Genomic DNA, 56,635 nt, shown 5'->3' on the forward strand with positions numbered 1-56,635 from the left:
TTCCCCTAAACCAAAACGGCCCCCTTCCCCTCCTCCCTGCTTTTTCCCCCCATTTTTATTACCTATGGTTATTTGCCTAACCCGGGGGGGGCGCCCCACGCCCCCCACCCAGGAACACTCAGCCCTTGGCGACGAGATCGTCGACCTGGGTTTTCAGGGCGTCGAGCGACTCCTTGGCCGAGCCCGACTGGCCGGCGAAGTATTTGCCCAGTGCAACCGGGATCATATCGCTCGAGAGTTCTGCCCACGCCGGCAGGTCGGGCTCGGATCCCATGTAGTTGGCGATGGTGTCGCGCACGACCGGCAAATGGCGGGTCGTGCCGGCGCCGACACGCGCATTGGCCAGCACGCGCGGATCGTCATAGACGCTGGTGCGCGTCGGTCCTGTCCCGCCGCCCAGAACGGTGATCAGCGCCTGGGTATCGGCTGAGGTCGCCCACTGCATGAAAATCCAGGCAGCGTCCGGGCTCTTCGAGTATTTCGACACCGCGAGCGAAGAACCGCCCTGGTGACCAACGCCCGGAATTTCACCGAATCCGGTCTGCTCGACCGTGCGCAGCGTGGCGGCAGGTTTCGGCGGAACCATTGCTTCCATCAGACCGGAGACTTTGGAGGCTTTGGGATCGTCGAAGAACGGGAAGAATTCGCCCCAGGACAGCATCGAGGCCGCGACGCCTTGGCCGACCGACTGGCCCTCGCCATCCCATGTCCAGCCGTCGACGCCGGGCGGCATCGTCGCCTTGAGCTTGTCCCAGTAGGCCATTGCGGCCAAGCCAGCTTCGTCATTGCCGGTGAATTTGCCGTCGGGGCCGAAAATCGAACCGCCATGACCCCAAAGCCACGCCGTCCAATCGCATTCGAGACTGTAATGGCCCGATTTCATCTGGCCGCTGGTGCCGTACATGTTCGGGCCCTTGGCGTCGGTGATCGCTGCAGACGCCTTCAGCAAATCGTCCAGCGTGGCCGGAGGCGGCAGCTTGAGCTCGTCCCAGACGTCTTTGCGGTATTGCATGATGAAGATCGGGATGTCGTAGGGTACGCCGACCATGCGGTCCTCGTACATGGCGATGCCGTCGACGAGCGGCTTCAGGAAGTCGTCGATGTTGTAGTTCGGCATTGCCAGATCAGCGTTCTTGAGCTGCTCGCGCGGATCGAAGACGTCCTGGCTGAAGCTCGCCGCCCAGCTCTGGTCGATATAGTAGAGATCGTAAGTGCCGAGGCTCGAGGCTACGTCGAGCGTTAGCTTCTGAAGCACCTGCTCGAGCGGCAGCACTTCGATCTCCACCTTGATGCCGGTAGCTTCCTCGAAATACTGCTTGAGCTGCGTGGCGATGGCATTCGACGGCGGCGTCGATTCGGTGGCGAGACGCAGCGTCGTTCCGGCAAAGGGCTTGCCGACATCCGAGAGCCATTTGGTGATTTCGGCGCTGGGCTTTAGCTCCTGTTCCTGAGCCGATGCCTGGCTGATGCCATAGAACGGACGTCGCCCCAAGCCCATGCCGAGCGCGCCGGCGCCGAGGCCGAGAATGCTTGCTGCGCGAAGAAACGAGCGCCGGTCCATCTGTCCGCGAACGAAGCGGTCAGTGACAGAGGCAAGATGTGCCTTTCTAATGCTGTCTTTCATTGTCTACTCCTCCGGTTTAATTCGCGATTTCCACAAGGCTGCGAATTCGAGCCTCCCATCTATTGTTTCAACGATCCCATCGTGAGACCGCGCACGAGATGCTTTTGAACCAACAGAATGAAGATGAAAGCGGGAATGATGGACGCAGCGCCCAGTGCGGCCATGTTGCCCCAGGCCGTGCCGATCGAGGTGACGAAGGTCGACGAGACGACTGGCACGGTCTTGACCGACGTGGTGGTCAGGGTCAGCGCAAACAGGAATTCGGTCCAGCTGAAGATGAAGCAGAGGACCGCCGTGGCGGCGATGCCGCCCTTGGCCATCGGCAGCACAATCCGCCGGAAGATCATGAAGCGGCTGGCGCCATCGACGATCGCGCTCTCGTCGATCTCGGAGGGAATGTCGTCGAAGAAGCTCTTCATCAGGAGGACGGCGAGCGGCAGGTTCATCAGCGCGTGGATCAGCACCATGCCGGTATAGGTGTCGATGAGCCCGAAATTCTTATAGATGAAGAACATCGGAACCGCGACCGCGACGGGCGGCATCATGCGCGTCGACAACACCCATCCGACAAAACTGTGCCGGCCGCGGAAGTTCATGCGCGACAGGGCATAGGCAGCAAGCGTGGCGATGGCGACGGCGAGCACGGTCGACAGCGTCGCGATCACGATCGAGTCCCAGACACGGGGCGCCATGTAGAAATTGCCGCCGCCCGGCGTCACGGTGATGCCGCCGCTGCCCAGCGAAATCCCGAACACCTTCTGGAAATTGTCGAAGGTCGGCGTGAAGGCGAACAGTTTCGGCGGCCGGTTGAAGATGTCATTGCCGTGTTTGAACGCCACCGACGTCCAGTAGTAGATCGGAAAGAAGAAGACTGCGACCACAACCCAGGCGGCGATGGTGCGAAGCATGCGCGTCGAGTAGGAGCCGTTCATTTTACCATCTCACCTTCGCGATACGGATGAAGAGGTTGGCAATGACAAGGATGATCACGAGGGTGACGAGGCTGAGCGTGGCTCCATAGCCCCATTTTACGAAGCTGAACGTCTGCTGCCATGCATAGAGGGACAGCGAGTAGGTCGACGCTCCCGGCCCGCCGGAAGTCATGACGAAGACGTAATCGAAGACGCGGAACAGATCGATGCCGCGGACCAGCACGGCGATCGCGATCACCTTCGACATCATCGGCAGGGTGATGCGCCGGAAAATCTGGAACGACGACGCGCCGTCGATCATCGCGGCCTCGTAAGGCTCCGGCGGTAGCGCCCTGAGACCGGCAAGGAAGATGAGGACCATGAACGGCGTCCACTGCCAGATTTCCGCGACGAGAACGCCGGCTAGCGCGGTCGACGCGGTGGCGAGGATGGGGTTGTTCGGATTGAGCAGGCCAATCGACTGCAGGAGGTAGCTGATCACCCCGAACTGCGGATCCTCCATCAGGAGATACATCATGCCGACGATGGCCGGCGGGATGACGAGCGTCATCGTCAGGACGCCACGTAGGAATCCGAAACCGAAGCCGTCGCTGTCGAGGAGCAGCGCGATCGCCATGCCGAGCACCAGTTCACAGACCAGCGCGATGGCGAAATAGGTGAAGGTGATGACGAGCGACTGCCAGAACCGCGTGTCGTTCCAGAGCTGCACCCAGTTTTCCGTTCCGACGAATTCGAGCGCACGCCTGCGCGGGACGAACTCATGGAAGCTCAGCCAGATGTTGTAGATCAGGGGATAGACGGTGAAGACAAGCAGGATCGCCACCAGTGGCAGCAGCCAGGGCAGCGGGTGGTCCGAAATGACGAAACGTCTGGCTTGGGCAACCCGCACGCGTTCCTCCCGAACCGTTTCGTTTTGCGATGCACAAATGTTCATATCTTGTGCATTTGTTCAAATGCTATATCGTCACCATGTCTGTGGCAAGCACTTGTTGGCCGGCGACAGCGGCATTCGGACGGGTGCGCCACAAGCAGCGGAGGACCCTCATGACGTCGATCGGTCTGCTGGCACGGGTTGCCCATCAATATTTCGTGCTGGGCGAAACGCAGCAGGCCATCGCCGAGCGACTGCAGATCAACCGCACCAAGATCCACCGGCTGCTGGCCGAGGCCAAGGAGCGCGGTATCGTCTCGATCCGCATCAACGCCGGGACGTCCCAGGCGCTCGAAATGGAAGAACAGCTCAGGCGGAAGTACCGGCTCGACATATGCAGCATCACACCGAACGATACCGGGTCGGAGCTCGGGCTCTCCGAAGTGATCGGCATCTATGCCGCGCAGACCGTCGAGACGCTGCTCAGGGACGACATGACGATCGCCATGGCGTGGGGCCGAACCATGAGATGGCTCGCCACCAGCATCGAACCGGTGGCGCTCAGGAACGTTACCGTCGTGCCGCTTCTCGGCTCTTTGTCGCGCCGGTCGTCGATCGACAAATACGACGCCGCCGCCGTCTTTGCCCAGCGCACTCAGGCCGAATCCTATTATCTCCCCGGACCCATCATCTGCGACAGCCGCGAAAGCCGCGAGACGATCCTGCAGCAACCGAGCGCGCGCGAGGTTATCCAGAAGGCGCTGAACGCCGACCTTGCGCTGATGAGCGTCGGCGGCACAACCAGCTCGACGCTTCGGAGCGTCGGTTATATGACCGACGAGGAATTCGACGATATTCTCAGAATGAAACCGATCGGGAACTTTCTCGGTTATTTCTTCGACCGGAACGCCGAGCTCATCGACCACCCCGTCAACGAGCGCATTGTCGGGGTTTATCCTCGCGACACGCTGAACATTCCCAAACGCATCCTTGTTTCCGGCGGAAAGAACAAGGTCGGCATCATGGCCAAGCTCCTGGAAAAGGGGTTCTTCACCGGCCTCATCACCGACCAGGAGACGGGCAGTTCGCTCTGACATCCACCGGCCGGCATTGCGGCAGCCGAAGCTGCTGTGCGATGTTGCCTGGAGCATTGCGCTCGCTTTCCCCTGAAAGCAGACTGGCATCGAATCTTCCCTAAGCCGTCCCTGGTTCGGTTCCATCCTGCAGAACATCCTTTGCGTCTTTTGCAGCCGGCACACTTTGCGCCGACCGATCAGACCACTCCCGACCTCCGGCTCGCCAGAATCATTTCCGCGATCTCGACGAAGCCGCGGCCACCGCGCGACTTGGCGACGAAAGCGGGTTCGGCGTCGATCTGTCCCTGGAAATCCATCACGTTCGCGACCCCGAACGAGTTTGGGAAGAACCCGAACATCGGGGCGTCGTTCGGGCTGTCTCCGACGAATGCATAGGCCTGCCTTTCAGCATCGAGATCGGTTCCCAGCCTCTCGCTCGCAAAGCGGCGCGTCATCGACAGCTTGTCGTATCGGCCAAACCAGCCATTCACATGGATCGACGAAATCTTGGCGACAGCGCCGGCCTGCTCGAAAATCTGCTTGATGCGCCTGGCATCGGACATCGGCAGCGCCGGGACATCTTCGCAAAAGTCGATGGCCAGGTCGGCTTCGCGATATTGCTGGTCGGCGGATACGGCCGAACCCGGCACTTCCTGGACAATGCGCTTTTCCAGGTCGGTGAGCCGGCGCCTGTTTTCCCGGCGTTCCTCAGCGCTCGCCGCGAAAACCCGGATCATCTTTCGGGTTGCCTGATCGTAAGCGAAGTAAAAAGCGCCATTTTCGCCGACCACGCCGGTCACCGGCCAGAACCGGGCAATCATGTCGCACCAGCCTGCCGGTCTCCCGGTAATGGGAGCAACGACAAGGCCCGCCTCGTGCAGGCGTTCGAGCGCACGGTAGGCATCGGCCGGAAGACGCCCCTCGGTCGTCAAGGTGTCGTCGATATCGCAGAAGACGCCGCGAATGCGCGATGCAGATTCGGGTCCGAATTCGGCGAGGTCGCGCATCCTGTCAGGCTTCCCCGCGCGCAAAATCCTCGAGCATTCCTGCATCCGCAGCAATGTCGAGGAACGAGAAGCGATTGCGCATCTCCCGGCAATGAACGACGGCCTCGCGATAGAAATCGGCCGGCGTGCCCAATTCGGCCGCTGAAATTGGCCCGCCGGTAGATTTCAGCAGGCGCTGCATTTCGTCGACAGGCACCATGAATTGCTTGAGCTCCTGCCTGAGCGTCGGCCAGAGTTCCTGCAGCCGCTCGTTGAATGCCGCGGCTCCAGTCTCGTCGAAGGCCTTCTTCTTCAGTTCGTCGAGACATTGTGCAGCGACAGCCGGCCCCATGCGGCGGACCATGTCGTCAGGATCGATCTTCGTCGCCTTGACCACCGGCGGCTTGTCGCTTGCAAGCATTGCTTGCTGCAATCGCGCCATGGTCAGTGAAGCGACACCGACCTGGGTGCCGTGGAGCGTACCGGGGTGACGCTCGCCGGCGAAGCAGTCGATGTAGTGCGATATCTGATGCTCGCCCATGGAACCGTGATTGGAGACGCCGGTGAAGGAAATGCCGAGGCCGCAGAGCGTTAGCACGCGATAGAGATAGCCATTGGCCTCGATGTCGTGTCCGGCAAGCTTTGCCGCACGCTCGTTGAGCGCCGCTTCATCCTGTTCCTGGATGAGAAACGGAACCTGATGGTAGGCCGTGCCAAGCAGACGGTGCGACATCCACCAGTCGATCTGGGCAACCGAGCGGCAAAGGCAGTCACCGAACCCCGCCGCCGACAGATAGGTCGGGGCAGCAGCGGAGACGCCAAGATCGACGAAAAAGCCTGATGGCGCGTGGGAAGGCAGCGATACCTTCAGGCCGCTTTCAAGTGTGATGGACGCGGTCGTCGATGTGTAGCCGTTCATCGAACCGGCCGTCCCGAACACGCAATAGCGCCGTTCATTCCGTCCGGTGACGAACTTGCAGAGATCGTTGATCGTGCCGGAACCGACCGCGACCACGGCATCCGCATCGGCGAGTTTGACGGCCAGGCTTTCGACATTGGCCATGTCGGCGTGCGGGTGATCCAATATCACGACATCGACGGGGCCGAGCGTCTTCAGTTCGCGCGCAACGCGTTCGCCAAGTGCACCATAGGTCGCTGCATCGGCAACGACCGTGAACCGCTCACCCAGATCGAGCTCCGAAACGAGATCGGCCGCTCGCCCTTCGAGGCTTTCTTCGATGACAATCCGCTCATACGGGACCACGGCCTTTTTCCCGGTTTCCGGGTTGGTCCAGCGCCCGTCCAAAATGTCGTCGATTACTGCCGTCCAGGATCCGGCTGCCGGATTCGTCATGACGTCCTCATTCTGGGGCAACCCTCAATCGAGGCGCAGGAGTGTTGCGGTTACAAAACAATAGTCACCTATCACTGTCTTTTGTCAAGCATTCGCCCGCGACGCTTGACTTCGTTCTGCAAACCTGCGGAAAAAGGAACATGAATGCCAATGCCGACATCGACGCGGTCCGACCATCCGGGCTCTCGGCACTGCCGCCCGAATTCGACAGCGCGGTGGCATGGGCTGCCTGGCTCTACTATGTCGACCAGCTCAACCAGAGCGATGTGGCCAAGGTCATGAACGTCTCAAGGGCCAGCGTGGTGCACTATCTGCAGGAGGCGCGCGAAAGCGGACTTGTCGCCGTGCAGGTCGACCATGACGCCTTTGCCCGCACCTTGACCTCGCGGCGTCTGATGGAAAAATACGGGCTTCGCGGCGCGGCGGTGATCCCCGACCTTGATCCAAATGATGCCGACCGCCGCATCGGCGAAGCGGCAGGACGGTTGCTCGCGTCCATGGTCGATCCGGGAGACACGATTGGCGTTGCCTGGGGAAAAACGGTGCTCGCTGCCGCCCGCTCGATTCCACGACTACGGCATGATCGGAACCTCACCGTCGTCCAGCTCTCGGGAAGCTCGATCGGCACCAGCGATTTCTCGCCGGAATTCTGCACCTCGCTGATGGCCAATCGGCTCGGGGCCCGCTGCATAAACCTGCTTGCCCCGGCGATCGTTTCCACCGACGAACTGCACGACGAACTCATGCAGGAGCCGATGCTCGTCAACCAGTTCCGGATGATCCGTGCGGCCGGCAAGGTCATCTTCGGGATCGGCGATATCGGGCCGGAGAGCACCTATGCCCGAGCCGGGATATCGGATGCCGCCGCACTTGCCGGCATGATCGAGCAGGGAGCGCTCGGGGTCATCATCGGGCGGTTCATCGACGCTCAGGGAGCCCCTTTCGCAACTCCGCTCGACGGACGCACCGTCGGCATCACGCTCGACGAACTGAAAGCGGTGCCCGTCCGCATCTGCGCCGCCGGTGGCGCCCGCAAGATGGGAGCGATCAGGGCTGGGCTCGGCGGCGGATACGCGACACATTTTGTCACCGACATGGCCACCGCGAATACTCTCTTGGAATAACCGGCACTTGGACTAACCAGCACTCGGTGGAACTCATCGTCTCGGGAGGACAATCATGGGCAGCAGCGACGGACCGCTTGTCGTCGGCCTCGACAGTTCCACGCAATCCTGCAAGGCGATTGCCTGGAGCCGGGACGGACGAGCCGTGGCCGAAGGCCGTGCGCCGCTCGATCTGATGAAGCCGAGGCCCGACTATGTCGAGCAGGAGGTCACCGACTGGTGGCGGGCCGCGACGACGGCGCTGCGGCAGCTTGTCGGCGCGGTCGACGCGAAACGCATTGTGGGTATCGCGATCTCCAACCAGCGCGAGACCGTTGCCCTCATCGACGGCGCCGGCGAGCCGATCGGACCCGCGAGCCTCTGGCTCGATGAACGTGCCGCCCGGCTGGTCGACCGTTTCGCGGCGGAGATCGGTCGAGAGCGGCTGCACGCGATCACCGGTAAACCGATCGATGTGACGCCGGTGGTCTACCGTCTGAAATGGCTGCGCGAGAACGAGCCGGAACGTTTGGACCATGCGAAGAAAATCCTCGACGTGCACGGCTATCTGACGCTGAAACTGACGGGAACGCCGAGTGCGAGCTGGACAAGCGCCGATCCGTTCGGTTTGTTCGACATCTCGCGCAAGGCATGGTCGCAGCCGATCCTCGATCATCTCGGCATCAAGCCGTCGCAACTTCCCGATGCGGTGCGGTCCGGCACGCGGGTTGGGACCGTTCATGCTGTAGCAGCCGCCGCAACGGGCCTCGCCGAAGGAACGCCGGTGATTGCCGCCGGCGGCGATGGCCAATGCGCCGGGCTCGGCGTCAATGCCATGCGCGAGGGCGTCGTCTATCTCAATCTTGGAACTGCGATCATCGCGGGAATCTGGTCGCGGGAACCGGTGGTCGGCGCCTTCTGGCGTACCATGACCTCGCCGACAGGCGATGGCTATTTCCTCGAGGCAGTGCAGCGGGCCGGTGTCTATTTCGTCAACTGGTTCGTCGACAATTTTGCCGGCGGGCGCTCTGATCCGGCGATCTTCGACCGCCTGGAAAGGGAAGCGGCGGCCGTCCCGATCGGCTCGGACGGACTTCTTGCCGGCACCACCCTGGTCGGTTGCATGGACCCGCATTGGGATCCGAGCGCACGCGCCAGCTTCATCGGCATGCACCCATCCCATACGCTCGGTCATTTTTATCGTGCGGGGCTAGAGGCGATGACGCTGCAAACCGCCCGGGCTCTCGAAGAGATGCGCAGCCATGGTCTTTCGCCCGCGCAAATGGTGGCGATCGGCGGCGGCGCCAACAGCAAACTTTGGACACAGATGATCGCGGACGCCACCGGGATCGCGATCCATAAGGGTCACAATGCTGAAGCTTCCTCCCTCGGCGCAGCCATTAGCGCCGCGGTCGGTATCGGATGGTTCGAGAGTTTTGCTGAGGCCGCGGATGCCATGACGAGCATCGCCGAGACAATCGAACCGGATCCCAGCTGCCGCGAAGCGTGGGACGCGCTTTCGGCCAGGCAGGCCAAGGTCTTCCCCGCGACCCAATTTGCCTGGCGGAATTGAGACCGGCGCGGCAAGCAGGCTCTCGAACTGGAGCGCGAAAAGCGTCCCGTCCCGCTACTTCAACCCGCCCACCGCCTGCTGGTAGTCATCAGGCTTGAAGCCGACGAGGATGCGATCACCAAGCTCGAGGACAGGCCGCTTGATCATCGTCGGTTTGGCCAGCATCAGCGCCTTGGCCTTCTTCTCACCGAGGCTCAGCTTGTCCTTGTCCGACAGTTCGCGAAACGTCGTGCTCGCCTTGTTGAGCAGGATTTCCCAGCCGACTTTGCGGGACCAGCCATCGAGCTGATGCGCCTCCAGACCTTCGATCCTGTAGTCGTGAAAGCGATAGGCGACGTCGTGGCTTTCCAGCCAGACACGCGCCTTCTTGATCGTATCGCAATTGGTGATGCCGTACATCGTGATGGTCAAAATTTTGGCCCCTCGAACTGATCGGTCGTCGAATCTGGCGGCACCCTAAACCACCCTTCAGACTTTGCCAGAGACCCCGCAGGCATGCTCAGAATTTTGGGCTTGCCAATACTAAGGAATTTTCCTAAGTATTTTTCCAAACTAACTTTGATCATGCGCAGTGGCGCGAGGAAGACATGACCGTCGCAGCAAGCCCACAGACCGCGAGTCCGAGCGTCCCGCCGATCGACGGCATCTTTCGGGCGCTTTCCGATCCAACGCGCCGCCGTGTTGTCGAGCGGCTGAACAGAAGCCCCGCCTCGGTCAGCGAACTCGCCCAGCCGTTCGAGATGGCCCTGCCCTCCTTCGTTGAACACCTGAAGGTGCTGGAAGGCTGCGGGCTGGTGCGTTCCGAAAAAGCCGGCCGCGTCAGGACCTACCGGCTTTCGCCTGAGCCGCTGAAGCTCGCGGAAAACTGGCTGGCCGAGCAGCGCGCGCTGTGGGAACGCCGCCTCGACCAGTTCGATGCCTACGTCATGACGCTCAAGGAGAAAGACAAATGAATTCGACCCCGCTGTTCAAGCCCGACCCGAAACTCGATCTCGTCCTCGAACGCGTCATCGATGCGCCACGAGAACTGCTCTGGACCGCCTTGACGAAGCCCGAACACGTCCAGCAATGGTTCACACCGAAGCCGTGGATCATCACCGATTGCGAGATCGACCTCAGGCCCGGCGGCCTGTTCAGGACTAGGATGGAGTCGCCTGATGGCACGGAAGTCAACGATCGCCGCTGCTGCTACCTCGACATCGTGCCGAACGAGCGGCTGGTATGGACCGATGCGTTGCTGCCGGGCTATCGGCCGTCAGGAGACCCATTCATCACCGCGGTCATATCGTTGCACCCGCAGGGCAAGGCGACACGCTACATCGCGACCGCCATCCACCGGGATGAAGCCACCCGCAATAACCATGAGGAAATGGGATTTTTCGACGGCTGGGGCACCGTGGCCGATCAGCTTGCGGCGTATGTCAGAACGATATGAGGCGGCGACCTCGCTTCGCGCTTGCATAGCCCGCTAAAGAATCGTGGTGGCCGGTCCCGCGGGGAAGGTGGTTCGCTTGAACGTAATGCATCTTTGCATTATATTCCAGATTGCCAATCAGGAGATTCTGCCATGACGACACTGACCGTAACGGCACGGGGGCAGGTCACTTTCCGGAAAAATGTGCTTCAACACCTGGGCATCAAGCCGGGAGAAAAAATTGAACTGGATTTGCTACCGGATGGCCGGGCAGAGCTAAAGGCATCGCGGCCGAAGGGATCGTTTCGGGACCTTCATGGCTTCCTGAAAGGGAAGACGAATGGCCAAGTTCTCACTATTGAGGAAATCAATGAGGCAATTGCCGAGGCTGGTGCGGCCGCCGGGGCCGGCAAGGAATGAAGATCACGGCTGATACGAATGTTCTGCTCCGCGCCTATGTGGCGGACGATGCCAAGCAGGCGAGTGCCGCTGTCGAGTTGCTGGCAACCGCGGATATCGTGGCTGTAAGCTTACAATCCCTCTGTGAATTCACGTGGGTCTTGGCCCGCCAATATAAGACTGCTGGTGAGGACATTTCCGCTGCAATCCGTGCCTTGCTGAATACGGAAAATGTCGTGGTCAACCGGCCGGCGGTTGAAGCTGGTCTATTGGTCCTTGATGCTGGTGGTGATTTTGCTGATGGTGTAATTGCCCATGATGGTAGCTGGCTAGGCGGAGAAGTCTTCATTTCCTTTGACAAAAAGGCCGTGAAGCTTCTTTCTTCACAAGGGCGTTCCGCCCGCCTCCTAAAGGCGAGCGCCTGATAACTTTGTCTTACATCAATAGCAGCCGCGCTCGATGGCGAGGCGGCGCACCAGCGCCAGCACGTTGTCGATGGTGGGCGTCGGCTTGCCGGTCAGCCGGCCGAGTTCCTGAACCGCCGTCACCAGCGCATCGATCTCCATCGGGCGGCCGCGCTCGAGGTCCTGCAGCATCGAGGTCTTGTGCTTGCCGACGTCGCCGGCGCCCTTGATGCGGCGGTCGACCGATATCGGGAAACGAACGCCGAGGCCTTCGCCGATCGCCTGCGCCTCCAGCATCATGGCGCGGGCAAGCGTGCGGGTTGCCTCGTCGGCAGTGATTGCCGCAAGCGTGCTGCCGGTCAGCGCGGAAATCGGGTTGAAGGAGAGATTGCCCCAGAGCTTCACCCAAATCTCGCTGCGAATGTCGTCGCGAACCGGCGCCTGCAGCCCCGCCGCAACCATCTCCTCGGCAAGCCGCGTGACACGTTCGCTTTTCTCGCCCGAGGGCTCGCCGAGCGAGAAGCGTTTTCCCTCGATATGGCGGACCAAGCCGGGCGCGTCCACCTCGGCAGCGGGATAAACGACCGAACCGACGACGCGATCCGGCCCAATCCGATCCCAGATCACCCCACCTGGATCCACCGCTTGCAACCGCGTGCCTTCGAGCGACCCGCCGATCTGGTGGAAATACCACCACGGCACGCCATTCTGCATGGTGACGACGGCCGTCGCCTCGCCCAGCAACGGCGCGATCTGGTCGAGCGCCGGTGCGAGAGAATGGGCCTTGAGCGCCAGCACGACATAGTCCTGGACGCCTAGTTCCTGCGCCTGCGCGGCGGCCCTGACAGTGGCGACGGATTCGTGACCGTCTTCGATCAGGCGAAGCCCGGTCACCTTGATCGCGTCGAGGTGCGCACCGCGCGCCACGATCGACAGATCGACCCGGCCGGCGATGGCAAGTTTTGCCGCGAGATAGCCGCCGATCGCGCCGGCGCCAAAGATGGTGATCCGCATCATTATCCCAGACCGGGTTTGGCAAGCCCAAGTTTAGTCGCGAGACCGATGCGCTGCAGCTTACCCGTGGCGCCCTTCGGGATTTCGTCCAGGATCAGGACAATGCGCGGCACTTTGAAGTCGGCGAGCCGCGTCGCGGCAAAGCTGCGGATATCGCCTTCGGTAGCGGTCATGCCGTCGCGCAGCACGATCGCAGCCGCGACCTCCTCGCCGAGCTTGTCGTGTGGCGTCGCGAAGGTGACGACCTGCGCCACCGCTGGATGATCCATCAGCACGTCGTCGACCTCGAGCGGCGAGATCTTCTCACCGCCGCGGTTGATGATCTCCTTGAGGCGGCCGGTGACGCGCAGATAGCCGTCGTTGTCGAGCACGCCCTGGTCGCCGGTATGAAACCAGCCATGGGCGAAGGCCGTGGCATTGGCGTCCGGATTCTTCTCGTAGCCCGCGGTGACATTAGGCCCGCGAATGACGATCTCGCCGGTCACACCGGGCTTCAGCAATTGCCCGTCCGGCGCCATCACCGCCACTTCCGGTCCGGCGGCGGCGCCGACGCTGCCCGGTTTGCGCAGGCCCGGCGGCAACCGGTTCGAGGCCATCTGGTGGGCGGCCTCGGTCATGCCGTAGGATTCGATCACCGGACAGCCGAAGGTCGCCTCGAGCTCGGCCATCACTTGCGGCGGCAGCGATGCCGAGGACGAGCGGATGAAGCGTAAAGGTGCTGCGGCCAGCGCATCGGCGTTGCGCGCCGCGCGCGGCAGGATCGCCTGATGCATGGTCGGCACGGCCGTGTACCAGCTCGGCCGCGCCTCGCTAAGCCAATGGAAGAAGCGCAGCGCGTTGAAGCCCGGCGTGCAGAACACGCTGCCGCCGGCGGCGAGCGAGGACAGCACGGCCGCGATCAAGCCATGGATGTGAAACAGGGGCATGATGTTGAGGCAGCGATCGCCGGCCGTCAGACCGAGCGTCGCGCCGATATGAGCGGCCGAGGCGGCGAGATTGGCATGGCTGAGCGGCACCAGCTTGGGGCGCGACGTGGTGCCTGATGTGTGCAGCAACAGCGCGATGTCGCCGTCCTCAGCCAGCTCGGGCGCAGCAGGCGGGCCGATCGGTTCGCCCTCGATCACAAAACTTCCGGCAGGCGCGTGGCGCAGTGCTGCGAGCCTGAGCACCGCTATGCCCAGGCGCTCGGCAACGGCAATCGCCGGGCCGCTTTCGTCCTCGGCAACGAGGATCGCCTTCGCGCCAATGTCGGTCAGGTGGAAGTCGAGCTCGTCGGCCCGGTAGGCCGGGTTGAGCGGCGCGGTCGAGGCGGCCGCGGCCACCGCGACAAAGGCCGTCGCCATCTCCGGCCCGTTCGCCAGCACGATGGCCACCCGATCGCCGCGGCCTAGGCCCAGCGCGTGCAGTTGCGCTGCCGTTTCAGAGATCAGGCGGCGCAGTCCGCCATGGGTGAGCGTAATCCTGTCGGGTGCCGAAATCGCCGGCGCATCGTCCGCTCCGGCAGCAAGCCGTTCAATGGTCGACGCCGCTTCAGACAACGCGAACCTCTAGGTCGCCGACGCCATCGATATGACCGCGAAGAACATCGCCGCGAACAACTGCCCCGACGCCTGCCGGTGTGCCGGAAAGAATGATGTCCCCCGGCGTTAGCGTGAAAAGGCCTGAGAGATAGCTGATCATTTCCGGAACTTTCCAAATCATCTGGTTGAGGTCGCCGGTCTGCTTTCGCTGGCCATTGACTTCCAGCCAAATCGCGCCCTGGGTTGGATGGCCGATCGAGCTTGCCGGAACCAATGGCGTGCATGGCGCCGATGCCTCGAAGGCCTTGCCGACCTCCCATGGACGGCCCATGTCCTTCGCCTTCCCTTGCAGGTCGCGCCGCGTCATGTCCAGACCTACGCCATAACCGAACACGCAGTCCAGAGCCTTTTCGACCGGGATGTCAGTGCCGCCGCTCTTCAGCGCCACGACCATTTCGATCTCGTGATGGACATCGTTGGAGGCCGGAGGATACGGAAATTCCCCTGATGTATCGAGGTTGTCGGGGTTCTTCTGGAAGAAGAACGGCGGCTCCTTGTTGGGGTCGTGTCCCATCTCGACTGCATGCGCGGCATAGTTCCGTCCGACGCAATAGACCCGGTGCACCGGAAACATTTTGTCGATTCCCGCCACCGGGATGCTCGGGACTGCGTTCGGTTCGATGACGTAGCTTGAGGCCGTGCCGTGCATGTTCACTGTCTTGCTCCTGCATAGTATTCGACTTTGGCTTCGGCCCGTTCGATCAGTTCGGCGATCAGCAGGGCGAAGGCAAAAAGGATGATGGTCAGGGCCCAGAATTCGGCCATACGGAAATTTCGCGAGAAGGTCTCGAACAGCGCACCGTAGCCGACGATGGCGACGAGCAACTGGCCGATGACGACGCCCTTGACGCCGCGGATGAGGCCGAGGCGGATGCCGGCAAGGATCTCCGGAAGCGCCGCCCAAAGGATGATCTTGCTATAGAGTGCCGGGCGCGAGGCGCCATAGGAACGCGCCATCTCGATCAGCGACGGCGAGATGTGGCGGACCCCGGCGCGGGTGTCGAGAACGATGATCCAGATCGCAAACAGGAACACCGCCGCAACGATCGTTTTCTCGCCGAAGCCGAACAGGATCATCAGCACCGGGACGATCGCCGAGAGCGGTGCGCTTGAAAAGATGTTGACCCACATGCCGAGCAGGTCGTCGGCGATCTTGACGCGTCCCACCAAGATGCCCAGTGGCACGCCGACTACGATCGACAGGGCCATGCCCATGGCGAAGGCACGAAGGGTCGTAACTGTCGCGCTCTGCCAGGACGGAGTTTGCACGAGACTGACCGCTGCAACCAGCACGTCGCTAAACGGCGGCAGCAGAAAGACGAGGTCCAGCCGTCCGACGATTTCCCATACCACGCACCAGACGAGCAGGGACGCCATCATTGGTACACGGTAGCCAAACAAGATCATGGCCGGTCATTCCACATATTGCTTCAGCCCCTGCCAAATCTCCTCGACGGTATCGAGATAGTGCCTGTCGCGATGAATGCGCTCCGGGTCGCCGGAGCGATCGATTTCCGGTTCGATGATCTGCGAGACCCGACCGGGTCTCGGTGACAGCAACACGATACGATCGGAGATGTAGACCGCCTCCTCGATCGAGTGCGTGACGAAGATGAAGGTCTTGTTCTGGTTGGTGCGCAGTCGGATCAGGTCTTCCTGGAACTTCCGCCGGTTTTGCTCGTCGACCGCCGAAAACGGTTCGTCGAGCAACAGGACATCGGCATCGACCGACAATGCCCGCGCCAGGCCGACGCGCTGGCGCATGCCGCCAGACAACTCGTGGGGATATTTGTCCTCGAAGCCGGCGAGACCCACTTCGGCGATATAGCGGCGGGCGATCTCCTCGCGTTCGGCCTTGTTGGTGCCGCGCAGTTCAAGTCCGAAGGCCACGTTGCGCAGCACGGTCGCCCAAGGCATCAGCGCAAAGTCCTGGAACACGAAAGCGCGTTCGGGGCCTGGGGCGCTGACGCGCTTGCCGTTGATCGCGACGGTGCCGCCATCGGCCCGTACCAGCCCCGCTATGATCTTCAACAGCGTCGTCTTTCCGCAGCCACTGGGTCCGAGAAGGCTGGTCAGCTTGCCCCTCGGAAAGTCGAGATCGATGCCGCGCAGCGCCTCGACATTGCCGTAGGTCTTGGAAATTCCTCTCACTTCCACGATTGAATCGATCGGTGCGGGAACTGGCGACGGTCCATTTCGCAATGCGGTCGCGCCCATCTTAAGCACCTCTGCTCTCGGGCCTGAAAACACGGACTTCCACCCACTGCAGAAAGACGAGCGTGAGGGTGGAAAGCGCGATGATCGAGGCAATTGTTGCGTACATCTCTGCGTAGTCTGCGCGAGAGCGGTGGAAGGTGATGAGGTCGCCGATGCCGGTCGGGGTAATCAGCAGTTCGGCGAGCACCACGCCGACGAAGCCGGCAGCGACTCCAAGGCGCAAACCGGCAAAAATCACCGGGCTGGCGTCCGGAAGAATGATCTTGGCGACGGTCTGCCACTTTGTGCCCAGGAACGATCGGCACATGACCAGCAGCGACTCGTTGACGTTGCGCACGGCCTTGTAGGTGTTGAGCACGATAACCGGCAGCGCCAGGATCATGACGGCGAGCGTCTTGGCGGTCATGCCAATTCCGTAGACAAAGGTGACCATCGGAATGAAGGCGGCGACGGGTGCTGCCTGAAGCACGATGAACACAGGGATCACCAGCCATTCGCCGGTGCGCCACAGGCCGCAGATCGTGCCGAGACCGACACCCAGGAACGCCGACAGGACCACGCCGAGCACCAGCGGCTGCAGTGTCGAAAGATAGGCAGCTGCCAGGGTTCCGTCGGCGAGCAGTCCAAAAAACGCGACGATCGTGTCGGAAAAAGTCGGGAAGGCGAAGCTGACGGGAATACGCCCGGCCACCTCCCAAATTCCCGCGAACAGCGCGATCGACACCAGCCTGAGCAGGACCGGCTGGTCCCACGATGCGACCGTTGCGCTTCGAGGGGAAGCGAGGCCGGCAGCCTCGCCATCGGTTCTGATGCTTACGGCCATCCGTCTGGCCGCCTATTTCTTGCCGAGCTTGGCGACGGCGCGGTCGATTGCTGAGAGGTCCCAGAAGTCCTCGACCTTGAGGCTCGCGGGATCGCCTTCGATCTGGCCGGCAAGGCTGAAGAAGGCAAAGTCGTCTTTGGCCGCATCCGCTCCGCCATTCAGCGCAAGGCTGCCGGCTTCCGCGGTTTCCTTGTAGTATTCGGTGATTTCGCTATCCGCCTCCGCGCCGAGATCCGGCAGCAGTTTGTACTTGTTGCGGAGCTCGACCGCGACAGTCGGGTTCGCGGTTATTTCCCGCGCGGTCTTCATCAGTTCCTCGACCAGGATGTCGACGTCGGCGGCGTTGTTCTTCAGATAGTCCGCGGTCGCGAAAAGCGCTTCGTCCGAGGCGCCGAGATCCTCGACCGGCAGAACGATGAACTTGCCGGGGGCTTCGGCCTCAAGCGCGCGCCTGTTTGCGGCATCGACGATCGACGCCTTGATGGTCCCCTGGAGCAGCGCATTGCGGCGAACCTCGGAACCCGGGACATAGCTGATGTTACCGAGCTTGATGCCGTGGTTCTTCGCCATCAGGAGCATGACCGCCTCGGTGCCGGAGCCGCGCGCCTGAACGGCGACTTCCTGCCCGTCCAGATCCTTCCATTCCTTGTAGAATTCGCTGTTGACGACGGGAAAGAAGCGCAGCGTCGATATCTGCGCAAAGATGCGGATCGGCACGCCGACCTTCTGGATCAAAGTATAGGGCGCGCCGATACCGACATCGGCTTGGCCGCCGACAATCGCCTGGGCTGCCAGATCCTCGTCATTGAGAATAATGAGCTCGACATTCACGCCGCGTTCCTTGGCACGCTCTATCGCGGCGAGTGTCTGGATGGATTCTATCCCGGGAAGGTCGCCGAATGCGATTCGCATGTCGCCCGCATTTGCGGCCGACAGGGGCAGTGCCCATGCCAGGACCCCGGCGAAAGCGGTGGCAAGGATGGTGCGTCTGGTCATGCTGGCCATTGTCATTCCTCCCGTTTTTTGTAACCATTACCTTAATTGGTTAAGGCTGTGGCGGGGATTGGTCAAGGAGAAATTGCACCACGTCGGACGCACTGGCCCGGAAAACTCGGCAGTTGACGGTTTCCGCTAATCGTTTTAACACCAACAAGGGAAATCATATGCGGATTGGTTAAATTGATGGACGATGCCGGTAATGGCGGCCACGCCGCCCTGGTTCAGCTTCAGGCCTATCTTGCCCAGATGGACCATGCCGGCGAGACGCGGCTGCCTGCCGAACGGGAACTGTCCGAGAGCCTCGGCGTATCGCGCGGCGATCTGCGCAAGGCGCTGGCAGTGCTCGAGAAGGACGGCCGCATCTGGCGTCACGTCGGCAGGGGCACCTTCGTCGGCAGCGGGCCGGTCGAGGAGACGATCGGGATTTCGGAAATCGCCGGGCGCACGAATCCGGCCGACGTGATGCGCGCGCGCCTCATCATCGAGCCCGAGATTGCGCGCGAAGCGGCGCTGCATGCCACGCTTTCCGATATCGCTTCGATGCGGCAATCGCTGGTGCAGACGCGGGAAGCCGTCACATGGCGGCAATACGAGAATATCGACAATCTGCTCCACCGGCAGATTGCGCAGGCGAGCCGCAACAACGTGCTGCTCGGCTTGTTCGACGTCCTGAATGCTGTGCGCCGGACCGTGGTGTGGGGACGTCTCCGTTCAGAAGGCGCCCGCCCTCCGGCAGACCATCACAGCTTTGCCGATCATGAACGGATCGTCGAAGCGATCGCCGAGCGTGACCTCGGCGGCGCGGCGGCAGCGATGCGCCTGCATCTTCAACAGGTCGAGCGGCGCCTGATCCCTGTCCGCGAAGCCGCCGAATAGCTCGGGCCCGCTACAGCGCCGCGCGTCCTTCTTGGACACGCGGCGCTGTTCGCAGTCCTGCGCTAGGCGCCGTAGCCGATGATGCCCTTGATCTCGAGGAAGTCATGGATCGCCCAGTCGGCATATTCGCGGCCATTGCCCGACTGCTTGTAGCCGCCGAAGGGCGCGAAGGTGTCCCACTCCGGATAGTTGATCGAGACCTGCCCGGCGCGCAGGCGCCCGGCGATCTTTCGCGCGTGCTCGATATCCCCTGACTGGACATAGGCAGCGAGGCCATAGACGGTGTCGTTGGCGATCTTCACCGCGTCGTCGTCATCATCGTAGGAGAGGACCGAAAGCACCGGCCCAAAAATCTCCTCCTTCTCGATGGTCATGCCCGGCGTGACATGACCGAAGACGGTCGGCCTGACATAGTAGCCGCGGTTGAGGTGCTCCGGCCGGCCGGGACCCCCGGTGACCAGAGTAGCACCCTCGGCGATGCCGGCCTCGATCAGCCGCTGGATCTTGTCGAACTGGATGTTGCTGACCACCGGCCCGAGCTTGGTGTTTTCCGAGCGCGGGTCGCCGACCTTGTGCGCTTCGGCCGCCTTCTTGGCGATCGTGAGCGCCTCGTCGTGGCGGCCGGCCGGCACCAGCATGCGCGTCGGGGCATCGCAGGATTGGCCGCTATTGCCGAAACAGGCGTTGACGCCCTTGCGCACGGCCTTCTCGAAGTCGGCATCGGCAAGCACGATGTTGGCCGACTTGCCGCCGAGCTCCTGCGCGACGCGCTTGACCGTCTCGGCCGCTGTTTTGGCGACGATGATGCCGGCCCGGGTCGAACCGGTGAACGAGACCATGTCGACGTCGGGATGGCCGGCCATGACCTGTCCGACATCGGGACCGGTGCCGTTGACCATGTTGTAGACGCCCTTCGGCGTGCCGGCCGCTTCCATCACTTCCGAAAAGATGACGCCGCTGATCGGCGCGATCTCGGAAGGCTTCAGCACGACGGTGCAGCCGGCGGCGATCGCCGGCGCCACCTTGCAGACGATCTGGTTGAGCGGCCAGTTCCACGGCGTGATCAGCGCGCAGACGCCGATCGGCTCCTTGACCACCATAGTGGTGCCGCGCTTCTCGCTGAATTCATAATCCTCCAGCGCATGAATAGTGGCTTCCATATGCGCCCTGCCCGCCCAGGCCTGCGCCTCGCGCGCCCAGGTGATCGGCGGCCCCATCTCCTGGCTGACAGCCTGCGCGATGTCCTCGTAGCGCTCGTTGTAGACTTCGAGGATGCGCTTCAGCAGTTGCAGGCGCTCGGCCTTGCTGGTTTGCGAAAAGGCCGGAAAGGCTGCCTTTGCCGCTGCCACGGCGCGATCCACATCGGCCTTCGAGCCGACGGAGATTTTCGTATAGGCCTCCTCGGTGGACGGATCGATCACATCCAGCGTTGCCGGCACCACGGGCGCAACCCATTTGCCGTCGATGAAGAAGTTCAGGTGATTGCTCATGGGTGGTGCTCCGGTTTTCTGAAAAGGATGGGGATCAGATTAGCCGGGTAGCATAGGGCAGTTAGCGCCGCGGCGCAGGCTGATATGCGCCACATCGCCGACGCTGAATTGAAAACCTTCCGCCCGGCGCGGCGCATCGATCACCACTGGTATCCCCTGCCCCAATTCGGCGTGCAGGCGCAAGGTGCGGCCGTGAAAGACGATGCTGCTCACCCGCACCGGTGTGGTGCCGGGCGCAGCATCGGTTGTCGCCAGAAGATCCTCCGGACGCACACCGATGGTTCGCATCGCGCCTTCGCCAGGTAGCTCCCCGGTTTCCGAGGTAGCTTCCAGCGGCAAGGCGCCGGCGCTGAAGCGCAACCGATCGCCGTCACGGCCGACAAAGCGCGACTGCAGCAGGTTCATCGTGCCGATGAAACTGGCGACGAATCTGGTGGCGGGCCGGTCGTAGAGCGTGGCCGGCGGCGCAATCTGCTCGATGCGGCCCTTGTTCATGACGACGATACGATCGGAGATCGACAGCGCCTCGGTCTGGTCGTGGGTGACCAGGACGAAGGTGGTGCCGAGCCGCGACTGCAGCCGCTTCAATTCGACCTGCATCTGTTCGCGCAGATGAGCGTCGAGCGCCGACAGCGGCTCGTCGAGCAACAGCACACGCGGTTCGCAGACGATAGCACGGGCAAGCGCGACGCGCTGGCGCTGGCCGCCCGACAATTCGGACACCCGGGCGCCGAGCTTCTCGGCAAGGCCGACCATGTCGAGCGCTTCGCCGACACGCTTTGCCTGTTGGGTGCCCGAAAGCTTGCGCAGCGACAGACCGAAGCCGACATTTTCGGCAACGTTCATGTGCGGAAACAGCGCATAGTCCTGGAACACGGTGTTGACGGGCCGGTCGAAGGGCCGCAGCGAAGTGATGTCTCGGCCTTCGAGCAGCACCCGCCCGCTCGACGGGCGCTCGAAACCGGCGATCACCCGCAGGCTGGTGGTCTTGCCGCAACCCGAGGGCCCGAGCAAGGTCAGGAACTCACCGCGGGCGATGTCGAGGTCGACGGCGTCGAGCCCGACGATACCGCCCGGAAACACCTTCGACACCGCATCCAGCCGAACGAGCGGATCAGGCGCCATCGCGAACCTCGGACGGCTTGGTCGTATTGACCCAGAGGATCTGGCAGCGCTCGGCGCTCGGATTGCGGAAGGCGTGCAGCAAGGTGCTCTTGAAGGCGAAGCTGTCGCCGGTCTTCAGCCCATAGGTGGTTGAATCGACCACGAGTTCGACTTCGCCCGACAGGACGAAACCGAATTCGTGGCCCGGATGGGCGTAGGCTTCGACGGTGCCGCCGCCGGCTTCCACCGTCACCAGCATGCCGGTGAGCGTGGCGGCTGGCGGCGACAGCAGCGCCTTGGCGATGCCTTCCGACTTCACCGGGATCTGGCGCCGACTGCTGGCGCGCACGCAATAGAGATCGCTGACGGCATCGTTGCCGTCAGCAATCAGCGCCGACGGTTCGATGTCGAGCGCGGCGGCGAGCGGCCAGATCACCTTGACCCGAAGCGAGGACAGGCCGCGCTCGATCTGGCTGAGCGCCCCGATCGAAACGCCGGCCTTGGCGGCAAGCTCGGCCAGCGAAAGACTGCGTTCCAGCCTTAGCGCCCGCACGCGGCGGCCGACCCGCACATCGGCGTCGTCTTTCGGCCTTTCAGCCGCTTCGTTTGGCATGTCCATGCATACATCCTCGTTTGCCAACGCTTCCCTTCTCCCCCTGTGGGAGGAGGTGGTCGAGCGAAGCTCGGTCGGATGAGGGGTGTTCCAGCTTGGCAGACCCCGCATTCCGTCGAGCACCCCTCAACCGTCTCGACGCTACGCGCCGATCCACCTTCTCCCACAAGGGGAGAAGGAAGAGCGAACTCAGCCGCCCGCCTTGACCTTCTCGAACATCTTGGCGAGTTCGTCATTCTGTTTCATCGGCCCGGTGAAGACGGTGGTCTTCAGCATCACTTCCGGATCGGACGGCAGCTGCAGCTTCTCCAGTTCCTCCTTCGGCACGGCGGCGAAGGCAGAGCTGTTCGAACTGCCGTAACCATAGGCTTGGATCAGGTATTTTCCCGAATCCGTCTCCAGCCGGCTGTTGATGAAGTCATAGGCGAGGTCGACATTCCTGGCGTCCTTGAGCATGACGAAGCCGCACGCCCAGGTCAGCATGCCTTCCTTAGGCTTCATGAACTCGACGGGTACACCCTGCTTCTTCAGCGAGGTGGCCGACGCGTTCCAGGTCATGGCGGCGACCAACTGGCCGCTCGCCAGCGCCTGTTCGACCGAGGTCATGTCGGTGGTGTAGTTGGAGAGCAGTGGGCGCTGCTCGCGCAGTTTCTCAGCCACCTTTTCCATCTGTTCCGGCGTCATGTCGAACGGATTGACGCCGGCGAGAAGCGCCGCCACCACCGGCGTGTCGTGGACGGCGTCGATTGTCGCCATGCGCCCGGCATATTGCTTGTCCCAGAGCAGGTTCCAGCTCGGTTCCGGGTTCTTCACCAGATCGGTGCGGTAGAGGATCGAGGTGTTGCCCCAGTCCCACGGTACCATCCAGACCTTGCCGTCGCCGGCCTGCAGGTCGGGCAGGTTCTTGAAGACCGGAAAGATCGAATCCCAGTTCTTGATGCGCTTGGTGTCGATCGGCTGCAGCAGGCCTTCCTTGTTCCAGCGCGCCACCTTGTCGTAGCAGGGATGCGCGACATCCGGGCGGAAACCGGCCTTGACCTTGGTGAAGGCGTCATCGTCGTCGCCGAACATCGAGGCCTCGACGCCATCGGGGTGTGCGGCGAGGAAGTTCTTGTTGAAGTCGGGAAGTTCGTAGCCCGACCAGGTGAAATATTGCAGCTTGTCGGCCGCAAGCGCGACGGTCGACGAAAGCGCCAGCGCGAAGGCTGCCAATCCGGCTTGGACTGTCTTGCGATTTATCGATTTCAGGTCGAATGCCATTGCAGTTCTCCTCTTTCGGTTTCTTCTGGTTTGGACAGGTCGGCGGGCACCGGCCGCTGAGCGGCGGCGAGCCCGCGATGGCGCAGGATTTCGGCAATTGCCGCGATGACGAAGGACACGGCGAGGATAGCCGTGCCCAGCGCCATGACGGTCGGCAGCGATTTCGGGAAACGCAGCTGGCTCCAGATGTAAAGCGGCAAGGTCGGCTCGGTGCCGGCGAGGAAAAAAGCGACGATGAACTCGTCGAAGGAGGTCAGGAAGGCCAGCATGAAGGCTGACACAATGGCGGGCAGGCTGAGCGGCAGCATGACCCGCCTGAATGTCGTCCAGTCGGACGCGCCGAGATCGAGTGCCGCCTCGCGGATGGTCTTGGGGATAGCGGCGAAGCGGCTTTTCATGATCACCACCGTCGTCGGCAGCGCCACCAATATGTGGCCGAGCACGATGGCCGTGCGTGACGGCCCGAAGCCAATGAGGTTGACCAGGATCAGCAGCGAAATGCCGACGATGACACCAGGGATCAGGATCGGCAGCCGCGCGATGGCGCTAATCGTGGCGGCAAGCGGCGAGCGGCCGAAGAGGTCCATATAGGACACGGTGATGCCGCAGAGCGTGGCACCGGTGGCGGCAATTGCACCGATGACGAGGCTGTTGGCAAGCGCGCCGGACAGCGCCGAATTGCCGAACAGCGTCGCGTACCATTCGAACGTGAAGCCTTGCAGCGGAAACGCCGCCTGGATCGAATTGTTGAAGGAAAACAGCGGGATCAGCAGTATCGGCAAGTACAGGAACACCAGATAGGCAAGGACATAGGCGCCGAGCCAACCGCCGCCCCGCTTTGCATCGATACGGGCCGTGTTCATAAGCGGCTGCCAAATCTGCGGTCGGCGGAACGCACCACCAGCACCACGGCAAGGATGACCAACATGACGGCAACGGCGAGTGCTGCGCCGAAGGGCCAGTCATTGGCCTTGCCGAACTGGGCCTGGATCAGCGTGCCGATCATGGTGCTGGCAGGACCACCGACCAGCGCGGGAGTGACATAGTCGCCGACCGTCGGCACGAAGACGACGAGAGCCGCCGCCAGCACCCCCGGCATCGAGTTCGGCAGCACGACGCGGCGGAAGCTGGTGAACGGTCTGGCGCCGAGATCGGAAGCGGCTTCGAGTAGCGATTTTGGGATCGTGTCCAGGGCCACATAGATGGGCAGGATGGCGAAAGGCGCATAGGCGTGGGCCAGCGTGACGACGACGGCGGCCGGCGTGTTGAGAAACGCCAGTGTCGGTTCGGACCAGATGCCGCTTTCGATGAGCGCCGAGTTCAGCACGCCATTGTAGGCAAGCACGATCTTCCAGGCGAAGACGCGCAAGAGATAGCTGGTCCAGAACGGCAGCGTCACCAGAAACAGCAGCAGGCCGCGCCGCCGTCCGGCGTGGAAGGCAAGATAGTAGGCGACTGGATAGGCGGTGACGACCGTGGCCAGCGTCACCAGGCCGGCAATGGCCAGCGAGCGCAGCGTTACCGTCCAGTACAGAGGATCGGACGCCACCGTGATGAAATTCGCAAAGGTGAAACTGGCGCCCAGCAGCGAACCGTCATTGCCGCGAAAGGCGAGGAAAAGTACGAGACCAAGGGCAAACAGGATCAAGAAGAAGGTGACCAGCCCGCCCGGCAGCAGCATGGCCAACCGGAAACCCGTCGAGGACCGGGATTCCGGCAGCGGCTGCCTTGCAACGATGGTCGACATCGGGGTTGCCCATCGGAATTTGAAATCAGTCAAGAATTTTTCATAATCGTGAAACTGTCAAGCTGATTTTCGGGCGACGCTTGAATTGTCTGCGAAGCAATAGTAGCGGCGGACTTCATCCCGATCGGGAAAGGATAGACCTTTGGCGGGAATTTGTTGAAAGTGCCGCCGCCGCTGGCCAGGCTTTTGACGACCCACTGGTCCGGCAGCGACGACCGGCGCAGCAGAACAAGACAGCAGAGGACCGCAAGCCATGACGAACGCCACGCACCTGCCAGCCGAGGGCCTTTTCGTCGGCCGTGCCCGGACAAGCGAAACGTCGCATCCGTTGGTGGTCACGGTGCGCGACGGCACTGCGTTCGACATCACGTCGAGCATGGCACCAACCGTGCGCGACGTCTGCGAGATGCCAGACCCAGCAGGCTACGTCCAGGCGACCGCGGGCGAACCGATCGGATCGCTTGATGCAATCGCCGCCAACAGTTTCCCGGCCGCGCGCGACCCGCAAAAACCGTACCTGCTTTCTCCGGTCGACCTGCAGGCGGTCAAGGCGTCGGGCGTCACCTTCGTCGTAAGCCTGCTCGAACGGGTTATCGAGGAGCAGGCGCGTGGCTCCGCCGAAAAGGCGGACGCCATTCGCGCCGACATTGCCGGACTGATCGGTCACGATCTGTCGAAGCTCAAGCCAGGCTCGCCGGAGGCGATGGAGATCAAGGCCAAGCTCATCCAGCGCGGCGCCTGGTCGCAATATCTGGAAGTGGGTATCGGCCCCGATGCCGAGATCTTCACCAAATGCCAGCCGATGGCGTCGGTCGGCTTCGGCGCCGATGTCGGCCTGCATCCGGTTTCCACCTGGAACAATCCGGAGCCGGAGATCGCCATGATCGCCGCCAGCAGCGGCCGGATCGTCGGCGCCACGCTCGGCAACGACGTCAATCTGCGCGACGTCGAAGGGCGCTCGGCGCTGTTGCTCGGCAAGGCCAAGGACAACAACGCCTCGGCCGCGCTCGGCCCATTCATCCGGCTGTTCGACGCTACATTTTCCATCGATGACGTGAAGCAGGCCATCGTGCGCCTGAAGGTCGAGGGCGAGGACGGTTTCTCGCTGGAGGGCGCCAGTTCGATGGCCGAGATAAGCCGCTCGCCCGAAGAGCTGGTCGCGGCCGCCATGGGTCCGCATCACCAATACCCGGACGGGCTGGCGCTTTATCTCGGCACCATGTTCGTGCCGTCGAAGGATCGCGGCGAAAAGGGCAAGGGCTTCACGCACAAGATCGGCGACATCGTCACCATCTCATCGGAGAAATTTGGCGCCCTGATCAACCGGGTGCGGCTGTCGCCCGACTGCCCCCACTGGACCTACGGCGCCAGCCATCTGATGCGCGACCTCGCCAGGGCCGATCTTATCTAGGTTCCGCCCCGACTGCTACGGAGAGACGTCTCGGCCTGGGTGCTCTAATTGAAGATCCGCCTGCCTGGAAAATATCAGCCAAACTGATGCAATCTGATGGGACTGCTGATGGCGCCTTGCCGCGCGCCAACTACCACTGGCAAATGGAGGCTTGCCATATGTCGAAAAAGCGGATGCTGTGATGCATCCAGATCGGCGCTGGCAAGAATACGATCAGGGTTTGCCGTGATCGTCGTCGAAGGTGGAGGAATTTTCAAAATGGGAGGAAATCAAATGCTGACAAGGCTACGGCTATTTGTATTCGGCTTGATCGTGGCGCTGGCCATCCCGGCGGCGGCACAGGCCAAGACCTTCTACTGGATTTCGCATGGCGGCCCGGCCGATCCGGTCTGGACCTACTTCCTCGCCGGCGCCAAGCAATGGGCGACGGACACCGGTAACACCGTCAACACCTCGTTCCACAATGGCGACGTGTCGTCCCAGCAGGAGGCTGTTCGCGCGGCCATCGCCGCCAAGGCGGACGGCATCACCACCACCAGCCCCGACCCGGGCAGCCTTATCGAGCTCGCTAAGGAAGCGCGGGCGGCAAACATCCCGATCATCAATTTCAACACGCCCGATCCGAAGGCGGACTTCAACGCCTATGTTGGCGGTGACAACGTCACCTTCGGCAAGAACTGGGCGCAGTATCTGGTCGACAAGGGCCTGGTGAAGAAGGGCGATTTCGTCTGGATGCCGGTCGAAATCCCGGGCGCCACCTATGGCGTCCAGGAAGAAGAAGGCATCAAGAGCGTCTTCGAGCCACTCGGCATCACTTATGAAATCACCGAAGCCACGCTCGACCAGGCCGAAGCAATCAACCGCATGGTCGACTATCTCACGGCCAACAGGGCCAAGGTCAAGGCGATCATCGGTCTCGGCGACCTGGTGACCGGCTCGATCAAGCGGGTGTTCGACCAGGCCGGCATCAAGCCGGGTGAAATCCCGGTCGTCGGCTGGGGCAACTCGCTCGATACCACCCAGGAGGTGCTGACCGGCTACGTCAATGCCGCACAATGGCAAGATCCGCAGGCGACCAGCTACGTGGCGCTTTCGATCGCCAACATGGCCGCCAGCGGCATTCCGCCCGGCTTCGACGTGATCACCGGCGCACTCTACGAAAAGGACACCGCGCAGGTCTACGACGACATCCTGTCCGGAAAATAACACCGCGATTGGGATGAACGCGGCGGCGCTTGCCGCGATCATCCCAATCACCCCGCCGAGCCTCGAACCGCTTATGCGGTGCCCGGGCCTGGCCAATTCCAACCATGTCGCGGGTCCAACGTGGAAAATAGTTCCATTATCCAACGCTCGATCGCCAGGCCGGAATTCGGGCCCTTCGTGCTCCTTGTCGTCGAGCTCGCGGTGTTCTGGGGGTTCAACCACGACTTCCTGTCGCCGCAAAACATCAGCAACATACTGGCCTTCACGGTCGAGCTTGGCCTGATTGCGCTGGCGATGACGCTGTTGATGACATCAGGCGAGTTCGACCTCTCGGTCGGATCGCTGTTCGGTTTCTCGCCCGTCTTGATGTGGACGCTCTTCAACAGCGGCCTCACCTCGCTGGAAGCCGGCTTCGTCGTGGCCTTGCTGGTTGCCGCCTTCATCGGGTTGGTCAATGGCTGGTTCGTGACGCAACTCAAGATTCCCTCCTTCCTGGTGACGCTTGGCATGCTGCTGGTCGTGCGCGGCACCGCTCTGTTCGTCACCAGCGGATTTCCGCAACGCACCTGGAGCGCCGAAGGCAGCTGGCTCGCCGAGGCGCTGGTCGGTGATTTCTTCATCGGGCCGTTCCGCATCTACATGTCGCTGTTTTGGTTCATCGCAGCCGCGATCGCACTCGGCTACGTGCTGACGCAAAGCCGGACCGGCAACTGGATCCAGGCTGCCGGCGGCAACCCCAACGCGGCAAGGGCGCGTGGCGTCAATGTCAGCGGCGTCAAGATCGGCCTGTTCATCCTGTCGTCGATCATGGCTTCGCTTGCCGGCGTCATCAGCTCGTTGCGCACCTCGGCGGCCAACCCGAACAGCGGCACCGGCTACGAGCTCGAAGTCATCGCCATGGTGGTGATCGGCGGCACCGCCCTGACTGGCGGACGCGGCACCATCATCGGAACCGTGCTCGGCATCCTGATCCTGCGCGTGATGCGCAACGGCATCGTGCTGATCGGCGTGCCAGGGCTTGCCTACAACATCTTCATCGGCGCGATCATCCTCGGCATGATGGCGCTCCACTCATGGCTGGAACGCCGGCATCAGGCGGGGACTTGAACCATGACTGAGCCGCTTGTCCGCATGGAAAACATCCGCAAGTCCTACGGGCGTGTGCAGGCGCTGGTAGACGCCAATTTCCACGTCAATGAAAGGGAGATCGTCGGTCTGCTCGGCGACAATGGCGCCGGCAAGTCGACGCTGATCAAGGTGCTGTCGGGTGCGGTTCCGCTGACCAGCGGCGACATCTTCATCCGCGGCAAGAAGGTGGACTTCCGCAGCACCAGCGACGCCATCGCCCACGGCATCGAGACGATCTACCAGGACTCGGCACTGGTCACGCAATTGTCGATCGCGCGCAACCTGTTCCTCGGGCGCGAGCCGATCAAGCCGCCGCGTTTCCTCAACCGTATGGACCAGGAGGCGATGAACGTGGTCGCCCGCGACTTGCTCAAACAGGTCGGCATCTCGAAGAACATCCCGCCGACCACGCCGATCGGCTCGCTCTCCGGCGGAGAGCGGCAGGCCGTGGCGATCGCCCGCGCCATGCATTTCGACAGCGACCTCATCATCCTCGACGAGCCGACCAACAATCTCGGCGTCGCCGAGACGCAAGGTGTGCTGAGCTTCGTGCGCAGCGCCCGCGATTCCGGCCATTCCTGCATCTTCATCGCCCACAACATCCATCACGTCTTCCAGGTGGTCGACCGCATCGTCGTCATGCGCCGCGGCAAGGTGGTTGCCGACGATATCGATCCGAAGAACACCAACGTCGCGGAAGTCGAACGGATCATCACCGGCATGTCCGACAAGGAGATCCACGACGCCATCGTCCAGGGCAAGCAACCGCAGGGCTGAGTGGGCCATGCGGAAACCGGTTGGCCATAAGTCTGGCACAGGATCGCATCGGCTCCTATGACTGCGACAATGAAAGCCACCGTTGCGGACATCGCCAGAAGCTGCGGGCTGTCGACCGCGACGGTCGACCGGGTGCTGAACAACCGGCCAGGCGCCAGCGCGGCCAACCGGCAGCGGGTAATGGAGGCGGCCAAGCAGCTTGGCTATTTGCCGGTCGTGGATCAGGTCACGCTGCCCTCGCGGCCGGCGCATCTCGAGTTCTTCCTGCCAATCGGCACCAATGCCTTCATGATGGATCTGGCAAACCATATCGAGGATTATGCGGCACGCCTGCCGCTTGTCGCCTCCTGCCGGATCCACAAGCTCGTCGGCATCTCGCCGAACGCGTTGCAGGCGGCGGTCGAAGACCTCTCGCTCAAGGCAAACGGCGTCGGCGTCATCGCTATCGATCACCCGAGAACGCGCAACATCCTGCGCGAGATCGTCGAGGCCGGCATCCGCCTGGTCACGCTGGTGTCGGACGTTCCGGGCGCACCGCGATCGGCCTATGTCGGCATCGACAACCGTGTCGCAGGGCGCACGGCAGCCCTTTTGATGGGGCGTTTCCTGGGCGGGCGTCCGGGCCATCTGGCAATGATCGTCGGCTCACGTTCCTATCGCGGGCATGAAGAACGCGAAATGGGCTTTCGCTCCGTGCTCAGCGAGGAGTTCTCCAATTTGACCGTGACCAGCGCCGTCGAGATCAACGACGAGCCTGATATCAGCTATACGGCAACGATGAAGGCGCTGCACAACGAGCCGGAACTGCTCGGCATCTATTGCGTCGGTGCCGGGCGTTCGGGCGTGGCGAGAGCGCTGCTGGAATCCAAGCCGCAAAGGAAGCCGGTGTTCATTTGCCACGACCTGACGAGGGCGACACGCGGCTATCTTGTCGACGATCTACTCGATGTCGTCATCGACCAGAATGCCCGGCTGATCGCCGAGCAATCGGTCATTCGCCTGCTCGGTTCGATCGCATCCTCGGCGCCTTATCTGACGCGGAAATTCATCGAACCACGCCTTATCTTCAAGGAGAACGTCCCGGTGCAGTGACGCCCCGCAAGGCCCCCCGGTGACTTGCCGCGATGGTTAAAATTCGGTTGATACCGCAAATCTGCACTTCTGCTATGCATCTTTCGTTGTTGCCGAATCATTGGGCAACCGCTAGTTTATAGGTGTCGGCCATCTACTCCTCCCAGATGCGATGCCGACGCTGAGTGCGGTACACCTCCTCCCGTGCCGTATTCGAAATCGAGCCCGCTGCCACCTCCTCCCGGCAGCGGGCTTTTTTTGTTGCGGCTCCGGATGTTGGGCAGAGGCTGAGGTCACGACGATCACCGGACACGATGATCTGTCACCAGGGGGTGATGCCGCCGGCATATTCGCCCGTAAAGGTGTTGCAGCCGCGATCAGCGGATCCGTCGGAATCCCGTCACACTTGTCACTCTCACCGATTCGTTATCGGTTCTATCCTGCCTCACTGACAGATCGGCAAAGGACAAGCGCGATGACGACACGTCCGAACGGACAAAACAGCATTCGGCGGCGCGGCTCGCAATGAACACGCTACCGATCGTTTCGCCGCTTGCGAGACTATCTGGCCGCAGCGCCCCGGAAAGACGTGATCAGGCCTTCCGCCATGCGGACAAATTGCGCGCTGGGGCCTTCGGCGCCGACGCTTTGCAGGCTGACACGGGCGCCTTCAAGCAGCAGCGACAATGTATCGGCGAGAAGCTCTGCCTGGCCGATGCCGGCGTCCCGGCACAGGCCGACAAGACGGTCGCGCTGGGCCTGCTTGAGTTCCTTGATCACCCGACGGGCGGGATGGTCAGTCTCGCTCAACTCGATGGCGGCGTTCGCCATGTCGCAACCGCGGCCGTCCACCATCAGGCAATCGGCTGCCATGCGAACCCAGGCGTGCAGCTGCGCAAGCTTGTCGCCGGGATGCTCGGCCTCGAACTTTTGCCACATCGCGTTGGCGCTGCATGCGGTCGCCCGCAGGCACTCGATGACCAGATCGTCCTTGGACTCGAAATGACGGTAAAGCGTCATCTTGTTGGTACCGGCGGCCTCAGTGATCGCGTCGACGCCGACGCCCTTGATGCCATGCTTGTGGAACATATCCCGTGCCGTCTCCAGGATGCGATCCCGGGGGCGGATGCGTTCCGCAGTGCCGTCTTCCATCAAAACCTCCTTGGTTCCGGGGTTTCCGAAAAATCCCTCGGTACACCTCTTGACTAGGGTGTTACCGGTCTGTAACTTCTAGATGTTACTTACTGGTAACACCCCCATTGCCTCGTGTCAATCTCGCAGGCGCCTGTGAACAGCCTCCGCCGCATCGGCCCGGGCATGAACTGCGCCCCAGGCGACTTTGGCCGCGAACCGGAAGACCACCCGATCTGCGGCGTACGCCGCAGATCGCAAGCCAGGAGCCGCTACGATGTCGCAGCGCAAAGATTTGACGATCGACGAAGTTGTGAAGGATCCGATGATTCGGATGCTGATGAAGGCCGACCGTGTCGACCCGCGCTCTTTCGAGACAATGCTGCGTACCCTTGCGGATAGGCAAGGCCGCAGCCGTATGGCGCCGCCTCGTTTCCTCGAAGACCCGGGGCAAAGCCGCAGCCGGCGGCTGTCCAGAGTGGCCAAGGCTTTTGGCCAGGTGAGAGCATCGGGCGAGGCGTGCGTGTCATGGTAAACTTCTTCATCCACCGACCGATCTTCGCATCGTCGATCGCCATCATCATGGTGCTCGCCGGGGCGATCTGCTATTTTCTGCTGCCTGTCTCGCAGTTTCCCGACATCACGCCGCCTCAGGTCGTGGTCAGCGCCAACTACCCGGGCGCCAGTGCACAAGTCGTGGCCGACACCGTCACGACACCGCTCGAACAGCAGATCAACGGCGTTGAAGGCATGACCTACATGTCATCGTCGAGCTCCAATGACGGCTCGTCGACGATCACCATCACCTTCGAGGTCGGCTATCCCCTGAGCACCGCCGCCGTCGATGTCCAGAACCGCGTGTCGCAGGCGGCGTCCTCGCTGCCGGCCATCGTCAACCAGGGTGGCGTGACGATCAAGAAGCAGAACCCGAATTTTGTCCTGATCGTCAACCTCACCTCGCCCGACGGCTCCGTCGATCCGGTCGCGCTCAGCAACCTCGCCTACCTGCAAGTGGTCGACCCGCTGAAGCGCCTGCCGGGCGTCGGCGACGTGCAGATCTTCGGCGAGCGGCGCTATTCGATGCGCGTATGGCTCGATCCCGACAAGCTCGCCAATCTCGGCATCACCGCCGTCGACGTCCAAAACGCCATCGCTGAGCAGAATGTCCAGGTCGCGGCCGGCAAGATCGGGCAGTCGCCGGCGCCGGCGGGCACCGCTTTCGAAATGCAGGTCAACGCCGTCGGCCGACTGAGCGATCCCAAGGAATTCGGCGATATCATCGTGCGCGCCGATGCCGCGAACGGTTCGCTGGTGCGGTTGCGCGACGTCGCGCGCATCGAACTCGGCGCCCTGCAATACTCGTCGTCGGCCTTCTTCGGCGAGGACCCGACCGTGGTGCTCGCGGTCTACCAGATGCCAGGCTCAAACGCCCTCGACCTGCAGCAGCGCGTCAAGGACAAGATGCAGGAACTGTCAGCCCGTTTCCCCAAGGGCGTCAGCTACGCCATGCATTACGATACGACGCGTTTCGTTTCGGCGTCGATGCACGACGTGCTGGTCACGCTCGGCGAGGCGCTGGTCCTGGTTGTCGCGGTGGTGTTCATCTTCCTGCAGAGCTGGCGCACCACGATCATCCCGACCATTGCGATTCCCGTGTCGCTGGTGGCCACGCTCGTCGTCATGTATATGTTCGGCTTCTCGCTGAACATGCTCAGCCTGCTCGGCATGGTGCTGGCGATCGGCCTGGTCGTCGATGATGCGATCGTCGTCGTCGAGAATGTCGAGCGCCAGTTGGAGGCCGGCCTCAAACCGCTGGCTGCCACGCGCGCGGCGATGGCCGAGGTTACCGGCCCTATCATCGCCACGACCGCCGTGCTGATGGCCGTGTTCGTGCCGGTCGCCTTCATACCCGGCGTTTCCGGCCGGCTCTACAACCAGTTTGCCCTGACGGTGGCGATCTCCTTCGGCATCTCAGCCTTCGTCTCGCTGACGCTCACCCCGGCGCTCAGCGCCGCCTTCCTGCGCCACCGCCCGGCAACGCAGTTCGTGCTGTTCCGCTGGTTCAACACGGGCTTCGAATGGCTGTCGCATGCCTATGCCCATGGTGTGCGCTTCCTCATCCGCCTGCGCTGGATCATGCTTGGGCTGTTCGCGGCCGGGCTTGTCGCGACCTACTTCGTCTGGCAGCGTCTGCCCTCGACCTTCCTCCCGGTCGAAGACCAGGGCTATTTCTTCGTGGTCATCCAATTGCCGGATGGCGCGTCGCTGGAGCGCACCGACGCGGTGGCCCGAAAGGTACGCGATGTCCTGCAGAACACGCCCGGCGTCGATATCGTCGGCTCGATCAGCGGCTTGAACTTCCTCACCAGTGCCGCCCAGTCGAACTCGGCGGTGGAATTCGCCATCCTCAAGCCATGGGACGAACGCGGCCCTGACCAGAGCGCCTCGAAGCTCGTCGCCGACGTGCGCTCGAAGCTCATGGAAATTCCCGAGGCCTTCGCGCTGAGCTTCGATCCGCCTTCGATCCCGGGCATCGGCACGACCGGCGGCTTTGAATTCCAGGTGGAGGACCTGACCGGTCGCGGCAGCGCTGCGCTCAACGACGCGACGCAAGCCGTGCTCGCCGAAGCGCGCAAACAGCCCGAGCTCAACCCGCAGCAATTGTTCTCGTCGTTCTCGACCTCGACGCCGCAGTTCAACTACGACCTCGACCGCAACAAGGCGAAGCTGCTCGGCCTCAGCCTGCCTGACGTGTTCAACACGCTGCAGATCTATCTCGGCTCGCTCTATGTGAACGACTTCAACCTGTTCGGCCGCACCTTCCGGGTAACGATCCAGGCCGACAAGGATGCGCGTGCGGGTGCCGCCGACATTTCGCGGCTCTATGTGCGCAATGCCTCCGGCGGCATGGTGCCGTTGAGCACGCTCGGCAAGCTGGTGCCTATCGTTGGCCCGGAAACCGTCCCGCATTACAACAACAATGCGTCGGCCCTGATCAACGGCGGTGCCGCACCCGGCTTCTCCTCGGGCCAAGCGGTCGCCGCGATGGAACGTGCCGCTGCCACAGCACTGCCGAAGGATTTCGGCTACGAATGGACAGGGATTACCTATCAGGAGCTCAAGGCCGGATCGATCGCCTCGATTGTCTTCGGTCTCGCCATGGTCTTCGTCTTCCTGATCCTCGCCGCCCAATATGAGAGCTGGGCCATGCCCTTCATGGTTCTGCTCGCGGTGCCGCTTGCCCTGTTCGGTGCCTTTGTCGCCCTGCTGATGCGCGGCATGCAGATCGACGTCTATTCGCAGATCGGCTTCGTCATGCTGATCGGGCTGGCGGCGAAGAACGCCATTCTGATCGTGGAGTTTGCCCGGCGCCGACGCGAGGAGGGTCTCAGCATCGTCGACGCCGCAATGGAAGCGGCGCGCCTGCGGCTGCGGCCGATTCTGATGACCGCCTTCGCGTTCATCCTCGGCGTGCTGCCGCTGATGTTCTCCACAGGTGCTGGAGCAGCGAGCCGCCAGTCGATCGGCACCACCGTCTTTGGCGGCATGGTCGCGGCGACGATCCTGTCGCTGGTGTTCGTGCCGGTCTTCTATGCGGTGATCGAGCAGCTGCGCGAGCGCGGCTCCAAGAGCGAACCCGTTGCCGAACCGACTGAACCAACTGCCGAACCCGCTTTCGAGCGATTGGCCGAAGCGGCCGAATAGGATTGGAGAATTGATCATGCGTAAATGGAAAATTGCGTTGGGAGCGGCCGTTGCCCTGGGAGCGGTCTCGGTGGCCAGCGTTCACTTGCTCGACATGGGCAATTTCGGCCTCAACGCCGGTACGGCGGGGGCGGCGACGCCCGAACCCGCGGCGCCCGACCCCGCGGCGTTTGTCATGCCGGTGCCGGTGGTGAGCGTCGTCAAGAAGACGATCCCGATCTATCTCGACTATGCCGCCCGCACCGAGCCGATCCGCAGCGTCACGTTGCAGGCGCGCGTACCGGGTTATCTGCAGGAGCAGGTCGCGCCCGACGGCAGCGATGTCAAGAAGGGCGACCTTCTCTACAAGATCGCTCCAGAGGATTTCCAGGCTGCCCTCGACCAGGCGAAGGCTCAGGTCCAGCGCGACGAAGCAACGCTCGACTATGCGCGTTCCAACCTTGGACGCGGCACCGAGCTCGCCAAGAGCGGATACATCGCCAAGGATGCGTTCGACCAGCGCACCAGCAGCTTGCGCGAGGCCCAGGCCTCGCTTGCCGTCAACCAGGCGGCGGTGCGGACCGCCGAGCTCAATCTGAGCTATTCGGAAATCAAGGCGCCGTTCGCCGGGCGCGTCGGCCGCAATCAGGCCTCGGTCGGAACGCTGGTCAGCGTCGCCGGCACTGTGCTCAACACGCTGGTGCAGCTCGACCCGATCTATGTCACCTTCAATCCGAGTGAAACGGATCTGGTGCAGATCGAGGAAGCCCGCGCGGCGGGGCCCGTCGATGTCGACGTCCTGCTTCCCGGCGACACGGAGCCGCGCCACAGAGGTCAGCTCACCTTCATCGACAACACGGTCGATCGTTCGACCGGCACCATCACCGCACGGGCGACGATCGGCAACGCCAAGTTCACGCTGCTGCCGGGCCAATATGTTCGCGTCAGGCTGCACATCAAGCAGCAGCCCGATGCACTGATGGTGCCGCAGACGGCGTTAGGATCGAGCCAGCTCGGCAAATACCTCTACGTCGTCGGCAAGGACAATACGGTCGATCAGCGCGTCGTTTCGCTCGGGCCGACCAATGGCGATCTGGTGGCCATATCGAGCGGCGTATCGGAAGGCGACCAGGTGATAACAGGCAATCTGCAGAAGATCGGCCCGGGAATGCCTGTCTCGCCGCTGCCCCAGAAACCGGCCACCTGATACCCCCCATCAGGCCCGGTCCAGCGGCGCCCCCGGCTATGCTTAGGGCGCCGTTTTGCTGAGCAGTTCGACGAGCCCGGCAACCGGCGCGATCGGCCTTGGCCGCAGGCATGAAGGCGCAATAGGGATGGCCGAGCCGAACCGACATGTGCCCGAAACCAGGAAATCCATAGATACTACTTGTTAGATTGTCGACAATCTGCTTGTCTTGGTTCCTGTTCTTGTGGAGTGACCAAATTGGGGAAGCTGGATTTCGCTCCGATCGCGGATACGACAAGACGCGCCGAGATCGTGGCGCTGCTTCGGCGCGCGATCCTGACCGGCCAGCTGGAACCCGGGCAGAAGCTCAATGAACTCAGGATTGCCGAGCAGATGCGGGTGAGCCGCGCGCCGCTGCGCGAAGCAATGCGCGAACTGGTGCAGGAAGGCATCCTGACCAGCATTCCCTACGCCGGGACCTTCGTCATCAACGTGACCGCCAAGGACATCGACGACGCCTATTCGCTCAACAAGGTTCTGGATGAGTTCGCCATCGAACTGACCTGGCCGCTTCGCGAGCAGCGCTTCTTCGACGAGCTCGACCGGCGCCACGAGGCGGTAAAGCAGGTGACGCGCAACCGCGACACCACAAGGCAGATCGAAACCGCGCTGCAGCTGCATGGCCTGATCCATGAATGGGCCGACAATTCGGTTCTGCTCGAGACCTGGCAGCGGCTGACCAGCCGGCTGCAGATGTATTTCGCCCTGCATCAGCGGGCGCGCAACGAGCCGGTGCCTGCCGAAGACATCCACGAGGTGTATGTGCGGCTGCTGAAAGGCGCCGACATGCGCGCCGCCCAGCGCCACGCCCGCGAGCATATCGACCTCGATTTCGAGGAACTGCTTGCCTATGCGCGCAGCCTAGAACAGCGTGCCCCCAAAGACGCCAATCCCGATCGCGCCGGCCTAACGCGCAACCGACCAGAAGGCAGCTGAGCCGACAGAAGCCGCCAATTGGCGGTTCGTCGCGACATCACAGACAACGGACAGAGAAATTGCAGATCAAAACCATCAAGGCTTACCATGTCGTGCAGCCCTTCGTAGACGGGCCCTATCGAATGTCCAAGGGGCGTGTCGCCGATGCGTTCGACGCGGTGATCGTCGCCATCACCGCCGACAGCGGGCTGACCGGCTGGGGCGAGATGGCGCCGCTCGGCAATTTCTACTCGCCGGCATTCGCAGCCGGCACTCGCGCCGGCGTTATAGAGATCGCGCCGCATCTGCTGGGCCACGATCCTCGCGCTTTGGCCAGTATCGGCCGGCTGATGGATACTGTGTTCAAAGGCCATCCCTACATCAAGTCGGCGCTCGACATGGCATGCTCGGATCTTGCGGCACGCGCCGCCGATGTGCCGCTGGTGACGCTGCTTGGCGGGCGCGAGAGCGAGACGGCGGAGCTCTACAAGGTCGTCACCCATGGCACGGTCGACGCCATGGCGGCACTGGCCAAGCGCATCGTCAAGAACGGGTTCCACCGGCTGCAGGTCAAGGTCGGCGGCAATGTCCATGACGATATCGAGCGCGTCACCGCAGTCGCCGCTTCGGTGCCGAAGGGCACGGTGATCTTCTGCGACGCCAATGCCGGCTGGACACCCTATCAGGCGCGCCAGTTCACTGACGCGACGCGCGCCATCGACTACACTTTCGAGCAGCCCTGCACCACGATCGACGAATGCATGTCGGTGCGCCGCTCGCTCGACAAGCCGATGGTGCTCGACGAATCCGTCGCCTCGCTGGATGACATGCTCGACATCCACCGCAAGGGCGCGGCCGACGGGCTGACGCTGAAAATCTCGCGGCTCGGCGGCGTGACCAAGACGCGGCAGATCCGCGACCTTGCCGTCGCTCTTGGTTTCATGATCACCGTCGAGGACACCGGTGGCGCCGAGATCGACACATCAGCCATGGCGCATCTGTCGCTGTCGACGCCGGAGGAGCGCCGGCTGCACGCCATCGCCTTCCACCAATGGGTGACGGTGCGCACCGCATCGAACTTGCCGCCGGTCACGGGCAGCCGCATGGGCATTCCGGACGGGCCCGGTCTCGGTATCGATGTCGTTCCCGACCTGCTTGGCGCGCCCTTTTTCGAGGTCGGCAGCTGATATACTGGCAAGCAGGCCGGCGGCGCTATCTGTTGCGCGGCTCCGTCGTTAGCGATTGGCGCAGCGGCAGCTGAGCGGTCATGAAACAGTTTTTCGCCGCACTCGCTCGCTTGCGAGAAGCGAGGTGACGGTCGTCGCCGCCTGCGTCCCTAGAGATCACCGCCTTCTTCTCTGCTCCCTAGTGGTCGAAATCTGACGCTTGGTTCCGGGGCCGTAAGCCCGCTCAGGGTGGAAACTTGCCGTATGCGCGTCTGTCGGAACGACGTGATTGCGGCAAGGAGCGGACGTCGCCCCGCCTATGCGGCTTGCTCACTCTAGCGTCGGGGCTGTCCGCAGACCGTTGAATCGAAATCGCTACGAAGCCCACGGGCAGATCTTAGCATTTCGATGATTGTTAAATCCAAAGAATCACCACAGGACGGTGGCCGTCGAGCGCGTTTTCAGCAGCCCATTCCGCAGCCTATTAATGTGCAACTTGGGAAGCTGCCGACATCAATTCCTCGGGATTCAGCGCTCTGAAGGTGTTGAGGCCATCCTCCAGAACTTCAGTGAAGTTCCAGCGTACGATGCCCGACCGGTCGAGTAGGAACTGACCGACAAGCTGCGCCTGGCTGGAAGCCATCGCCTGCTGATCGACTTCCGTAATCTCATATCCTTCCTTCTTGTTAAGAAACTCGTTCATTGCCATGACGTCCATAGGCTCGGGCAACTCGCCCGGGAGATGGAACGGTATCGCCATGACCGTGTCCATCCCGACCTCGCGCAAGCCGAAAGCACGGTGCGAGGCTCGCTCCGGGTCGGATGCGGCGAGAAGATCGGGTGCCGGGTGGTAACGGAAATAGAGCCGCGCCCGCTCGACCGGCGTATTGACCACAGCCAGGCATTCGACGCCTTTCTCACGCAGGGCCGGCTTGAGTTGCGCCATCGCCGCGACATGGCGCCGGCAGAACGGACAGTGCAGGCCTCGGAACAAACCGATCAACAACGGGCTACGGCCTCGAAAATCATCGAGCGCGATCTTGCCTTCGCGTGAGATCGCATTGAGCACAACATTCGGTGCCCGGTCGCCCGGCTGCAGCGGGCGGTCAACACTATTCGTGGACATGGACAACCTCCTCGCCCTCGGTCAGTCAGGGAAAGCAGCACACCCAGCGTTTCGGAGGCGATCAAGTGCTAGGGCGACTTCCTGTGCCAAGGCAATAGCTTTCGACCTCTGCCATATTGCCGAGGTCGAGATTACGCGCGTTGCAAGCCCATCATAACACGAAAAGGCATCTGCGGGTGCCGCCAAATGTGGTGAATTACCTTACGCGAGCGCACTCCCGAATGCTCTTGCGCTGAAGGTCAGGTTCCCGACCTCGATTTGGAGGTTCAAGTCTGCAACGCCTAAGGTCGTCAACGGGTCGGCAGGCGGTATTCCGTTTCGGGTACCAAGCGTCAGGTTTGACCACTAGCTGACCGCGCGGCCAAGTAGCATGCCAAGGGCGCACAAATTGAAATCACAGAATATTGGGGGACGGCTCCCGAATTGCCGGGTTGAAATATTTTTCATTTGGAAATAGGAATGTTCAAAATGATGACTTCGACGCTGCGGCGCGTCAGCAATTGGAGGAACCGACATGGCCCATCCGCAATTTGCAGCGGAACTTTTGCAGCGCGCTGAACAGCAGGGACCGATCATCATCGGGCTTGCCGGCGCCGGGCAGATGGGCACCGACATCGTCGTCCAGGTCGCGCTGATGCCGGGCATGCGGATCGGCGCCATCTCCGAAGTCAGGCCGCAGGCGGCGATCGACGCGGCGCTGCTCGCCGGCCACGATCGCTCGGACATCGTGCAAGCCGGCAATGCAGCAGCGATCGACCGCGCCATTGAGGCCGGCAAGATCGCGGTGACCGAAGATTTGCATGCGCTGGCGGCGGCAGGCCGCATCGACGTCATCATCGACGCGACAGGCAATCCCAACATCGGCACGCTGTTCGCGCTCGAAGTGATGAAGAACGGCAAACATATCGTCATGCTCAACGTCGAGGCCGACATCACGATCGGCCGCTTCCTCAAGGAAGAGGCGCGCAAGGCCGGCGTCGTCTATACGGGTGCGGCCGGCGACGAGCCGGCCTGCACGCTGGAGATCATTGGCTTTGCCAAGAGCCTCGGCTTCAACATCATCGCCGCCGGTAAGGGCAAGAACAATCCGCTCAAGATCGACGCCCTGCCCGCCGACTACGAGAAGGAGGCGGCCGAGCGCAACATGAACGCGCGCATGCTGGTCGAATTCGTCGACGGCTCGAAGACGGCAATCGAGATGGTGGCGATCGCCAATGCCACCGGCCTGGTGCCCGACGTTCCCGGCATGCACGGCCCGACCGCGACGCTGGAGGAACTCGCCAGCGTGCTTTGCCCGCGCGAGGACGGCGGGGTGCTGCACCGCAAGGGCGTGGTCGACTATTCGATCGGCAAGGGCGTGGCGCCCGGTGTGTTCTGCATCATCGAGACCCGGCATCCGCGCGTGCTGGAGCGCATGATCGACCTCAAGGTCGGCAAAGGGCCCTATTTCACGATCTTCCGTCCCTACCACCTGACCAGTCTGGAAGTGCCGCTGTCGGCGGCGCGCGCCGTGGTCTACAAGCGCGCCGACATGGAGCCGCTCGACCATCCGGTCGCCGAGGCGGTGGCGGTTGCCAAGAGCGACCTTGCCCTCGGCCAGTCGCTCGGCATGATCGGCGAGAACGACTATCGCGGCTTCGCCATGACCTGGGCGGACGCGCGCGCCCGTGGCGCCCTGCCGCTCGGCCTCGCCGAACGCGCCAAGGTGGTCAAACCGGTCAAGACTGGCGATTTCCTCACCTATGAAAATTGTGTACCCGACGATTCGATGGTGATAACCCAGATCCGCCGTCGTCTCGACCAATCGGACGGACGGTTCGTTACGAACGCCGCCTAATCCGCTGGATTTCCGCCTGATGGACGATGTCGTAATCGGGATCGACGCTTCGACCACGGCCGTGAAAGCGATTGCCTTCACGCGCGACGGCAAGGAGCTGTTCCAGGCGCGCGAAGCCTATCCGCTTTCAAATCCCAAGCCGGGCCATTTCGAGCAGGATGCCGAACATTGGTGGACCGCGCTGCTCAGTGCCTTGAAGCAGGTCACAGAGGCGGTGGGCGCTGCGCGAGTGGCGGCGATCTCCATCGCCCACCAGCGCGAGACCTTCACGCTGATCGATCACGCCGGCAAGCCGCTCATTCCGGCGATCCTGTGGCTGGATGAGCGCGCGCGCCCGCAAGTTGTCAGGCTTTCGGCGGAGCTCGGCCGCGAGACGATCCGCGACTGGAGCGGCAAGCCGCCGGACCCGACGCCAGCACTCTATGCGATCGCCTGGCTTGCAGAACACCAGCCGCAAGCGCTCGACGACGCAGCCGCACTCGTCGACGTGCACGGGTTCTTCGTCCACCGGCTGACCGGACGTCTGGTCACCAGCACGGCAAGTGCGGATCCACTCGGGCTGCTCGACGTCAAGAATGGCGCTTGGCGCCCTGAGCTCGTTGCGGCCGCAGGACTGCGGCCGAATCAGTTGCCGGAACTGGTTGCGCCGGGCGCGATCTGCGGGGGACTTGTCGAAAGTGCGGCACGGCTGACCGGCCTGAAGGCCGGCACGCCCGTTGTCGCCGGTGCCGGCGACGGCCAGGCGATGGGTCTCGGCATGGGCGTCTATGGCGAAGGCAAAAGCTATCTTTCGCTCGGCTCGGGCATCGTCAGCGGCTGTTACTCCCATGGGATGACGACATCGGACGCGTTTCGAACGCTGGTCTCGCCGACCGGCTCGGGCTTCATGCTGGAGATCGTGCTGCGCTCGGGCATGCAACTGGTCGATTGGATCGTTCGCACCACCGGTTCGCCGTCGGCTGCAGTGCTTGAGAAGGCGGCGGTGGATGTCGCCGCCGGCAGCGAGGGTCTGCTCGTCATGCCGTATTGGGCGGGCGTCATGAGCCCGTATTGGGACGGCGCGGCGCGCGGCGCCATTGTCGGCCTGTCGTTGAACCATGAGCCGAGGCACCTTTTTCGAGCGGTTCTGGAAGGCATCGCCTTCGAGCAGGCGATCGCCAGCGAGGCAATGGAAACTCAAGCCGGCGGCAAACCGGCGACGATAATAGCGGCCGGCGGCGGCACCAACTGCGCCCTGCTGATGCGTATTATAGCAAGCGTGCTCGAGCGGCCGCTCTCCGTCTCGCCCGTCAACGAAGCCGCAGCGCTCGGCGCGGCCATGCTGGCGGCTTCGGCCATAGGATGGTTTGCCTCCCCCGAAACGGCGCCCGAGGCGATGACCGCACCGCCGACCAGGCATGTCGCCCCCGTCGACGGGCTGGTCTCCGGTTACCGCGCGCGCAAGGCAATCTACCGCGACCTCTATCAGGCGACGCGCGACATCCATGCCCGCCTTGAGGCGGTAAGCCAGATCTAGCGGTTGAGCAGGCCCTTGGCGGCATCCTCGTCGGTGATCAGAACCGATACTTTGGTGTTGGCGAGCGCCGCCCGCATGATGGCGATTTTTTCCTGCCCTCCCGAGACCAGGATGATGGCCGGGATGTCCGACAGGTCCTGCAGCGGGTAGGCGCAGACCCGGCGGTTGACCTCATGGTCGACGGGCCGGCCGTGGGCGTCGATGAAATGGCATAAAATATCACCAACTGCGCCAGCCGCCTGCAATTCCTCGAGTTCGCTGGGCTTGATGAAGCCGTAATTGGCGATCGGGCTGTCGTTGGAAAACGATCCGACGCTGAGCACGGCGATGTTTGCCCGGCGCGCGCGGAAGACGACGTCCTGAACGCTGCGCTGGCTCATGAAAGCTTCGCGTTGCTCCGGCCTGTCGGCATAGACCGGCACCGGCAGCAGAAAGCACTCGGCGCCGATCTTTTCGGCAAATTCCCAGGCGCTCTCGGTCGGGTTGAGCGGCTGGGCGTGGGTTAGGCCGCCCAACATGGAGACCACCGTCGTCCTGGCGATCGGCCGCCGCGGCAATTCGTTGATGGCGAATTTCAGCGTGCGCCCCCAGCCCAGTGCGATTACATCGCCGGCATTCACATTGTCGGCGAGATAGGCGCCCGCGGCATGGCCGATCATCAGCGGCGTGTTGCTACGGTCGGCGGCCGACGGCACCACAACGGCCTGGCTGAGTCCGAAACGCTGCTTCAGGGCCTCTTCCAGCACCAAGCATTCGACGACGCTGTCGCGGATGCGGAACTGGACGACGCCCTCCTCACGCGCGGCGGACAGGATGCGATGCACCTTGATGCGGCCGATGCCGAGGATCTCCGAAATCCTCTCTTGCGTTAGCCCCTCGACATAATAGTGCCACGCGGCACGCGCCTTCAGCTCGGCATCCGGGAAGCGGGAGGTCTTGTCATTCTCCGTCATCGCCATCTTTTTGCCCTCCCGTGGTCGTCCGAATCCTTAAATGCCATTCAAACGGCGTATCCGACCAAGCGACACGAAATCGTTCTGCGCGCCCAGGATTCACGATTCAAGACATCGACAGGATGTCGTCTACATCGCGAGATGAAAGCCAAAATGGTCAACATTACTTTGTCTTGGCCGTCCTGCCCTGCTCAAGCAGCCGAAATGAAGTGGCAGGATGAGACCGGATCTGAAACGCGGCATTCCATGCCCTTTCGTAAGGCAAACCGGCTGGCGGCGCAAACCGGCGTGGAATGATGCGGCGGGCCTTGACAATTTTCCGACGAACAGTTTAGCTGAACAAAATTGCATGCCAAAGATAAATTGTTCACAGGGAGGTGCCTGGTGAGCAAGAGTGAGCCGACGACGCATCGCCGGATCGCTGACGGAGGAGACAAAATGACTCTGAGCAATGGTGCAAGCGAGTTGAAGACCGGCCCAGGTGCGCAGGCCGCGGCGGGCGCGAAGCTTTCCGCCCTATTCGCCGGAACCATGGGACCGCTGATCGGGCTGGTACTGCTGTGCCTTGCGCTGTCGCTGACCACCGACACGTTCCTGACCGTCCGCAACATCCTCAATGTGCTCGACCAGGTCACCGTGCTCGGCATCATGGCGATCGGCATGACGCTGGTCATCCTGATCGGCGGCATCGACCTGTCCGTCGGCTCCGTGCTGGCGCTCGCCGCCATGGTGATGGGGTTCGTCGCCCATCCCGACCATCTTAATCTCGGCATGCCCGCCGGCATCGTCACAGCGCTTGTCGTTGCTGGACTTTGCGGGCTGGTTTCAGGCCTGCTCGTGACCATCACCAAGCTGCCGCCCTTCATCGCCACGCTGGCAATGATGTCGGTGGCCCGCGGTCTCGCCAACATGATCACCGACGGCTCGCAGATCATCGGCTTTCCCGACTGGTTCACCAGCCTGTCGATCATCCGCCATTTTGGCTTCCTGTCGGTCACCGTCGGCTTGATGATCGTGCTGGCCATCATCTTCGCGATTTTCCTGAACTACCGCGCGACCGGCCGCAGCCTCTACGCGATCGGCGGCAGCGCCGAAGTCGCGCGGCTGTCCGGGATACCGGTCAAGTCGCTGACCAACTGGGTCTATGCGATCTGCGGCGTGCTGGCCGGGCTTGCCGGCATCGTGCTTGCGGCACGGCTCGATTCCGTCCAGCCGAGCTCCGGTTTCGGCTACGAACTGGACACGATCGCGGCGGTGGTGATCGGCGGCGCCAGCCTGTCAGGCGGCGTCGGCTCGATCGGCGGCACCGCCATCGGCGTGCTCATCATCGGCGTGCTGCGCAACGGGCTGAACCTGCTCGGCGTGTCGCCCTTCATCCAGCAGGTGGTGATCGGCGTGGTGATCGCGCTGGCGGTGGCCACGGATACGTGGCGGCGCAGAACGCAATGAAGAATTCGCCCGGGTATCCGGGCGAAAACGGATCGGTTGATCCGAACTGGGAGTTGTTCGGCCAAGGGCGCCGCGATGCGCCGGCGGGACAGATTGAACATCAACGGAGGAAACACATGCTGACCAAACGTTCATTGCTGCTTGCTGCCGCAGCCGTCATTCCGCTGCTCGGACTGTCCGAGATGGCGTCGGCCAAGGAGGCCAAGAAGCTTGGCCTTGCCGTCGCCAACCTGCAGGCCGATTTCTTCAACCAGATCAAGCAGTCCGTCGAAGCCTATGGCAAGGAAAAGGGCATCGAAATTGTCACCGTCGACGCCAAGGGCGATTCGGCGACCCAGGTCAGCCAGGTGCAGGACCTGATCACGCAGAACATCGATGCGCTGATCTACATCCCGGCCGGCGCCACCGCCGCCACCGTGCCGACCAAGACGGCCAAGGCGGCCGGCATCCCGGTCATCAATGTCGACCGCAATGCCGAGGGCGCGCCCGGCGACACCTTCATCGCCACCAACAGCGTCGCATCGGCCAAGGCGGTGTGCGACTACATCGCCAAACAGGCCGGCGGCAAGGGTGAGCTGATCATCATCCATGGCCAGAAAGGCACGACGCCCGAGGTCGACCGGTCGAAAGGCTGCGGCGAAGCGCTGAGCGCCTATCCCGACATCAAGGTGGTCGGCGAGCTGTGGAGCGAAGGCTGGCATCAGGACGAAGGCTTCAAGCTGACGCAGGACCTGCTGCAGTCGCATCCCGACGTGTCGATCGTCATCGGCCAGGCCGATGCGCTGGCGCTCGGTGCCGCGCAGGCGGTCAAGGTCGCCAATCCCGGCCACAAGGTCTGGGTTGCCGGTTTCGACGGCGACGTGGCGGCGCTCAAGGCTTTGAAGGGGGGCGTTTTCGACGTAACCGCGACGCAGCAGACACAAGGCATGGGCCGGCTTGCCGTCGATGCGGCGATCAAGCTGGTGGCCGGCGAAACCGTTCCCGCAGAACAGCTGCAGGACGCGACGCTGACCACCAAGGACAATGTCGATCAGTTCATCGCCAAACATCCCTGATCCCAAAGAGTCCGGCATTTGATGAGCGGAACGATGTCCTTGGATCCCAGCCATACGCAGACCCCGCATCTGGGGCTCTTCGTCAGCGGCCTCTGCAAAAGCTACGGACCGGTCCAGGTCCTGGCCGATGCGAGCTTCGAGGTGCGGCCGGGAGAGGTCGTGGCGCTGCTTGGAGAAAATGGCGCGGGCAAGTCCACTGTTTCGAACATCATCGCCGGATCGACCAAACCCGATGCCGGCAGCATCACATGGCGGGGGAAAACCTATTCCCCCGCCTCTCCCGCCGCCGCCATCGATGCCGGTGTCGGCATGATCCATCAGGAACTGAAGCTGCTGCCGGATCTGTCGGTGGCCGAGAACGTCTATGTCGGGCGCCTGCCGATGCGCGGCGGCCGCATCGACCGTGCAGCTATGAATGCGCGGGCATCGGCCCAACTGAAGCGGCTCGGCCTCGATGTCTCGCCGGAGCGCAAGGTGCGCACGCTGCGCATCGCCGCCCAGCAGCAGGTCGAGATCGCTAAGGCGTTGACGCTCAATGCCGAGCTTCTGATCTTCGACGAACCGACAGCAGCACTTGGCAGCGAGGAAACCGAACTGCTGTTCCAGCAGATCCGCAAGCTCAAGGCGGAAGGCATGTCCTTCATCTATATCAGCCACCGGCTGGACGAGATTGCGGAGATCGCCGACCGCGTGGTGGTGATGCGCGACGGGCGCATCGTCGCTCGGCACGAGCGCGCCGACATCCCGGTTCGCACCGTGGTTGAGCAGATGGTCGGCCGCAGCGTCGAGCGGATGTTCCCACCGCTCTCGGAACCGGGCAGTGAGACGTTGCTCGAGGTCGAGAACCTGTCCTCGCCGGAACGTAGCTTTCAGAATGTCAGCTTCTCGGTGCGGACCGGCGAAATCCTTGGCATCGCCGGCCTGATCGGCGCCGGTCGCACCGAGCTGGTGCGGGCGATCGCCGGCGCCGATCCGATTTCATCGGGGTCGGTGCGCGTCGCCGGCAAACCGGTGCATCTCACTGGCCCGGCGGCGGCGATCAAGGCCGGCGTCGTGCTGGTGCCGGAGGACCGCAAGGCCCAAGGCGTCGTGCTCGACCAGACCATCGGCGAAAATCTGGCGATCGGCAATTTCGACCATGTCGCGCCGAACGGCTGGGTGTTGCCGAAGGCGGTGCAGAAATTCGCCGAGGCCGGCATTGGCCGGCTCGGCGTCAAGGGCCGGCCTAACCAGGCGATCAGCAAGCTCTCCGGCGGCAATCAGCAGAAGGTGATCATCGCCAAATGGATTTCACGGCCGCCCAAGGTGTTCATCCTGGACGAGCCGACACGCGGCATCGACGTCGGCGCCCGCGCCGCGATCTACGATGTCATCGCCGACCTCGCCCGCTCCGGCATGGCGGTGGTGGTGGTGAGCTCCGACCTCGAGGAAGTGCTCGGCCTGTCACATCGCGTGCTAGTGCTGAGCCGTGGCCGCCAGCGCGGCATTCTCGACCGCAGCGAAGCGAGCAACGTCGCCGTCATGGAGCTCGCCACAAGCTAGGACGTGACCAGCGATTGGGGAATCGGAATAAAGCGCAGCAGGTGATACCCTCCCAAGCACCGGACCGCGCGGGGCGCCAGTCGAGACTGGCGCCCCTTCCTTCCTAGGCAGCACCGGCGGCTCAACAGGAAACATTTCGATGAAACTATTCGATCTTCAAGGGGACGTTGCCCTCGTCACCGGCGCCGGCAGCGGCATCGGGCAAGCAATCGCCATCGGCCTGGCCGAGGCCGGCGCCGACATCGCCTGTTTCGGCCATGCCTCGAAAGGCGGGCTGGACGAGACGGCGCACAGGATCTCGGAGCTTGGCCGCAAGGCACTGGTGCTGACCGGCACGGTGACTTCAGAGGCCGATCTCGCGACGGCGATCGAGCGCACGGAGAAGGAACTGGGCGCGCTGACCATCGCCGTCAACAATGCCGGCGTCGCCGCGGCCGAGCCGGCCGAGACGCTTTCGCTGGAGAAATGGCAGAAGCTTTACGACGTCAATGTCAACGGCGTGTTCCTGTCCTGCCAGGCCGAAGCGCGCGCAATGCTGACGCGGCGCAAGGGCTCGATCATCAACATCGCCTCGATGTCGGGCTCGATCGTCAATCGCGGCTTGACCCAGGCGCACTATAATTCGTCGAAGGCCGCCGTCATCCACATGTCGAAGAGCCTCGCCATGGAATGGGCCGATCGCGGCCTACGCGTCAACGTCGTCAGCCCCGGCTATACGCTGACGCCGATGAACAAGCGGCCGGAGGTCGCCGACCAGGTCAGGATCTTCGAGCGCGACACGCCGATGGGGCGAATGGCGGCGCCGGAGGAGATGGTCGGCCCGACCGTGTTCCTGGCCAGCCGCGCCTCGAGTTTCGTCACCGGCATCGACCTGATCGTCGATGGCGGCTTCGTCTGCTGGTAGGAGAGAAAATGCAGAAGCGATTCCAGGGAAAGACGGCGGTCATCACCGGCGCCAGCGGCGGCATCGGTGCGGCGATGGCCAGGCGCTTTGCGGCGGAAGGTGCTGCGGTCGTCGTCAGCGCCATCGACCCGCGCGTCGACGAGATCGCCGCCGGACTGAAGGCGGAAGGCGCCAAGGTCGCATCGCTGCGCATGGACGTGACGAAGAGGGACGAGGTCGCCGCCCTCTACGATCTGGCCGAACAGCAGTTCGGCCGTGTCGACATCTCCGTGCAAAATGCCGGCGTCATCACCATCGCCAGGATCGAGGCGATGACCGAGGCCGAATGGGACAAGGTGATGGCGGTCAACACCAAGGGCGTGTTCCTGTGCTGCCAGGAGGCGATCGCGCGCATCCGCAAGCATGGCGACGGCGGCCGGCTGATCAACACCGCCTCCGGCCAGGCGCGGCAGGGCTTCATCTATACGCCGCATTATGCCGCCTCGAAATTCGGTGTCGTCGGCATCACCCAGAGCCTCGCCAAGGAAGTGGCAAAGGAGAAGATCACCGTCAACGCGATCTGTCCGGGCATCATCGACACCGACATGTGGGCCTACAATGACGCGGCGTGGGGCAGACTGATGGGCGATTACAAGCCCGGCGAACTGATGGCCGAATGGGTAAAGAACATCCCGATGGGCCGTGCCGGCAGCGGCGAGGATGTTTCCGGCCTGGTCAGCTTTCTGGCCAGCAACGACGCGGCCTACATCACCGGTCAGACCATCAATGTCGACGGCGGCCTGATCATGTCGTGAGCAACGGGGCAGGTTCACGCGTCAATCTGCTGATATAATCGGCAGGCGGCGAAACTGCAGCCGAATTGCGCGATTCGCGCCGCGTTAGTCGTTGCGCGACATGAACGTTGGTATATATAATTTCATCCCATGAAAATGGCTTCGGTGATTACCGGCAGCCGACATCATGGGACCTTGATGGCTCGCAAGCTTGAGGGCGCCGCAAGACCGGCGATCGACACGGCGGATCACTGCTTCGGCAGCACGGCAGCCATGACGCGGGCCCATCCCGCACGACATCTTCATCGAATGGGCATCATTGCGTCTGCGCTTACTTCAGCGCCGACAGCAATTTGGTGCCAATGGTCTTGCGCAACGACCAGTTTTTCCAACACAATCAAAAGACGCAAAAAAAGGGAACGAACAATAACTTTCCACCAGAGCTTGACAGGAGAACAAGCATGTCACTGCGGAGTATGATTTCAAGATTATCAATGGGAGCTTTAACACTTGCCGCGGCAAGTGCACTGACGCCTTCGGCGCAGGCTGCGGCGCCGGAATCCAGCGACCCGATCAAGATCGCGCTGTTCGACTGGACCAGTGTCAATCTGAACGCCAAGATCCTCGGCGGCATTCTTGAAAAACTTGGATACACGGTCGAGTACCCGACCGCCGACTATCTCTCTAGCCTGACCACCGGCCTCACCAATGGCGATCTCTCTGTCGCCATGGAGTTCTGGGACACGACGGCCGGCGAAGCGATGAAGGCCTCGGATGCGACCGGGCAGACCGAACGGCTAGGCAAGCTCGGGCCCAAGGCCAAGGAAGAATGGTGGTATCCCGAATATATGAAGGAGAAATGCCCGGGCCTGCCGAACTGGGAGGCGCTGAAGGACCCGAAATGCGCCGAGGCCTTCTCGACGGCGGAAACGGCGCCGAATGGCCGCTATCTCGGTGGTCCGGTGACGTGGGAAGGTTTTGACGACGAGCGTGCCGCGGCGCTGAAGCTGCCCTTCACCATCATCCACGCCGGCACCGACGCTGCGATGTTCGCCGAACTGGATTCGGCCTACCAGCGTAAGGCTCCGATCATGCTGTGGGTCTATTCGCCACATTGGGCGCCGGCCAAATACAAGGGCGAATGGGTCGAATTCCCCGACTATACGCCGGAGTGCTACAACGACCCGAAATGGGGTGTGAACCCTGAAGCGAAATATGACTGCGGCAAGCCGCATGGCGAGATCTGGAAATATTCCTGGGCCGGCATGAAGGACAAATGGCCGGTCGCCTACAAGGTCGCGAAGAACTACACGGTCGACACCGACGAGCTCAACAAGATGAGCGGCGAGATCGATCTCGAAGGCAAGACGCCGGAAGACGTCGCGGCTGCCTGGATCGCCGCCCACGAAGCCGACTGGAAAGCCTGGGCCGAGTGATCCTTCCAACTGGAAAAATTGCGAGACCCGGTCATTCATGACCGGGTTTCTCTATCCCATATTCCAGAAGGACGACTGCATGGCCGATACGACTGAACAGGTGCCGCAAGCGGCAGGCATACCAAACGATGCCCGCCCGATAAAACTTGCCTGCCGCAACGTCTGGAAGCTGTTCGGCGCGAACGCGGCCAATTTCATCCGCCAGCGCGAGGGCAAAGCCAGCATGGCGGACGTCGCCGCGGCCGGGCTGGTCGGGGCGGTGCGCGCCGTCGACCTCGAAATCCGCCAGGGCGAGATCTTCATCATCATGGGGCTTTCGGGGTCGGGCAAGTCGACGCTGGTGCGCTGCATGTCGCGGCTGGTCGAGCCGACGCATGGCAAGGTCGAGTTCGAGGGCAAGGATCTCCTGAAAATCTCCGACGCCGCGCTCATCGAGCTGCGGCGCCACCGCATGGGCATGGTGTTCCAGAATTTTGCCCTGCTGCCGCATCTGAACGTGCTGGAGAACATCGCCTTTCCCTTGGGCATCCAGGGACAGGACCGGCCGACGCGCGAGAAGCGCGCGCGGGAAGTGATCGAGCTTGTCGGCTTGCGCGGCCGTGAGCATTTCTACCCGCGTGAGCTCTCCGGCGGCCAGCAGCAGCGGGTCGGCATCGCCCGCAGCCTCGCCACCAAGCCGGAGATCTGGTTCCTCGACGAGCCGTTCTCGGCGCTCGATCCGCTGATCCGCCGCGAGATGCAGGACGAGCTGATGCGGCTGCAGACCATGCTGCACAAGACCATCGTCTTCATCACCCATGATTTCGACGAGGCCATCCGGCTGGCTGACCGCATCGCCATCATGAAGGACGGCGAGGTCATCCAGATCGGCACGCCGGAAGAGCTGGTGGTCAATCCGGCGACCGACTATGTCGCCGAATTCACCCGCGACGTCGACCGCGCCAAGGTGATCTCGGCGCGAAGCCTGATGCGCGCCTGCGACGGCACCGAACATGGCGGCATGGTCGCGCCGGACGCCAAGATATCAAGTTTTTCGGCAAGCATTGTCTCGGCCGGCAAGCCGTTCGCGGTGGTCAACGGCACCGGCAAGCCAATCGGCGAGGTCACGCCGCAAGCCGTGATCGATCTCCTGGCCGGCATCGAGCGCCGTGGGGCCGGCGCATGACGGTGACGGCAAGCACCAGCGAGGCGAGATCGCGGCCGGTTCAGATCTGGCTGGTGGTCTGGGCCTGCGCCCTTGCCGCCGTGCTTGCCGTGTTCCTGCTGCAGGACAGGCTGCCCTGGGCGGTCAATTATCCGGCCGGCGCAATCGTTCCGGTCGCCGACTGGGTCAGCGCGCTGATGAACCTAATAAAGTCGAACTTCTCCTGGCTGACGCGGTCAATCACCGCGGCGCTCGGCGTGCCGCTCGATTTTGCGCTCAATCTGCTTGCCAAGAATTTCAAGATCGGCCGTGGCGCGGACATGCTCGTCCTGCCGCGCCTGTCCTGGGTCGGCGTCTGCATCGCGGCATTCCTGGCCGGCCGCGCCGCCGGTGGCTGGAAGCTCGGCGCGCTGGTCGGCGGCTGTTTTCTCTTCATCGCGCTGTTCGGCCAATGGACCAGCGCAATGCTGACGCTCGGGCTGATCTCCATCGCCGTGCCGTTCTGTATCGTCACCGGATTGTTCGTCGGCATTTGGGCGTGGCGCAAGCCATGGGCTGAGAGGCTGTTGATCTCCCCTGCCCTCGACTTGATGCAGACCATCCCGACCTTCGCCTATCTGATCCCGATGCTTCTGCTGTTCGGCAACAGTCCGGTTTCGGCGATGATCGCGACGGCCATTTTCGCGACGCCGCCGATGGTGCGCGCGACAATGCTGGGGCTGTCGCGGGTGCCATCCGAAATCGACGATTTCAGCGAGATGGCCGGCTGCACGGCGCGCCAGAAACTGTGGCGCGTGCTTTTGCCGTCGGCGCGTCCAGCGCTGATGGTCGGCGTCAACCAGGTCATCATGCTGGCACTCAATATGGTGATTATCGCTTCGATGATCGGCGCCGGCGGCCTGGGATACGACGTGCTTTTGGCGCTCAGGGCGCTGAAGGTCGGCGAGGCGATGGAAGCCGGCCTTGCCATCGTCGCGCTGGCAATCGCGCTCGACCGGCTGAGCCAGGCGATCGCGCGCAATCACGCGCAAGGTCATGTCTATCAGGAGGTGAGCCCAAGCTTCTGGCGCCGCTACCCCAATCTGACGCTGGCCATCGCCATCCTTGCGCTCACGACACTGCTTGGCCTGTTCGTGCCGGCCTTCGCCGCGGTGCCGAAAGCGATCACCTTCACCACCGCACCGATGTGGAAGACAGCGGTGAGCTGGATCACGATCAACTTCTTCGACACGATCGAAGCGTTCCGCGTGGCGCTGATCCTCAATGTACTGAACCCGGTGCGTGCGTTCTGCGAGGAGTTCCCATGGCTTGGCGCGGTGTTCCTGCTTGGCCTTGCCGGCTACCAGCTCGGCGGCCTTCGCCTGGCCGCCCTGGTCGCGGCGCTAACCGTCTTCTGCGCGGTGACCGGTCTCTGGGAAAAGACCATGGCGACGGTCTACCTCTGCGGCATCTCGGCCTTTATCGCATGCCTGATCGGCATTCCGATCGGGCTGATGGCATCGCGCAGCGACCGTGTCGAGAAGATCGTCACCCCGATCATCGACACGCTGCAGGTGCTGCCGTCGTTCTGCTTCATCATCCCGGTGGTGATGCTATTCAGAGTCGGGGACGTGACGGCGATGATCGCGACCGTCGCCTTCGCCGTGGTGCCGGCCATCCGCTACACCAATTATGGCCTCAGGCAGGTGTCGCCGGCACTGATCGAGGCGGCAAAGGTGTCGGGCTGCACCAAGCGCCAGACGTTCCTGCGCGTGCAGCTGCCGTTGGCGTTGCCTGAGATCATGCTGGGCGTCAACCAGACGATCCTGATGGCGCTGGCGATGATCATCATCTGCGCCATGGTTGGCACGCGCGATCTCGGCCAGGAAGTGTTCATCGCGCTGTCCAAGGCCGATTCCGGCCGCGGCATCGTCGCCGGGCTGGCCATCGCCTTCATCGGCATCGTCGCCGACCGGCTGTTCAACGCCTGGACGGCCAAGGCACGCGCAAGGCTGGGATAGCCGGAAAAAATGGGGTCGCGCCCTACCTTCGTCTTGCCCAAAATGCATCCCAAGCTGGCTTCATGCTGAAACGTCCCACCGTGATTCTAGCCTTCCTCCTCATGCTTTCCGTCGCCGCTCACGGTGCGGACGGCCTGGAGGAGCGGCTTGAAAAGCTCTTTGATGAGGCCGAGCGCCTGACGCCGCTGCGCACGGTTGTCATTGCGCATGAGGGCGCGGTGGTCGCGGAGCGTGGCTATCGCGGTCACTCACCGGCACGTCCTGGCAACATAAAATCGGCCTCCAAGTCGATCATCTCCGCGCTCGTCGGCATCGCCATCGACAAGGGCGTGCTCCAAGGCCCTGACCAGAAGATCGCTCCGCTTCTTCAGGCCGACCTGCCCGCCGACGTGGATCCGCGGCTCCAGGAGGTTACGATCGGTCATCTGCTTTCCATGCAGGCAGGGCTGGGTCGGACCTCCGGCCCAAACTACGGGCGCTGGGTGGCAAGCGACAACTGGGTGCGGGCAGCGCTCGCCATGCCCTTCAACGACGATCCAGGCGGCACCATGCTCTATTCCACCGGCTCGACCCATCTCCTTTCGGCGATCCTGACGCGCCGGACCGGCCGCTCAACGCTGGAACTGGCGCGCGAATGGCTGGGGCAGCAGGAGGGCTTTTCCATCGCCGCCTGGGATCGCGATCCACAGGGCATCTATCTCGGCGGCAACCAGATGGCCATGAGCCCGCGCTCGCTGCTCGCCTTTGGCGAGCTCTACCGCAGCGGCGGGATGAGCCGCGGCGGACGGCAGCTCGTGCCGGCCGATTGGATCAAGCTCTCCTGGCAGCCACGCACAGCCTCCCGTTTCACCGGTGACGGTTATGGCTATGGTTGGTTCATCCGTCAGATCGCGGGCGAAGCAGTCTTCTACGGGTGGGGGTATGGCGGGCAGATGGTCTATGTTGTGCCCGGGCGCGCGTTGACCGTGGTCATGACTTCAGATGAAAACGGCCCCGCCGCCCGCAGCGGCCACCGCGACGATCTCCATGCCCTGCTCGAGCGGATCATCGAGGCGACGAAGGACGTGCGCGAGGCTTTCAGCAAGTAATGGATGTCGCGCAAAAGTGCGCCTCTGCACAGAGGATTTGACGGGGTCGAGGGGTTGCAAGCTGGGCAGGCTGTCATGCAGCCCGGTGCGGCGAGGAAGCCGCTACTCTGCCGCCACGCCTTTCACCTCGAGATAGGATTCCATCGAATCGTCCATCGCCTGCAGCCAGGCCGTATGGTGCAGCGGCGCCATCGTGCCGGTCATCAGCGAGCGATAGGCATTGTCGCGGAACGTCATGATGTTCTCCACCTTGTGGTGTTCCCACTCCATGAAGGTCTGATTGACAGCCTCGACGTCGAAGCCTGGATAGTCGGTCTGCTCCATCAGCTCCTTGGTGTAGTCGCCCTGGAACCAGATCATCTGCTCGGCGTCTTCCAGCGTTTCCTCACGCGCCCGCCATTTCCTGCCGTGTTCCGCCATCGCCTCGGCCGAAGGCAGCTTGATGCGGCCCATGATGACGTCGCGCGCGAACCAGGCCTGCGCGTCGAACATGTTGAACGTGTAGAACTGGTCCTGCATGCCGATATAGGACAGCTGCGGGTTCTTCTCCCAGACGACGCCCTCATAGAGCCCGTCCGGCCACATGCGGTTGGCGGTCTTGAGCTTCAGATCCTCAGT

52 protein-coding genes (1 of these 52 cut by a window edge) are annotated in these 56,635 nt (G+C 62.7%); 29 read left to right on the plus strand and 23 right to left on the minus strand.

The genetic code is table 11. The annotated features are described in order from the left end of the window. Positions 1 to 118: 118 nt before the first annotated feature. Genes AC0L25_RS08290 through AC0L25_RS08300 form a run of 3 tightly spaced genes read right to left on the minus strand, consistent with a single transcriptional unit; the run spans position 119 to position 3,445 of the window. A complete protein-coding gene (locus AC0L25_RS08290; protein ID WP_029355472.1) occupies positions 119 to 1,624 on the minus strand; it encodes an ABC transporter substrate-binding protein in 1,506 nt (501 codons plus the stop codon). Positions 1,625 to 1,683: 59 nt separating this feature from the next. After that, positions 1,684 to 2,556: a carbohydrate ABC transporter permease gene (locus AC0L25_RS08295; RefSeq protein ID WP_473595044.1), complete on the minus strand. Its 873-nt coding sequence runs from the start codon at positions 2,554 to 2,556 to the stop codon at positions 1,684 to 1,686. A gap of 1 nt (position 2,557) precedes the next feature. Further along, complete coding sequence (locus AC0L25_RS08300) at positions 2,558 to 3,445, minus strand: carbohydrate ABC transporter permease (protein ID WP_473595045.1); 888 nt, start codon at positions 3,443 to 3,445, stop codon at positions 2,558 to 2,560. 155 nt (positions 3,446 to 3,600) lie between these two features. On the opposite strand from AC0L25_RS08300, the gene AC0L25_RS08305 reads away from it, so the two are divergent. Further along, complete coding sequence (locus AC0L25_RS08305) at positions 3,601 to 4,521, plus strand: sugar-binding transcriptional regulator (protein WP_473595046.1); 921 nt, start codon at positions 3,601 to 3,603, stop codon at positions 4,519 to 4,521. A 179-nt stretch (positions 4,522 to 4,700) separates the two neighbouring features. Here the strand turns inward: AC0L25_RS08305 and AC0L25_RS08310 are convergent, their stop codons facing one another. Together AC0L25_RS08310 and AC0L25_RS08315 are read right to left on the minus strand one after the other, a co-directional pair. Then, positions 4,701 to 5,510, minus strand: coding sequence for an HAD family hydrolase (locus AC0L25_RS08310; protein WP_473595047.1), 810 nt, complete (start codon positions 5,508 to 5,510; stop codon positions 4,701 to 4,703). A gap of 4 nt (positions 5,511 to 5,514) precedes the next feature. Beyond that, positions 5,515 to 6,843 (minus strand): sn-glycerol-1-phosphate dehydrogenase, encoded by a 1,329-nt coding sequence (locus tag AC0L25_RS08315; protein ID WP_473595048.1) that lies wholly within the window; start codon positions 6,841 to 6,843, stop codon positions 5,515 to 5,517. A gap of 140 nt (positions 6,844 to 6,983) precedes the next feature. Between AC0L25_RS08315 and AC0L25_RS08320 the strand changes: the two genes are divergently transcribed. Both AC0L25_RS08320 and AC0L25_RS08325 read left to right on the plus strand, forming a co-directional pair. Next, a complete protein-coding gene (locus AC0L25_RS08320; protein ID WP_473595049.1) occupies positions 6,984 to 7,967 on the plus strand; it encodes a sugar-binding transcriptional regulator in 984 nt (327 codons plus the stop codon). A gap of 55 nt (positions 7,968 to 8,022) precedes the next feature. Further along, complete coding sequence (locus tag AC0L25_RS08325) at positions 8,023 to 9,519, plus strand: xylulokinase (protein WP_473595050.1); 1,497 nt, start codon at positions 8,023 to 8,025, stop codon at positions 9,517 to 9,519. Positions 9,520 to 9,573: 54 nt separating this feature from the next. Here the strand turns inward: AC0L25_RS08325 and AC0L25_RS08330 are convergent, their stop codons facing one another. Next, the gene (locus AC0L25_RS08330) at positions 9,574 to 9,930 is read right to left on the minus strand and encodes an ArsC family reductase (RefSeq protein ID WP_473595051.1); all 357 of its coding nucleotides are present in this window, start codon (positions 9,928 to 9,930) and stop codon (positions 9,574 to 9,576) included. 176 nt (positions 9,931 to 10,106) lie between these two features. Here AC0L25_RS08330 and AC0L25_RS08335 point away from each other — a divergent pair, with 176 nt between their 5' ends. From AC0L25_RS08335 to AC0L25_RS08350, 4 genes are all read left to right on the plus strand, one after another. Further along, the gene (locus AC0L25_RS08335) at positions 10,107 to 10,472 is read left to right on the plus strand and encodes an ArsR/SmtB family transcription factor (RefSeq protein WP_473595052.1); all 366 of its coding nucleotides are present in this window, start codon (positions 10,107 to 10,109) and stop codon (positions 10,470 to 10,472) included. Continuing rightward, entirely contained in the window at positions 10,469 to 10,954 is a 486-nt protein-coding gene (locus AC0L25_RS08340; RefSeq protein ID WP_473595053.1) for an SRPBCC family protein, read from the plus strand. Before AC0L25_RS08335 ends, AC0L25_RS08340 begins: the two co-directional genes overlap by 4 nt. Positions 10,955 to 11,086: 132 nt before the next feature. Next, positions 11,087 to 11,353 carry an AbrB/MazE/SpoVT family DNA-binding domain-containing protein gene (locus tag AC0L25_RS08345; RefSeq protein WP_473595054.1) on the plus strand — a complete coding sequence of 89 codons (267 nt, stop codon included), beginning with the start codon at positions 11,087 to 11,089 and terminating at the stop codon, positions 11,351 to 11,353. Next, positions 11,350 to 11,757: a type II toxin-antitoxin system VapC family toxin gene (locus tag AC0L25_RS08350; protein ID WP_473595055.1), complete on the plus strand. Its 408-nt coding sequence runs from the start codon at positions 11,350 to 11,352 to the stop codon at positions 11,755 to 11,757. The genes AC0L25_RS08345 and AC0L25_RS08350 overlap by 4 nt, the downstream gene beginning before the upstream one ends. Before the next feature lie 15 nt (positions 11,758 to 11,772). Here AC0L25_RS08350 and AC0L25_RS08355 read toward each other — a convergent pair whose 3' ends face one another. Genes AC0L25_RS08355 through AC0L25_RS08385 form a run of 7 tightly spaced genes read right to left on the minus strand, consistent with a single transcriptional unit; the run spans position 11,773 to position 18,375 of the window. Next, on the minus strand, positions 11,773 to 12,750 hold the full coding sequence (locus AC0L25_RS08355; RefSeq protein WP_473595150.1) for a 2-dehydropantoate 2-reductase: 978 nt from the start codon (positions 12,748 to 12,750) through the stop codon (positions 11,773 to 11,775). Between the two features lie 2 nt (positions 12,751 to 12,752). Next, a complete protein-coding gene (locus tag AC0L25_RS08360; protein ID WP_473595056.1) occupies positions 12,753 to 14,288 on the minus strand; it encodes an acyl--CoA ligase in 1,536 nt (511 codons plus the stop codon). After that, positions 14,281 to 14,979 carry a fumarylacetoacetate hydrolase family protein gene (locus tag AC0L25_RS08365; RefSeq protein WP_473595151.1) on the minus strand — a complete coding sequence of 233 codons (699 nt, stop codon included), beginning with the start codon at positions 14,977 to 14,979 and terminating at the stop codon, positions 14,281 to 14,283. The genes AC0L25_RS08360 and AC0L25_RS08365 overlap by 8 nt, the downstream gene beginning before the upstream one ends. Positions 14,980 to 14,981: 2 nt before the next feature. After that, a complete protein-coding gene (locus tag AC0L25_RS08370; protein ID WP_473595057.1) occupies positions 14,982 to 15,737 on the minus strand; it encodes an ABC transporter permease in 756 nt (251 codons plus the stop codon). 6 nt (positions 15,738 to 15,743) lie between these two features. Continuing rightward, positions 15,744 to 16,547 (minus strand): ABC transporter ATP-binding protein, encoded by an 804-nt coding sequence (locus AC0L25_RS08375; protein ID WP_473595058.1) that lies wholly within the window; start codon positions 16,545 to 16,547, stop codon positions 15,744 to 15,746. 1 nt (position 16,548) lies between these two features. Beyond that, complete coding sequence (locus AC0L25_RS08380; RefSeq protein ID WP_473595059.1) at positions 16,549 to 17,370, minus strand: ABC transporter permease; 822 nt, start codon at positions 17,368 to 17,370, stop codon at positions 16,549 to 16,551. Between the two features lie 12 nt (positions 17,371 to 17,382). Then, positions 17,383 to 18,375, minus strand: a complete 993-nt coding sequence (locus AC0L25_RS08385) for an ABC transporter substrate-binding protein (RefSeq protein WP_473595060.1) — start codon at positions 18,373 to 18,375, stop codon at positions 17,383 to 17,385. 177 nt (positions 18,376 to 18,552) lie between these two features. On the opposite strand from AC0L25_RS08385, the gene AC0L25_RS08390 reads away from it, so the two are divergent. Beyond that, the gene (locus tag AC0L25_RS08390; RefSeq protein WP_473595152.1) at positions 18,553 to 19,245 is read left to right on the plus strand and encodes a FadR/GntR family transcriptional regulator; all 693 of its coding nucleotides are present in this window, start codon (positions 18,553 to 18,555) and stop codon (positions 19,243 to 19,245) included. Positions 19,246 to 19,307: 62 nt separating this feature from the next. On the opposite strand, the gene AC0L25_RS08395 is transcribed toward AC0L25_RS08390, so the two are convergent. The 6 genes from AC0L25_RS08395 to AC0L25_RS08420 form a co-directional block, all read right to left on the minus strand. Continuing rightward, complete coding sequence (locus AC0L25_RS08395; protein WP_473595061.1) at positions 19,308 to 20,735, minus strand: aldehyde dehydrogenase family protein; 1,428 nt, start codon at positions 20,733 to 20,735, stop codon at positions 19,308 to 19,310. 39 nt (positions 20,736 to 20,774) lie between these two features. Then, the gene (locus tag AC0L25_RS08400) at positions 20,775 to 21,860 is read right to left on the minus strand and encodes an ABC transporter ATP-binding protein (protein WP_473595062.1); all 1,086 of its coding nucleotides are present in this window, start codon (positions 21,858 to 21,860) and stop codon (positions 20,775 to 20,777) included. Continuing rightward, positions 21,850 to 22,458 (minus strand): cupin domain-containing protein, encoded by a 609-nt coding sequence (locus AC0L25_RS08405; RefSeq protein WP_473595063.1) that lies wholly within the window; start codon positions 22,456 to 22,458, stop codon positions 21,850 to 21,852. Before AC0L25_RS08405 ends, AC0L25_RS08400 begins: the two co-directional genes overlap by 11 nt. A gap of 183 nt (positions 22,459 to 22,641) precedes the next feature. Next, positions 22,642 to 23,712 (minus strand): ABC transporter substrate-binding protein, encoded by a 1,071-nt coding sequence (locus tag AC0L25_RS08410; RefSeq protein ID WP_473595064.1) that lies wholly within the window; start codon positions 23,710 to 23,712, stop codon positions 22,642 to 22,644. Further along, the gene (locus AC0L25_RS08415; RefSeq protein WP_473595065.1) at positions 23,697 to 24,575 is read right to left on the minus strand and encodes an ABC transporter permease; all 879 of its coding nucleotides are present in this window, start codon (positions 24,573 to 24,575) and stop codon (positions 23,697 to 23,699) included. The genes AC0L25_RS08410 and AC0L25_RS08415 overlap by 16 nt, the downstream gene beginning before the upstream one ends. Further along, entirely contained in the window at positions 24,572 to 25,459 is an 888-nt protein-coding gene (locus tag AC0L25_RS08420; RefSeq protein ID WP_473595066.1) for an ABC transporter permease, read from the minus strand. The genes AC0L25_RS08415 and AC0L25_RS08420 overlap by 4 nt, the downstream gene beginning before the upstream one ends. Positions 25,460 to 25,712: 253 nt before the next feature. Here AC0L25_RS08420 and AC0L25_RS08425 point away from each other — a divergent pair, with 253 nt between their 5' ends. The 5 genes from AC0L25_RS08425 (at position 25,713) to AC0L25_RS08445 (ending at position 31,073) form a co-directional block, all read left to right on the plus strand. Further along, complete coding sequence (locus AC0L25_RS08425; RefSeq protein ID WP_473595067.1) at positions 25,713 to 26,870, plus strand: fumarylacetoacetate hydrolase family protein; 1,158 nt, start codon at positions 25,713 to 25,715, stop codon at positions 26,868 to 26,870. A 273-nt stretch (positions 26,871 to 27,143) separates the two neighbouring features. Next, positions 27,144 to 28,076, plus strand: coding sequence for a substrate-binding domain-containing protein (locus tag AC0L25_RS08430; RefSeq protein ID WP_095491966.1), 933 nt, complete (start codon positions 27,144 to 27,146; stop codon positions 28,074 to 28,076). Positions 28,077 to 28,196: 120 nt separating this feature from the next. Then, a complete protein-coding gene (locus AC0L25_RS08435) occupies positions 28,197 to 29,183 on the plus strand; it encodes an ABC transporter permease (RefSeq protein WP_027152255.1) in 987 nt (328 codons plus the stop codon). A 3-nt stretch (positions 29,184 to 29,186) separates the two neighbouring features. Then, positions 29,187 to 29,981, plus strand: coding sequence for an ATP-binding cassette domain-containing protein (locus tag AC0L25_RS08440; protein WP_473595068.1), 795 nt, complete (start codon positions 29,187 to 29,189; stop codon positions 29,979 to 29,981). Positions 29,982 to 30,050: 69 nt separating this feature from the next. After that, positions 30,051 to 31,073, plus strand: coding sequence for a LacI family DNA-binding transcriptional regulator (locus tag AC0L25_RS08445; RefSeq protein WP_473595069.1), 1,023 nt, complete (start codon positions 30,051 to 30,053; stop codon positions 31,071 to 31,073). A 540-nt stretch (positions 31,074 to 31,613) separates the two neighbouring features. Here the strand turns inward: AC0L25_RS08445 and AC0L25_RS08450 are convergent. Next, positions 31,614 to 32,204, minus strand: a complete 591-nt coding sequence (locus AC0L25_RS08450; RefSeq protein ID WP_473595070.1) for a TetR/AcrR family transcriptional regulator — start codon at positions 32,202 to 32,204, stop codon at positions 31,614 to 31,616. Positions 32,205 to 32,460: 256 nt separating this feature from the next. Between AC0L25_RS08450 and AC0L25_RS08455 the strand changes: the two genes are divergently transcribed. From AC0L25_RS08455 to AC0L25_RS08475, 5 genes are all read left to right on the plus strand, one after another. Continuing rightward, positions 32,461 to 32,718 carry a hypothetical protein gene (locus AC0L25_RS08455; RefSeq protein WP_473595071.1) on the plus strand — a complete coding sequence of 86 codons (258 nt, stop codon included), beginning with the start codon at positions 32,461 to 32,463 and terminating at the stop codon, positions 32,716 to 32,718. Further along, entirely contained in the window at positions 32,712 to 35,888 is a 3,177-nt protein-coding gene (locus tag AC0L25_RS08460; RefSeq protein ID WP_473595072.1) for an efflux RND transporter permease subunit, read from the plus strand. Before AC0L25_RS08455 ends, AC0L25_RS08460 begins: the two co-directional genes overlap by 7 nt. Positions 35,889 to 35,904: 16 nt before the next feature. Further along, entirely contained in the window at positions 35,905 to 37,074 is a 1,170-nt protein-coding gene (locus AC0L25_RS08465) for an efflux RND transporter periplasmic adaptor subunit (RefSeq protein WP_473595073.1), read from the plus strand. Positions 37,075 to 37,311: 237 nt separating this feature from the next. After that, complete coding sequence (locus AC0L25_RS08470; RefSeq protein WP_473595074.1) at positions 37,312 to 38,049, plus strand: GntR family transcriptional regulator; 738 nt, start codon at positions 37,312 to 37,314, stop codon at positions 38,047 to 38,049. Positions 38,050 to 38,108: 59 nt separating this feature from the next. Then, on the plus strand, positions 38,109 to 39,215 hold the full coding sequence (locus AC0L25_RS08475) for a mandelate racemase/muconate lactonizing enzyme family protein (RefSeq protein ID WP_473595075.1): 1,107 nt from the start codon (positions 38,109 to 38,111) through the stop codon (positions 39,213 to 39,215). Positions 39,216 to 39,678: 463 nt separating this feature from the next. On the opposite strand, the gene AC0L25_RS08480 is transcribed toward AC0L25_RS08475, so the two are convergent. After that, positions 39,679 to 40,320: a peroxiredoxin-like family protein gene (locus AC0L25_RS08480; RefSeq protein ID WP_473595076.1), complete on the minus strand. Its 642-nt coding sequence runs from the start codon at positions 40,318 to 40,320 to the stop codon at positions 39,679 to 39,681. A gap of 514 nt (positions 40,321 to 40,834) precedes the next feature. Here AC0L25_RS08480 and AC0L25_RS08485 point away from each other — a divergent pair. Together AC0L25_RS08485 and AC0L25_RS08490 are read left to right on the plus strand one after the other, a co-directional pair. Beyond that, positions 40,835 to 42,157, plus strand: coding sequence for an NAD(P)H-dependent oxidoreductase (locus AC0L25_RS08485; protein WP_473595077.1), 1,323 nt, complete (start codon positions 40,835 to 40,837; stop codon positions 42,155 to 42,157). Positions 42,158 to 42,176: 19 nt separating this feature from the next. After that, positions 42,177 to 43,673, plus strand: a complete 1,497-nt coding sequence (locus AC0L25_RS08490; RefSeq protein WP_473595078.1) for a xylulokinase — start codon at positions 42,177 to 42,179, stop codon at positions 43,671 to 43,673. Here AC0L25_RS08490 and AC0L25_RS08495 read toward each other — a convergent pair. Continuing rightward, entirely contained in the window at positions 43,670 to 44,632 is a 963-nt protein-coding gene (locus AC0L25_RS08495) for a sugar-binding transcriptional regulator (RefSeq protein WP_473595079.1), read from the minus strand. The two genes, AC0L25_RS08490 and AC0L25_RS08495, sit on opposite strands and share 4 nt — an antisense overlap. 432 nt (positions 44,633 to 45,064) lie before the next feature. Here AC0L25_RS08495 and AC0L25_RS08500 point away from each other — a divergent pair, with 432 nt between their 5' ends. The 9 genes from AC0L25_RS08500 (at position 45,065) to AC0L25_RS08540 (ending at position 56,017) form a co-directional block, all read left to right on the plus strand. Continuing rightward, positions 45,065 to 46,075 carry an ABC transporter permease gene (locus tag AC0L25_RS08500; RefSeq protein ID WP_473595080.1) on the plus strand — a complete coding sequence of 337 codons (1,011 nt, stop codon included), beginning with the start codon at positions 45,065 to 45,067 and terminating at the stop codon, positions 46,073 to 46,075. Positions 46,076 to 46,191: 116 nt separating this feature from the next. Beyond that, entirely contained in the window at positions 46,192 to 47,130 is a 939-nt protein-coding gene (locus AC0L25_RS08505) for a sugar ABC transporter substrate-binding protein (protein WP_091596158.1), read from the plus strand. A gap of 33 nt (positions 47,131 to 47,163) precedes the next feature. Continuing rightward, positions 47,164 to 48,672, plus strand: coding sequence for a sugar ABC transporter ATP-binding protein (locus AC0L25_RS08510; RefSeq protein WP_473595081.1), 1,509 nt, complete (start codon positions 47,164 to 47,166; stop codon positions 48,670 to 48,672). 139 nt (positions 48,673 to 48,811) lie between these two features. Beyond that, a complete protein-coding gene (locus AC0L25_RS08515) occupies positions 48,812 to 49,576 on the plus strand; it encodes an SDR family oxidoreductase (protein ID WP_473595082.1) in 765 nt (254 codons plus the stop codon). An 8-nt stretch (positions 49,577 to 49,584) separates the two neighbouring features. Beyond that, positions 49,585 to 50,370, plus strand: a complete 786-nt coding sequence (locus AC0L25_RS08520) for an SDR family oxidoreductase (protein WP_473595083.1) — start codon at positions 49,585 to 49,587, stop codon at positions 50,368 to 50,370. A gap of 440 nt (positions 50,371 to 50,810) precedes the next feature. After that, positions 50,811 to 51,785: an ABC transporter substrate-binding protein gene (locus AC0L25_RS08525; protein WP_473595084.1), complete on the plus strand. Its 975-nt coding sequence runs from the start codon at positions 50,811 to 50,813 to the stop codon at positions 51,783 to 51,785. Positions 51,786 to 51,864: 79 nt separating this feature from the next. Next, the gene (locus AC0L25_RS08530; protein ID WP_473595153.1) at positions 51,865 to 52,950 is read left to right on the plus strand and encodes a quaternary amine ABC transporter ATP-binding protein; all 1,086 of its coding nucleotides are present in this window, start codon (positions 51,865 to 51,867) and stop codon (positions 52,948 to 52,950) included. After that, the gene (locus tag AC0L25_RS08535) at positions 52,947 to 54,929 is read left to right on the plus strand and encodes an ABC transporter permease (protein ID WP_473595085.1); all 1,983 of its coding nucleotides are present in this window, start codon (positions 52,947 to 52,949) and stop codon (positions 54,927 to 54,929) included. Before AC0L25_RS08530 ends, AC0L25_RS08535 begins: the two co-directional genes overlap by 4 nt. Positions 54,930 to 54,991: 62 nt before the next feature. After that, positions 54,992 to 56,017, plus strand: coding sequence for a serine hydrolase domain-containing protein (locus AC0L25_RS08540; RefSeq protein WP_473595086.1), 1,026 nt, complete (start codon positions 54,992 to 54,994; stop codon positions 56,015 to 56,017). Positions 56,018 to 56,119: 102 nt separating this feature from the next. On the opposite strand, the gene AC0L25_RS08545 is transcribed toward AC0L25_RS08540, so the two are convergent. Next, a protein-coding gene (locus AC0L25_RS08545; RefSeq protein ID WP_473595087.1) for an NAD(P)-binding domain-containing protein crosses the window boundary here: on the minus strand, positions 56,120 to 56,635 show its end. Its footprint extends 843 nt past the window's final position; the window shows 516 of its 1,359 coding nt (coding positions 844–1,359); its start codon lies beyond the right edge, outside the window — the gene reads right to left on this strand; the stop codon is at positions 56,120 to 56,122.

The organism is Mesorhizobium sp. WSM4813 (assembly GCF_055811555.1).

What these genes read in the sequence shown, in the direction of transcription:
- AC0L25_RS08290 (WP_029355472.1), bottom strand. Translation starts at nt 1,624, where the DNA reads ATGAAAGACAGCATTAGAAAGGCACATCTTGCCTCTGTCACTGACCGC.
- AC0L25_RS08295 (WP_473595044.1), bottom strand. Translation starts at nt 2,556, where the DNA reads ATGAACGGCTCCTACTCGACGCGCATGCTTCGCACCATCGCCGCCTGG.
- AC0L25_RS08305 (WP_473595046.1), top strand. Translation starts at nt 3,601, where the DNA reads ATGACGTCGATCGGTCTGCTGGCACGGGTTGCCCATCAATATTTCGTG.
- AC0L25_RS08310 (WP_473595047.1), bottom strand. Translation starts at nt 5,510, where the DNA reads ATGCGCGACCTCGCCGAATTCGGACCCGAATCTGCATCGCGCATTCGC.
- AC0L25_RS08315 (WP_473595048.1), bottom strand. Translation starts at nt 6,843, where the DNA reads ATGACGAATCCGGCAGCCGGATCCTGGACGGCAGTAATCGACGACATT.
- AC0L25_RS08320 (WP_473595049.1), top strand. Translation starts at nt 6,984, where the DNA reads ATGAATGCCAATGCCGACATCGACGCGGTCCGACCATCCGGGCTCTCG.
- AC0L25_RS08325 (WP_473595050.1), top strand. Translation starts at nt 8,023, where the DNA reads ATGGGCAGCAGCGACGGACCGCTTGTCGTCGGCCTCGACAGTTCCACG.
- AC0L25_RS08335 (WP_473595052.1), top strand. Translation starts at nt 10,107, where the DNA reads ATGACCGTCGCAGCAAGCCCACAGACCGCGAGTCCGAGCGTCCCGCCG.
- AC0L25_RS08340 (WP_473595053.1), top strand. Translation starts at nt 10,469, where the DNA reads ATGAATTCGACCCCGCTGTTCAAGCCCGACCCGAAACTCGATCTCGTC.
- AC0L25_RS08345 (WP_473595054.1), top strand. Translation starts at nt 11,087, where the DNA reads ATGACGACACTGACCGTAACGGCACGGGGGCAGGTCACTTTCCGGAAA.
- AC0L25_RS08350 (WP_473595055.1), top strand. Translation starts at nt 11,350, where the DNA reads ATGAAGATCACGGCTGATACGAATGTTCTGCTCCGCGCCTATGTGGCG.
- AC0L25_RS08355 (WP_473595150.1), bottom strand. Translation starts at nt 12,750, where the DNA reads ATGCGGATCACCATCTTTGGCGCCGGCGCGATCGGCGGCTATCTCGCG.
- AC0L25_RS08365 (WP_473595151.1), bottom strand. Translation starts at nt 14,979, where the DNA reads ATGCACGGCACGGCCTCAAGCTACGTCATCGAACCGAACGCAGTCCCG.
- AC0L25_RS08370 (WP_473595057.1), bottom strand. Translation starts at nt 15,737, where the DNA reads ATGATCTTGTTTGGCTACCGTGTACCAATGATGGCGTCCCTGCTCGTC.
- AC0L25_RS08375 (WP_473595058.1), bottom strand. Translation starts at nt 16,547, where the DNA reads ATGGGCGCGACCGCATTGCGAAATGGACCGTCGCCAGTTCCCGCACCG.
- AC0L25_RS08380 (WP_473595059.1), bottom strand. Translation starts at nt 17,370, where the DNA reads ATGGCCGTAAGCATCAGAACCGATGGCGAGGCTGCCGGCCTCGCTTCC.
- AC0L25_RS08385 (WP_473595060.1), bottom strand. Translation starts at nt 18,375, where the DNA reads ATGGCCAGCATGACCAGACGCACCATCCTTGCCACCGCTTTCGCCGGG.
- AC0L25_RS08390 (WP_473595152.1), top strand. Translation starts at nt 18,553, where the DNA reads ATGGACGATGCCGGTAATGGCGGCCACGCCGCCCTGGTTCAGCTTCAG.
- AC0L25_RS08395 (WP_473595061.1), bottom strand. Translation starts at nt 20,735, where the DNA reads ATGAGCAATCACCTGAACTTCTTCATCGACGGCAAATGGGTTGCGCCC.
- AC0L25_RS08400 (WP_473595062.1), bottom strand. Translation starts at nt 21,860, where the DNA reads ATGGCGCCTGATCCGCTCGTTCGGCTGGATGCGGTGTCGAAGGTGTTT.
- AC0L25_RS08405 (WP_473595063.1), bottom strand. Translation starts at nt 22,458, where the DNA reads ATGGACATGCCAAACGAAGCGGCTGAAAGGCCGAAAGACGACGCCGAT.
- AC0L25_RS08410 (WP_473595064.1), bottom strand. Translation starts at nt 23,712, where the DNA reads ATGGCATTCGACCTGAAATCGATAAATCGCAAGACAGTCCAAGCCGGA.
- AC0L25_RS08415 (WP_473595065.1), bottom strand. Translation starts at nt 24,575, where the DNA reads ATGAACACGGCCCGTATCGATGCAAAGCGGGGCGGCGGTTGGCTCGGC.
- AC0L25_RS08420 (WP_473595066.1), bottom strand. Translation starts at nt 25,459, where the DNA reads ATGTCGACCATCGTTGCAAGGCAGCCGCTGCCGGAATCCCGGTCCTCG.
- AC0L25_RS08425 (WP_473595067.1), top strand. Translation starts at nt 25,713, where the DNA reads ATGACGAACGCCACGCACCTGCCAGCCGAGGGCCTTTTCGTCGGCCGT.
- AC0L25_RS08430 (WP_095491966.1), top strand. Translation starts at nt 27,144, where the DNA reads ATGCTGACAAGGCTACGGCTATTTGTATTCGGCTTGATCGTGGCGCTG.
- AC0L25_RS08440 (WP_473595068.1), top strand. Translation starts at nt 29,187, where the DNA reads ATGACTGAGCCGCTTGTCCGCATGGAAAACATCCGCAAGTCCTACGGG.
- AC0L25_RS08445 (WP_473595069.1), top strand. Translation starts at nt 30,051, where the DNA reads ATGAAAGCCACCGTTGCGGACATCGCCAGAAGCTGCGGGCTGTCGACC.
- AC0L25_RS08450 (WP_473595070.1), bottom strand. Translation starts at nt 32,204, where the DNA reads ATGGAAGACGGCACTGCGGAACGCATCCGCCCCCGGGATCGCATCCTG.
- AC0L25_RS08455 (WP_473595071.1), top strand. Translation starts at nt 32,461, where the DNA reads ATGTCGCAGCGCAAAGATTTGACGATCGACGAAGTTGTGAAGGATCCG.
- AC0L25_RS08460 (WP_473595072.1), top strand. Translation starts at nt 32,712, where the DNA reads ATGGTAAACTTCTTCATCCACCGACCGATCTTCGCATCGTCGATCGCC.
- AC0L25_RS08465 (WP_473595073.1), top strand. Translation starts at nt 35,905, where the DNA reads ATGCGTAAATGGAAAATTGCGTTGGGAGCGGCCGTTGCCCTGGGAGCG.
- AC0L25_RS08480 (WP_473595076.1), bottom strand. Translation starts at nt 40,320, where the DNA reads ATGTCCACGAATAGTGTTGACCGCCCGCTGCAGCCGGGCGACCGGGCA.
- AC0L25_RS08485 (WP_473595077.1), top strand. Translation starts at nt 40,835, where the DNA reads ATGGCCCATCCGCAATTTGCAGCGGAACTTTTGCAGCGCGCTGAACAG.
- AC0L25_RS08490 (WP_473595078.1), top strand. Translation starts at nt 42,177, where the DNA reads ATGGACGATGTCGTAATCGGGATCGACGCTTCGACCACGGCCGTGAAA.
- AC0L25_RS08495 (WP_473595079.1), bottom strand. Translation starts at nt 44,632, where the DNA reads ATGGCGATGACGGAGAATGACAAGACCTCCCGCTTCCCGGATGCCGAG.
- AC0L25_RS08500 (WP_473595080.1), top strand. Translation starts at nt 45,065, where the DNA reads ATGACTCTGAGCAATGGTGCAAGCGAGTTGAAGACCGGCCCAGGTGCG.
- AC0L25_RS08505 (WP_091596158.1), top strand. Translation starts at nt 46,192, where the DNA reads ATGCTGACCAAACGTTCATTGCTGCTTGCTGCCGCAGCCGTCATTCCG.
- AC0L25_RS08510 (WP_473595081.1), top strand. Translation starts at nt 47,164, where the DNA reads ATGTCCTTGGATCCCAGCCATACGCAGACCCCGCATCTGGGGCTCTTC.
- AC0L25_RS08515 (WP_473595082.1), top strand. Translation starts at nt 48,812, where the DNA reads ATGAAACTATTCGATCTTCAAGGGGACGTTGCCCTCGTCACCGGCGCC.
- AC0L25_RS08520 (WP_473595083.1), top strand. Translation starts at nt 49,585, where the DNA reads ATGCAGAAGCGATTCCAGGGAAAGACGGCGGTCATCACCGGCGCCAGC.
- AC0L25_RS08525 (WP_473595084.1), top strand. Translation starts at nt 50,811, where the DNA reads ATGTCACTGCGGAGTATGATTTCAAGATTATCAATGGGAGCTTTAACA.
- AC0L25_RS08530 (WP_473595153.1), top strand. Translation starts at nt 51,865, where the DNA reads ATGGCCGATACGACTGAACAGGTGCCGCAAGCGGCAGGCATACCAAAC.
- AC0L25_RS08535 (WP_473595085.1), top strand. Translation starts at nt 52,947, where the DNA reads ATGACGGTGACGGCAAGCACCAGCGAGGCGAGATCGCGGCCGGTTCAG.
- AC0L25_RS08540 (WP_473595086.1), top strand. Translation starts at nt 54,992, where the DNA reads ATGCTGAAACGTCCCACCGTGATTCTAGCCTTCCTCCTCATGCTTTCC.